At 71.0% G+C, this 56,909-nt stretch carries 47 protein-coding genes (1 of these 47 cut by a window edge); 17 read left to right on the top strand and 30 right to left on the bottom strand.

What is annotated here, in order from left to right; all coding sequences use genetic code 11:
- Positions 1-182: 182 nt before the first annotated feature.
- Positions 183-1,565 (bottom strand): phosphomannomutase/phosphoglucomutase, encoded by a 1,383-nt coding sequence (locus tag ACZ4LX_RS30070; RefSeq protein ID WP_467647379.1) that lies wholly within the window; start codon positions 1,563-1,565, stop codon positions 183-185.
- 83 nt (positions 1,566-1,648) lie between these two features.
- On the bottom strand, positions 1,649-2,026 hold the full coding sequence (locus tag ACZ4LX_RS30075) for a DUF3499 domain-containing protein (RefSeq protein WP_467647383.1): 378 nt from the start codon (positions 2,024-2,026) through the stop codon (positions 1,649-1,651).
- Between the two features lie 396 nt (positions 2,027-2,422).
- Here ACZ4LX_RS30075 and ACZ4LX_RS30080 point away from each other — a divergent pair, with 396 nt between their 5' ends.
- The gene (locus tag ACZ4LX_RS30080) at positions 2,423-2,848 is read left to right on the top strand and encodes a metallopeptidase family protein (protein ID WP_467647700.1); all 426 of its coding nucleotides are present in this window, start codon (positions 2,423-2,425) and stop codon (positions 2,846-2,848) included.
- Positions 2,849-2,942: 94 nt separating this feature from the next.
- On the opposite strand, the gene ACZ4LX_RS30085 is transcribed toward ACZ4LX_RS30080, so the two are convergent.
- The 3 genes from ACZ4LX_RS30085 to ACZ4LX_RS30095 form a co-directional block, all read right to left on the bottom strand.
- Complete coding sequence (locus ACZ4LX_RS30085; RefSeq protein WP_467647386.1) at positions 2,943-4,472, bottom strand: DUF5719 family protein; 1,530 nt, start codon at positions 4,470-4,472, stop codon at positions 2,943-2,945.
- The gene (locus tag ACZ4LX_RS30090; protein WP_467647390.1) at positions 4,469-8,374 is read right to left on the bottom strand and encodes a glycosyltransferase; all 3,906 of its coding nucleotides are present in this window, start codon (positions 8,372-8,374) and stop codon (positions 4,469-4,471) included. The genes ACZ4LX_RS30085 and ACZ4LX_RS30090 overlap by 4 nt, the downstream gene beginning before the upstream one ends.
- 375 nt (positions 8,375-8,749) lie before the next feature.
- Positions 8,750-9,013, bottom strand: coding sequence for a WhiB family transcriptional regulator (locus ACZ4LX_RS30095; RefSeq protein WP_018103995.1), 264 nt, complete (start codon positions 9,011-9,013; stop codon positions 8,750-8,752).
- Positions 9,014-9,717: 704 nt separating this feature from the next.
- Between ACZ4LX_RS30095 and ACZ4LX_RS30100 the strand changes: the two genes are divergently transcribed.
- From ACZ4LX_RS30100 to ACZ4LX_RS30110, 3 genes are all read left to right on the top strand, one after another.
- Entirely contained in the window at positions 9,718-10,209 is a 492-nt protein-coding gene (locus ACZ4LX_RS30100) for a cysteine dioxygenase (RefSeq protein ID WP_467647393.1), read from the top strand.
- A gap of 61 nt (positions 10,210-10,270) precedes the next feature.
- Entirely contained in the window at positions 10,271-11,227 is a 957-nt protein-coding gene (gene cofD, locus ACZ4LX_RS30105) for a 2-phospho-L-lactate transferase (protein ID WP_467647396.1), read from the top strand.
- Positions 11,224-12,543 (top strand): coenzyme F420-0:L-glutamate ligase, encoded by a 1,320-nt coding sequence (locus ACZ4LX_RS30110; protein ID WP_467647399.1) that lies wholly within the window; start codon positions 11,224-11,226, stop codon positions 12,541-12,543. Before cofD ends, ACZ4LX_RS30110 begins: the two co-directional genes overlap by 4 nt.
- 171 nt (positions 12,544-12,714) lie before the next feature.
- Here the strand turns inward: ACZ4LX_RS30110 and ACZ4LX_RS30115 are convergent, their stop codons facing one another.
- The 3 genes from ACZ4LX_RS30115 to ACZ4LX_RS30125 form a co-directional block, all read right to left on the bottom strand.
- Entirely contained in the window at positions 12,715-13,698 is a 984-nt protein-coding gene (locus ACZ4LX_RS30115; protein ID WP_467647402.1) for a DNA-3-methyladenine glycosylase family protein, read from the bottom strand.
- 89 nt (positions 13,699-13,787) lie between these two features.
- Positions 13,788-14,879, bottom strand: a complete 1,092-nt coding sequence (manB, locus tag ACZ4LX_RS30120; RefSeq protein ID WP_467647405.1) for a mannose-1-phosphate guanylyltransferase — start codon at positions 14,877-14,879, stop codon at positions 13,788-13,790.
- Positions 14,880-15,022: 143 nt separating this feature from the next.
- Complete coding sequence (locus ACZ4LX_RS30125) at positions 15,023-16,453, bottom strand: peptidoglycan recognition protein family protein (RefSeq protein ID WP_467647408.1); 1,431 nt, start codon at positions 16,451-16,453, stop codon at positions 15,023-15,025.
- A gap of 137 nt (positions 16,454-16,590) precedes the next feature.
- On the opposite strand from ACZ4LX_RS30125, the gene ACZ4LX_RS30130 reads away from it, so the two are divergent.
- The 4 genes from ACZ4LX_RS30130 to ACZ4LX_RS30145 all read left to right on the top strand — a co-directional run bounded on the left by ACZ4LX_RS30130 (position 16,591) and on the right by ACZ4LX_RS30145 (position 22,831).
- On the top strand, positions 16,591-17,340 hold the full coding sequence (locus tag ACZ4LX_RS30130; protein ID WP_467647411.1) for a TIGR03089 family protein: 750 nt from the start codon (positions 16,591-16,593) through the stop codon (positions 17,338-17,340).
- Positions 17,341-17,574: 234 nt separating this feature from the next.
- Entirely contained in the window at positions 17,575-19,050 is a 1,476-nt protein-coding gene (locus ACZ4LX_RS30135) for an LCP family protein (RefSeq protein WP_467647414.1), read from the top strand.
- A 225-nt stretch (positions 19,051-19,275) separates the two neighbouring features.
- Positions 19,276-21,069 carry an LCP family glycopolymer transferase gene (locus ACZ4LX_RS30140; RefSeq protein ID WP_467647418.1) on the top strand — a complete coding sequence of 598 codons (1,794 nt, stop codon included), beginning with the start codon at positions 19,276-19,278 and terminating at the stop codon, positions 21,067-21,069.
- Positions 21,070-21,118: 49 nt separating this feature from the next.
- On the top strand, positions 21,119-22,831 hold the full coding sequence (locus ACZ4LX_RS30145) for an LCP family protein (protein WP_467647421.1): 1,713 nt from the start codon (positions 21,119-21,121) through the stop codon (positions 22,829-22,831).
- A 110-nt stretch (positions 22,832-22,941) separates the two neighbouring features.
- On the opposite strand, the gene ACZ4LX_RS30150 is transcribed toward ACZ4LX_RS30145, so the two are convergent.
- Positions 22,942-23,973: a glycosyltransferase family 2 protein gene (locus tag ACZ4LX_RS30150; protein WP_467647425.1), complete on the bottom strand. Its 1,032-nt coding sequence runs from the start codon at positions 23,971-23,973 to the stop codon at positions 22,942-22,944.
- A 132-nt stretch (positions 23,974-24,105) separates the two neighbouring features.
- On the opposite strand from ACZ4LX_RS30150, the gene ACZ4LX_RS30155 reads away from it, so the two are divergent.
- Positions 24,106-25,617: an LCP family protein gene (locus ACZ4LX_RS30155; protein ID WP_467647428.1), complete on the top strand. Its 1,512-nt coding sequence runs from the start codon at positions 24,106-24,108 to the stop codon at positions 25,615-25,617.
- Between the two features lie 153 nt (positions 25,618-25,770).
- On the opposite strand, the gene ACZ4LX_RS30160 is transcribed toward ACZ4LX_RS30155, so the two are convergent.
- Positions 25,771-26,319 (bottom strand): acyl-CoA thioesterase, encoded by a 549-nt coding sequence (locus ACZ4LX_RS30160; protein WP_467647430.1) that lies wholly within the window; start codon positions 26,317-26,319, stop codon positions 25,771-25,773.
- A 119-nt stretch (positions 26,320-26,438) separates the two neighbouring features.
- Here ACZ4LX_RS30160 and ACZ4LX_RS30165 point away from each other — a divergent pair, with 119 nt between their 5' ends.
- A complete protein-coding gene (locus tag ACZ4LX_RS30165; RefSeq protein ID WP_467647434.1) occupies positions 26,439-27,737 on the top strand; it encodes an LCP family protein in 1,299 nt (432 codons plus the stop codon).
- Positions 27,738-27,866: 129 nt separating this feature from the next.
- Here the strand turns inward: ACZ4LX_RS30165 and ACZ4LX_RS30170 are convergent, their stop codons facing one another.
- The 3 genes from ACZ4LX_RS30170 to ACZ4LX_RS30180 form a co-directional block, all read right to left on the bottom strand.
- On the bottom strand, positions 27,867-28,673 hold the full coding sequence (locus tag ACZ4LX_RS30170) for a class I SAM-dependent methyltransferase (protein ID WP_467647436.1): 807 nt from the start codon (positions 28,671-28,673) through the stop codon (positions 27,867-27,869).
- Positions 28,670-29,146, bottom strand: coding sequence for a hypothetical protein (locus tag ACZ4LX_RS30175; RefSeq protein ID WP_467647439.1), 477 nt, complete (start codon positions 29,144-29,146; stop codon positions 28,670-28,672). The genes ACZ4LX_RS30170 and ACZ4LX_RS30175 overlap by 4 nt, the downstream gene beginning before the upstream one ends.
- A 249-nt stretch (positions 29,147-29,395) precedes the next feature.
- Entirely contained in the window at positions 29,396-29,845 is a 450-nt protein-coding gene (locus tag ACZ4LX_RS30180; RefSeq protein WP_467647441.1) for a hypothetical protein, read from the bottom strand.
- A gap of 916 nt (positions 29,846-30,761) precedes the next feature.
- Between ACZ4LX_RS30180 and ACZ4LX_RS30185 the strand changes: the two genes are divergently transcribed.
- Complete coding sequence (locus tag ACZ4LX_RS30185) at positions 30,762-30,965, top strand: hypothetical protein (protein ID WP_467647444.1); 204 nt, start codon at positions 30,762-30,764, stop codon at positions 30,963-30,965.
- 151 nt (positions 30,966-31,116) lie between these two features.
- Here the strand turns inward: ACZ4LX_RS30185 and ACZ4LX_RS30190 are convergent, their stop codons facing one another.
- Entirely contained in the window at positions 31,117-31,899 is a 783-nt protein-coding gene (locus ACZ4LX_RS30190; protein ID WP_467647448.1) for an isoprenyl transferase, read from the bottom strand.
- 302 nt (positions 31,900-32,201) lie between these two features.
- Complete coding sequence (locus ACZ4LX_RS30195; RefSeq protein ID WP_467647703.1) at positions 32,202-33,359, bottom strand: acyl-CoA dehydrogenase family protein; 1,158 nt, start codon at positions 33,357-33,359, stop codon at positions 32,202-32,204.
- Between the two features lie 174 nt (positions 33,360-33,533).
- On the opposite strand from ACZ4LX_RS30195, the gene ACZ4LX_RS30200 reads away from it, so the two are divergent.
- The gene (locus ACZ4LX_RS30200; protein WP_467647451.1) at positions 33,534-34,877 is read left to right on the top strand and encodes a UDP-glucose dehydrogenase family protein; all 1,344 of its coding nucleotides are present in this window, start codon (positions 33,534-33,536) and stop codon (positions 34,875-34,877) included.
- A gap of 141 nt (positions 34,878-35,018) precedes the next feature.
- Entirely contained in the window at positions 35,019-35,390 is a 372-nt protein-coding gene (locus tag ACZ4LX_RS30205; RefSeq protein WP_467647454.1) for a VOC family protein, read from the top strand.
- Positions 35,391-35,570: 180 nt separating this feature from the next.
- Here the strand turns inward: ACZ4LX_RS30205 and ACZ4LX_RS30210 are convergent, their stop codons facing one another.
- From ACZ4LX_RS30210 to ACZ4LX_RS30220, 3 genes are read right to left on the bottom strand one after another with little or no spacing between them, the layout of a single operon-like run.
- Positions 35,571-36,767, bottom strand: a complete 1,197-nt coding sequence (locus ACZ4LX_RS30210) for a dipeptidase (RefSeq protein ID WP_467647458.1) — start codon at positions 36,765-36,767, stop codon at positions 35,571-35,573.
- A 6-nt stretch (positions 36,768-36,773) separates the two neighbouring features.
- Complete coding sequence (purE, locus tag ACZ4LX_RS30215; RefSeq protein ID WP_467647462.1) at positions 36,774-37,313, bottom strand: 5-(carboxyamino)imidazole ribonucleotide mutase; 540 nt, start codon at positions 37,311-37,313, stop codon at positions 36,774-36,776.
- Positions 37,310-38,449 (bottom strand): 5-(carboxyamino)imidazole ribonucleotide synthase, encoded by a 1,140-nt coding sequence (locus ACZ4LX_RS30220; protein ID WP_467647466.1) that lies wholly within the window; start codon positions 38,447-38,449, stop codon positions 37,310-37,312. Before ACZ4LX_RS30220 ends, purE begins: the two co-directional genes overlap by 4 nt.
- A 225-nt stretch (positions 38,450-38,674) precedes the next feature.
- Between ACZ4LX_RS30220 and ACZ4LX_RS30225 the strand changes: the two genes are divergently transcribed.
- Positions 38,675-39,268, top strand: a complete 594-nt coding sequence (locus tag ACZ4LX_RS30225) for a GtrA family protein (RefSeq protein WP_467647470.1) — start codon at positions 38,675-38,677, stop codon at positions 39,266-39,268.
- A gap of 118 nt (positions 39,269-39,386) precedes the next feature.
- On the opposite strand, the gene ACZ4LX_RS30230 is transcribed toward ACZ4LX_RS30225, so the two are convergent.
- Complete coding sequence (locus tag ACZ4LX_RS30230; protein WP_467647475.1) at positions 39,387-40,652, bottom strand: ATP-binding protein; 1,266 nt, start codon at positions 40,650-40,652, stop codon at positions 39,387-39,389.
- Between the two features lie 15 nt (positions 40,653-40,667).
- Entirely contained in the window at positions 40,668-41,345 is a 678-nt protein-coding gene (locus ACZ4LX_RS30235) for a response regulator transcription factor (RefSeq protein WP_018524728.1), read from the bottom strand.
- A 423-nt stretch (positions 41,346-41,768) separates the two neighbouring features.
- Here ACZ4LX_RS30235 and ACZ4LX_RS30240 point away from each other — a divergent pair, with 423 nt between their 5' ends.
- Positions 41,769-43,265 (top strand): peptide MFS transporter, encoded by a 1,497-nt coding sequence (locus ACZ4LX_RS30240; protein WP_467647483.1) that lies wholly within the window; start codon positions 41,769-41,771, stop codon positions 43,263-43,265.
- Positions 43,266-43,344: 79 nt separating this feature from the next.
- On the opposite strand, the gene ACZ4LX_RS30245 is transcribed toward ACZ4LX_RS30240, so the two are convergent.
- From ACZ4LX_RS30245 to ACZ4LX_RS30270, 6 genes are all read right to left on the bottom strand, one after another.
- Entirely contained in the window at positions 43,345-44,715 is a 1,371-nt protein-coding gene (locus ACZ4LX_RS30245) for a hypothetical protein (RefSeq protein ID WP_467647706.1), read from the bottom strand.
- Between the two features lie 38 nt (positions 44,716-44,753).
- Complete coding sequence (locus ACZ4LX_RS30250; protein WP_467647487.1) at positions 44,754-45,881, bottom strand: hypothetical protein; 1,128 nt, start codon at positions 45,879-45,881, stop codon at positions 44,754-44,756.
- Positions 45,878-47,011: a COG1470 family protein gene (locus ACZ4LX_RS30255; RefSeq protein ID WP_467647491.1), complete on the bottom strand. Its 1,134-nt coding sequence runs from the start codon at positions 47,009-47,011 to the stop codon at positions 45,878-45,880. Before ACZ4LX_RS30255 ends, ACZ4LX_RS30250 begins: the two co-directional genes overlap by 4 nt.
- 42 nt (positions 47,012-47,053) lie before the next feature.
- Positions 47,054-47,713 carry a peptidase gene (locus tag ACZ4LX_RS30260; RefSeq protein WP_467647494.1) on the bottom strand — a complete coding sequence of 220 codons (660 nt, stop codon included), beginning with the start codon at positions 47,711-47,713 and terminating at the stop codon, positions 47,054-47,056.
- A gap of 268 nt (positions 47,714-47,981) precedes the next feature.
- A complete protein-coding gene (locus ACZ4LX_RS30265) occupies positions 47,982-48,530 on the bottom strand; it encodes an ATP-binding protein (RefSeq protein ID WP_467647498.1) in 549 nt (182 codons plus the stop codon).
- Between the two features lie 232 nt (positions 48,531-48,762).
- On the bottom strand, positions 48,763-49,131 hold the full coding sequence (locus tag ACZ4LX_RS30270; protein ID WP_385285163.1) for an STAS domain-containing protein: 369 nt from the start codon (positions 49,129-49,131) through the stop codon (positions 48,763-48,765).
- A gap of 281 nt (positions 49,132-49,412) precedes the next feature.
- On the opposite strand from ACZ4LX_RS30270, the gene ACZ4LX_RS30275 reads away from it, so the two are divergent.
- A complete protein-coding gene (locus ACZ4LX_RS30275; protein ID WP_467647709.1) occupies positions 49,413-50,396 on the top strand; it encodes an RNA polymerase sigma factor SigF in 984 nt (327 codons plus the stop codon).
- A 276-nt stretch (positions 50,397-50,672) separates the two neighbouring features.
- On the opposite strand, the gene hutI is transcribed toward ACZ4LX_RS30275, so the two are convergent.
- From hutI to hutU, 4 genes are all read right to left on the bottom strand, one after another.
- Positions 50,673-51,860: an imidazolonepropionase gene (gene hutI, locus ACZ4LX_RS30280; protein WP_467647501.1), complete on the bottom strand. Its 1,188-nt coding sequence runs from the start codon at positions 51,858-51,860 to the stop codon at positions 50,673-50,675.
- A 125-nt stretch (positions 51,861-51,985) separates the two neighbouring features.
- Entirely contained in the window at positions 51,986-53,389 is a 1,404-nt protein-coding gene (locus tag ACZ4LX_RS30285) for a formimidoylglutamate deiminase (protein WP_467647506.1), read from the bottom strand.
- Positions 53,380-54,615, bottom strand: a complete 1,236-nt coding sequence (locus ACZ4LX_RS30290) for an allantoate amidohydrolase (protein WP_467647509.1) — start codon at positions 54,613-54,615, stop codon at positions 53,380-53,382. The genes ACZ4LX_RS30285 and ACZ4LX_RS30290 overlap by 10 nt, the downstream gene beginning before the upstream one ends.
- A complete protein-coding gene (gene hutU / locus ACZ4LX_RS30295) occupies positions 54,612-56,354 on the bottom strand; it encodes a urocanate hydratase (RefSeq protein ID WP_467647511.1) in 1,743 nt (580 codons plus the stop codon). Before hutU ends, ACZ4LX_RS30290 begins: the two co-directional genes overlap by 4 nt.
- A 242-nt stretch (positions 56,355-56,596) precedes the next feature.
- On the opposite strand from hutU, the gene ACZ4LX_RS30300 reads away from it, so the two are divergent.
- On the top strand, positions 56,597-56,909 hold the 5' portion of the coding sequence (locus ACZ4LX_RS30300) for a hypothetical protein (RefSeq protein WP_467647515.1). 110 nt of this gene lie beyond the right edge of the window; only the first 313 of its 423 coding nucleotides appear in the window; its start codon is at positions 56,597-56,599; the stop codon falls past the right edge of the window.

The raw sequence follows: 56,909 nt of genomic DNA on the forward strand, positions 1-56,909 counted from the left end.
CGTAGGGGGGGGGGGGGGGGGGGGGGGGGGGGGGGGGGGGGGGGGGGGGGGGGCCGGGGGGGGGGGGGGGGCCGGGCGCCCCGCGCCTGTTCCCCTCCCCGCCCCTTCCCGTAACCGGGGCTCCGCCCCGGACCCCGCTCCTCAAACGCCGGAGGGGCCGGACGGGGTGGAGGGGCGGACGGCTATGCCGAGGTCCCCGGCTGCCTGCGGATCATCGACAGGACCTCGTCGCGTACCGCCGTCATCGTCTCCTCGTCGCCCGCCTCGACGTTCAGGCGCAGCAGCGGTTCCGTGTTGGAGGGGCGGAGGTTGAACCACCAGTGCGGGGACGTGACCGTGAGGCCGTCCAGGTCGTCGGTGGTCACGTGCTCGCGGGTGGCGAACGCTGCCCGCACGTCCGCCGTCCGGGCCTGCTGGTCGTCGACCGTGGAGTTGATCTCGCCCGAGTCGGTGTAGCGGTTGTACTGGGACACCAGGGCCGAGAGGGGTTCCTCCTGGCCTCCGAGGGCGGCCAGGACGTGGAGGGCGGCGAGCATGCCCGTATCGGCGTTCCAGAAATCGCGGAAGTAGTAGTGCGCGGAGTGCTCGCCGCCGAAGATCGCGCCGTGTGCGGCCATCTCCGCCTTGATGAAGGAGTGGCCGACCCTTGTGCGGACCGGGGTGCCGCCGTGTTCGCGTACGACCTCGGGGACCGAGAGGGAGGAGATCAGGTTGTGGATGACCGTGCCCCGGCCACCGTTGCGAGCCAGTTCCCGGGCCGCGACCAGGGCGGTGACCGCCGACGGGGAGACGCCCGCGCCCCGCTCGTCCACGACGAAGCAGCGGTCCGCGTCGCCGTCGAAGGCCAGGCCGAGGTCGGCGCCCTCGGCCACCACGCGGGCCTGGAGGTCGACGATGTTCCGGGGGTCGAGGGGGTTGGCCTCGTGGTTCGGGAACGTGCCGTCCAGTTCGAAGTACATGGGGACGAGTTCCAGCCGCAGGCCCGCGAAGACGGTCGGGACCGTGTGGCCGCCCATGCCGTTGCCCGCGTCCACGACCACCTTCAGGGGGCGGATCGCCGACAGGTCGACCAGGGACAGCAGATGGGACGCGTAGTCGGTGAGCGTGTCGCGTTCGGTGACCGTGCCGGGGGCGGTGACCGGCTGCGGCGCGCCGGTCTCCGACCACTTCTCGGCCAGGGCGCGGATCTCGGCGAGGCCGCTGTCCTGGCCCACCGGGGCCGCGCCTGCCCGGCACATCTTGATGCCGTTGTACCGCGCCGGATTGTGCGAGGCCGTGAACATCGCGCCCGGCAGGTCCAGCGCCCCGGACGCGTAGTACAGCTGGTCGGTCGAGCAGAGCCCGATCAGGGTGACGTCGGCTCCGCGGGCTGCCGCGCCCCGGGCGAAGGCACCCGACAGGGCGGGGGACGTGGGGCGCATGTCGTGACCGATCACGATCGCGTCCGCCGAGGTCACCTCGACGAATGCCGCCCCGAACAGCTCGGCCAGCGCTTCGTCCCACTGGTCGGGCACGACGCCGCGCACGTCGTACGCCTTCACGAGCTGCGACAGATCTGCGGTCACGGGCCGGGCCTCCTGAGGTCTCTTCGGACCGCCAAACTACCCGGCGCCCTTGAACGCCCTACGCCCCGGGAGGCGGTCCCGCTTCAGGAGTCGGGTGAGCGCAGCACCCGGAGGTGGCCCCTGCGGGCGACCTCCATCGGATCCGCGGTGCGTGGGGCGCCGCCCCTGGGGCCGTCCCCCCGGTCCTGCGGACGTGCTGCTTCCCGTACCGCGTTGGCCAGCGCTTCGAGATCGTCACCGCTGGGGCGGGTGGGTGCGGAGGGGTCGGAGAGCCGGACGACCTCCCAGCCGCGGGGCGCGGTCAGGCGCTCACTGTGCTCGGCACAGAGGTCGTAGCAGTGGGGCTCGGCGTAGGTGGCGAGCGGGCCGAGGACCGCAGTCGAGTCGGCATAGACGTACGTCAGTGTCGCGACGGCAGGGCGGCCGCACGCGGTGCGCGAACAGCGACGTACAGGGCTCACGATGTTGGACGGTACCGCACTCTTGAGCGGGCTGCGACGACTCTCCCCCGGCTCACCCCACCGTGTCGCCCTGTGGCCTCGGGCACAGACCCGTGCCGGACAACTCCCCTGACCTGCGCGGGAGGAGACGGGCGCAAGCCATGACGGCGATGGATCCGGTGATCAATCGACACAAAGGCGGTCATACAACTGGGAATCAGCGATCGGGAGCAGGGGGCTGAAACAGGTCACCTCGCGGCCGGATCGTTCAGTAACGGCCCAGGTCGGAACGGACCAGGTCGGAACGTGGCCGGATTGTTCAGGAACGGGCAGGCCGGTCTCCTGAACGGACAGGCCGGTTCCCCTCCCGGACAGCCCCGGGCCGCCGGGCCGCCGGAGGGCTACGCTGCGTCAGTGATGGACAGCCCCCCGCCCCTCCCGTCCGAGCCCCGACCGAGGCGCCGAGACCGACACGGCCGCGGCATGCGTGGCCCCGTCGCACCTCCCCAGGTGCCGCTCTCGGTCAGCAGGGCGGACAGTTTCCGCGATCTGGTGCAGGACTCGGTGGAACGGCTGGAGCGGCGCTGGCCGCAGCTGGCCGAGGTCGACTTCGTGGTCCTCGACGTACCGGGGACCGCGGAGGAGACGGTGCCGTTGGGCAGCGCGCTGTCCGCCGAGAAGGAGCGGCCCGCGCAGATCGTCGTCTACCGGCGCCCCGTCGAGATCCGCACCAAGAGCCGTGACGAGCGTGCGCTGCTGGTGCACGAGGTCGTGGTCGAACAGGTCGCGGAGCTGCTCGGGCTCTCGCCGGAGTCGGTCGATCCCCGGTACGGGCAGGAGTAGGCGGCCGCAGACCGAGGGGCGGGCCGTTCGCACGGCCCGCCCCTCGGTTTCGCTCGTCGTGGCCCCTCAGCGGTCCGGAACCGACAGGTCCTGCTCAGTCGTCCAGAACCGAAAGGTCCTGCTCGGCGGCCGGTACCTCGACCGTTCCCCGGTCGTCGGGCAGCGTCTGCACCGTGAACATCGGGATGCCGCCCATCGGAATGGTCAGCGTGCGGGCGGCGTGGACCGGGCCGCCCGACTGCGTCTCGACGGTCAGCGCGTACGTGCCCTTGAGCCCTGCCGGTACGGGCGGGGTGACCGCGACGGTCGTGCCGGCGGCGACCTCGTACGTCTTGCTGACCGGGGTGCCGCCCTTGCTGCCGGCGGACGCGGTGACCTTCACGGTGCCGGCGGCTCCGGGAGCGGTGAGCGAGAGGACCGAGCCCTTGGCCCGGTTGTCGGCGGCCGTCGCCTGCGCGCCGACCGGGCCGGTCGCCGGAATGTAGCCGACCTCCTGGTTGTCGCCCTTGCCCCGGACCACCCGCAGCGCGGCCACCACCGGGGTGGCCCTGCCCTTCTCGGCGGGGCTCAGAAGCAGGGAACCCGCCTCGCCCCTGGTCAGGTCCTTCAGGTCGACTCCGGCGGTCATCCGCGACTTGACGTGGAGGTCCTCATGGCCCACCGGTGAGATCGCGCCCGTCCTGCCGAGCAGTTTCACCGTGAGGTCGGCGTCGTCCTCGCCCGGGGCGAAGGCCACGAGCCGCACCGAGGTGGCGTCCGCCGGGATACCGGGCAGGACGAGGGTGCCCGTCGGCTCGGTGGAGGCGGCGAGCCAGTCGCTGCCGGTCTTGCTGTCCGCGGACCTGACGACCGCGCCGACCCGGCCGGTCCGGGTGGTGACGTGGACGGTCACATCGTCGGCGACCTTGTCGGTCAGCGTCGAGATGAGGACGCGTACACCGGACCCGGCGGGCACCGTGATGCCCTCTCCCACGTCGGACTTGAGGGTGCCGTCGGGGCCGTACAGCGCGATGTCGGCGACGGCTGCGGTGTCGTCCGGGTTGGTGAGGTGGACGTAGTCCTCGCGGGACTTCGCCGTGCTCGCGGCCGGGAACCAGAAGTCGGTGTCGGGTGCGGTGCAGCTGACACCGAGCAGGCCTCGGGAGTCGCCCGCCTCGACGGTGGTGGTCTGCTGGGCGGTCCAGCCCGGGGCCAGCGGTCCGGTGGCGGTGCCGACGAGAGCGGGGGCGTCCGCGCCGGACACCTCGGCGGTGGCCGGCTTGCCGGGTGCCTTGAGGAGGACGACCGGCTTGTCCGGGTCCGCCTTCTTGGTCTTCTTGCCCTTGCTCTTCCCGGAGTCCGTCCCGTCGTCCTTGGCTGCCGTGGACGACAGGAGTTCGGCCGTGCCGGCCGGTTCCGCCGCGTCCCCGCCCTCCCCGGCCGGGGTGAAGGAGGTGTACTGCGTCTCCGCGAGATCGGACAGGCCGGGGGCCGGGCAGAGCAGGCTGGAGCGCTCCACGGGCAGCCGCGCGGCCGACTTGGCCGCCGTCGTGCCCCCGTCGTCCGGCGCGGTGACCGCGGCGAATCCGGTGACGGCTGCGAGGGCGACGGCCCCGGCGATGAGGGACAGGCTGGTGGACTTCACTCGGACTCGCCTCGCGATGCGTTACCGGTCGGCCACGGGTTCTGGCCCGGGGCGGGGTTCCCGTCGGGGTTCTCGTCGGGGTTCTGCGGGTCGTACGCGCCCCGGGTGCCGTACTGAGCGTTGGGGTCGTACGGGGCGTTGCCGTACGGGGTGCTGGGGTCGTACGGCGTGTTGGGGTCGTACGTACCGGTGTCCTGCGGGGCGTTGCCGTACTGGCCCTGGGCGTACGGGGCGTACTCGCCCTGCTGCTGATAGCCGTACGGGTCGTAGCCGGCGGCGCCGTCGGGCTGCTGATGGGGTGCGGCGCCGTACTGACCGTCCTGGTACTGGCCCTCCTGATACTGCGGGTAGCCGGCGCCCTGGTACTGCTGGGCGTCCCAGTCCGCGTACTGCTGCTGAGGCACCGCCCCGTCCCCGTACTCCTGCTGAGGCACCGCCGCGTACTGGCCGGTGTCGCCGTCGGCCTGCTGGGGGACGAAGACGTCCTGGCCGTCGTCGGCGTCCAGTGGCACCGGTCCGGTGCTCTGCGGGGAGGTCTGCTGGGCGGGGATGTGCTCCGCCCGCTCCTCCGCCTCCGCCTCGCCGGTCCCGAAGCCCTCGCCCGCGAAGGTCTCGCTCTCGCCGCCCTCGCCCTCCGCCAGCGCGGCCGCGCGCAGCCTGCGGGCCCGGCGTCCCTCGCCCGCGACCGGCTCGGCGGGGACCTCAGCGTCCTCCTCGGGCAGGTCGTCGTCGATCACGCGGCGGCGGCCCGGAAGCGCCAGGACCACCAGGACCACGGTGAGCGCGACCTGGGCCCAGATCCACACGGAGTGCGTGAAGGGCGTCTCGTACGTGAGGTCGAGTGTGCCGCCCTCGGCGGGCAGTTCGAAGCCCTGTGCCCAGCCGTCGACGGTCTTGCCGGTCAGCGCCCGTCCGTCGAGCGTGGCCTGCCAGCCGGGGTCGGCGGCGTCGGCGATGCGCAGCACCCGGCCCGCCTTGCCCGCCGGGACGGTGGTGTGCGCCTCGACGGGCTTGGAGCCCACCGGAAGCGGCTCGTCACCGGCGGCCGGCGGGACGATCATGATGCGGGCGACCTGGCGGTCCACCCGCCACAGCGCGCTGCCGTCCAGCTGGCTGAGGCGGCTGAGTCCGGGGGTCGCGTCGAGGACCCGGCTCATCTGCTTCGGCGCCCCGTCCCGCACGAGCACGTACCGGATCGCGAAGCCGCTGAGCTGGCTGCCCTGGTCGGCGCCGGAGCCCGCGACCAGGTTGGCGACGACCTTGTCGAGATGGCTGTTGCCGCCGCCGGCCGCCGCCAGTTCGGCATCGCCCAGCCGCGCGCCGGAGCCGCGGAGCAGGGTGTACGCGACGGAGCCGGGCGAGGTGCCGCCGAGCACCAGGGTGCGCGGCTGGTCCCGGGTGCCGCTCTCCTCGGCGACGAACGCGGGCACCTGTACCGGGTCCCGGCGCTCCAGGGGCCCCGCGGCCCCGCCGATCATCCAGCCGACGGCGGCCAGTACGGGTGCCACCCCGGCGGCCAGCGCGATCAGGGCCGCGACCGGCTGGCGCCAGCCGAAGCTGAGCTCGGCGACCCGGACCCGGGCGCCGTCCGCGCCGACCAGCGCGGCGGCGATGAGCGCGGCGCCGTAGACGAGGGTGGCGGGTCCCGCCCAGCCGGAGCCGTTGGCGAGCCCGGCGAAGGCCAGGGCCACCAGTGCGGCGGCCCAGGCGGTCCGTACGGCGAACTGCCGCTCCCCGCGCAGCAGCGCGGCCAGTGCCGCGAGCACGATGCCGAGGAGCAGGACGCCGCCCGCCGCCTTGGGCCCGCCGGGGCTGATCCCGAGCAGGTCCAGCGCGGACGCCGAGCCCGAACCGGTCTCCAGGCCCGCTTCCTTCAGGAAGGCGGAGGGGCTGGACAGGAGCGAGAGCGACCAGGGCGCCAGGACCAGCAGCGGGGTGCCGACGGCGGCGAGGAAGCGGAGCGCGTACGCGGTGATGTCGTTGCGGCGCAGCGCCAGGACGCCGATGCCGAGGACCACGGCGAGCGGCCAGACGATGGGGGTGAACGCCATCGCGAGCGTGAGCAGCAGGGTGTACGCCCAGGTGGCGCGCCAGCTGCCCCGGCTGTCCCCGGCCGCGCGCATGCCGTGCGCGGAGACCGCCGTGCGCGCGATCAGCGGGAGCAGGACGGCGAGGACGGCGGTGCCGAGCCGGCCGGTCGCCAGGGCGCCGGTCGCGGCGGGCAGGAAGGCGTACGCGACGCTCGCCCAGGCCCGCAGCAGCCGCGAGGGGAGCAGCGGGCGGGAGACGAAGTACGCGGTGAGTCCGGCGAGCGGGACCGAGCAGACGAGCAGCAGGGTGAGGGCGAAGCCGGTGGAGCCGAGGAACAGCGCGGACAGGGCCGAGATCACGGCCAGGTAGGGCGGGGCGGTCTGGGTGCCGCCGGTGCCGATGGTGTGCCAGCCGTCCGCGTAGCGGCCCCACAGGTCGGCGACGTCGCCGGGTGCGGGCAGCAGGGCGCCGCCGGCCAGGGCGCCGCCGGCCAGGAGGCTGCGGCAGGCGACGAGGGAGACCAGGAGCAGGACGGCGAAGAGCATCGGGCCCGGCTTGCGTCCGACTCGCTTCAACTTGGCGAACTGGTCGATCTCCAGGAAGTCGGCGTCGTCGCCGCCCGGACCCGACTCGACGGCGCCGTGCCGCGAGCCGCCGGAGTCGGCCTCCGAGCTGCGGCCCAGGTTTCCGGCGACCTGTTCGACGGTCGCGCGGACGGTGGCGCCGGGTGCGGGGAAGAGTCCGCGCATCTCGGCCGGGTCGACGGCTCCCTTGCCGCGGGCGCGGCGTGCGCCGAGGATGCGGCCGGGGCGCAGCAGGGTGCCGAGGAGCCCGGTGACCTCGTCGAGGGCCTGGCCCGGGACCTTGCCGACGAGGTAGGCGAGCGTGCGCAGCAGGGTGCCGACCAGGAGCCGCAGCAGCACCCAGGGCAGCCGTTTGCCGGGGGCGTTGACCAGCATGGTGTAGACGGCGCCGGCCTTGTCGACGCGGTGCGGGCTGGAGACCGAGCGGCCCGCGCAGTCGATGGGGCGGCGTTCGCGGGCGGATGCCTCGGCGTGCCGCAGGACGGCGTCGGGGGCGATCAGCACCCGGTGTCCGGCCATGTGGGCGCGCCAGCACAGGTCGACGTCGTCGCGCATCAGGGGCAGCCGGCGGTCGAAGCCGCCGAGCTCCTCCCAGACGTCCCGGCGGATCAGCATGCCGGCGGTGGAGACGGACAGGACGGTACGGACCTGGTCGTGCTGGCCCTGGTCCTGCTCGCGCCGGTCCAGTCCGGTCCAGCGGCGACCGCTGTTGGCGATCGAGACGCCGACTTCGAGGAGCTGACGGCGGTCGTACCAGCCGCGGAGCTTGGGTCCGACGATCGCGGCGTGCTGGTCGTTGTCGACGACGCGCAGCATCTCGGCGAGGGCGTCGGGTGCGGGGGCGCAGTCGTCGTGGAGCAGCCAGAGCCACTGCACCGGTTCGCCGTGCGGCAGTTCGGGCATGTCGTAGGCGTCGTCGCGCCAGGTCCTGGTGACGGGGTCCCAGCCGCTCGGGCGCTTCAGGTACGGCAGGTCGTCCGGGGTGAGGACGCCGGCGGTGCGGCTCGCCTCGTCGACGGCGGTGCCGAATCCCGTACGCCGCGCGAGGTGCAGGACGCGTTCGGCGCCGAGCGCCTCGGTGACCAGTCGCGCGGAGTCGTCGGCGCTGCCGGTGTCGGCGGCGACGACGTTCTGTACGGGGCGTTCCTGCCCGAGCAGCCCGGCGAGCGCGTCGGGCAGCCAGCGTGCGCCGTCGTGGGAGACGAGCACGGCGGTGACGACGTGCCGGGGGAACTCTGGGGCGGCGGCAGCCGCGTACGGCGCCGTTGCTTGGCTGTGCACGGACATCGAGGTACGGGCCCTCCGGCCGGGTCCGGGGGACGTCCCCCGGGGGCTGCATCGGTGTACACGCGCGCCCTGTCGGGTCGTTGGCGCGTCTCGGACGGGGCCCCACACTAACGGTACGGATAACCGCGGTGGCGCGGAGCGGTTCAACGAGGGCCGCAGGCGCAGCGGTGCGGGGCGCCCGACGCCCGGGTCCGGTACGGCGGCGGCGGGCCGGAGACGCGTCCCCGGCCCGCCGCCGGCAAGGTCGGGAGGTACGGCGATGGCCCGCCGCCTGCGGGCTGAGCGCAGGCGACGGGCCATGTACGGCCGGTCCGGGGGCGTCCGGCCCCCGGCGGTTCGATGTCTTGTGGCCGAGGTGTTCTCGGAGTGGCCGGGTCAGACCGCGGCCTTCTTCAGCCGCCGTCGCTCACGCTCGGAAAGACCGCCCCAGATACCGAATCGCTCGTCCTTGGAGAGGGCGTACTCAAGGCATTCGGAACGGACTTCACAGGCGAGGCAGACCTTCTTGGCCTCGCGGGTGGATCCGCCCTTCTCGGGAAAGAAGGACTCGGGATCGGTCTGCGCGCACAGTGCGCGCTCCTGCCAGCCGAGTTCCTCGTCCGCGTCCTCGACCAGCAGTTGCTGGAACAGCTCGGTCATGTGCGCCCCTCGTCTGTCTCTTGCGTCCCCGTGATGCGGCCGTTATCGAATCGGCCGAACGACACGGGTGAAATTACAAGTGTGTAACTACAGGCCAGTCAAGCTCAGATCTGCTATTGGGCCCGGTATTCACTCTGCGGAACCAAGCCTATGCGTAAAGTGTTCAAATCACCAAAAACATGACATATGCCACGAGCCTTCGCCGCCCTCGCCCACCACGGAGGGAGAACTCCCCCGAGGGTGGACACGTTGCGATTCGGTCACCGAAGCGACCAAGATCACAGTCGGGTCACGAGGGTACGACCGCGTTCACCGCTGCGGTCGTTGCGCCACATCTCCCGCGCGAAGGCCGCACAAACCTTTCTCCGCATGGAGTAACCGGATGAGGTGAAACATTACCCCCAAATCGGGCATTGGGTTGACAGTCGGAGATTCTCCGGCTCTCCTTGATGCCATGCCAGCGACCTCAGACATGCGCGCCACTCACATCCGTGGGTTCCGCAGCGCTGTGCAGGCCCGCTGTTGCTGTTCCAGCTGTCTCAGCTGTTGAAGCCCCCGCGCTCCAGCCCGACGCAGCCCATCCCGGACCCCGGCCCCTCCCCCACGCCGCTCACCACCGCTGTGGTCATCCGGTCCCCAGGTCCTGCGACACCCCTGCATCCGCACCGCACGACTCGCACCCCTGCCGAGGAACCACCGCAGCCATGAACAGCGACAGCGACCTCCAGATCGCCGGAGACCTCCTAGAGGTCCAGCACCTCCTGCGTCCCGCCCGTGAACACCCCGCCACGGTGGCGGAGTTCGTCGGGCTCGCCCGCACCATCGCCGCCGACCGGGCCCAGTGGGCCCCGCTCGTCCGGTACGACACCACCACTCGCTGGTACCACCGCCTGCGCACCGGCCCCGGCTACGAGGTCTGGCTGCTCAGCTGGGTCCCGGGCCAGGGCAGCGGCCTGCACGACCACGGCCCGTCCTCCGGCGTACTGACCGTCCTGGACGGCGAACTGACCGAGCGTACGGAACGCGGAACGCGGACGCTGGACGCCGGCGCGCAGCGCGTCTTCGCCCCCGGCTACATCCACGAGGTGGTCAACGACTCCCTCGAACCGGCCGTCAGCCTGCACGTCTACTACCCGGGCCTGACCGATATGCCGATGCACGCCGCGCAGTGCGCGGCAGTGCCCGCCACGGTCTGACGGACCGCCGTCCGGGCAGCCCGCGTCCAGTGGCCGGGCTCCGCCTGACAGACTGTTTCGCATGCGCATTGTGGTTCTGGCCGGCGGTATCGGTGGTGCTCGTTTCCTGCGTGGCCTCAAGGAGGCCGCGCCGGACGCGGACATCACGGTGATCGGCAACACCGGTGACGACATCCATCTGTTCGGCCTCAAGGTCTGCCCCGACCTCGACACCGTGATGTACACCCTCGGCGGTGGCATCAACGAGGAGCAGGGCTGGGGCCGTACCGACGAGAGTTTCCACGTCAAGGAGGAACTCGCGGCCTACGGCGTCGGCCCCGAGTGGTTCGGGCTCGGCGACCGTGACTTCGCCACCCACATCGTCCGTACGCAGATGCTCGGCGCGGGCTATCCGCTGAGTGCCGTCACCGAGGCCCTCTGCGCGCGCTGGAAGCCGGGGGTGCGGCTGCTGCCGATGTCCGACGACCGGGTCGAGACGCATGTGGCGGTCGATGTCGACGGCGAGCGCAGAGCCATTCACTTCCAGGAGTACTGGGTGAAGCTGCGGGCCTCCCTCCCGGCGCAGGCCGTCGTGCCCGTCGGCGCCGAGCAGGCCGAGCCGGCTCCGGGCGTCCTGGAGGCCATCGCCGGCGCCGACGTCATCCTCTTCCCGCCCTCGAACCCCGTCGTCTCCGTCGGGACCATCCTCGCCGTGCCCGGGATCCGCGAAGCCATCGCCGAGGCGGGGGTGCCGGTCGTCGGCCTCTCCCCCATCGTCGGTGACGCACCGGTGCGCGGAATGGCGGACAAGGTGCTCGCCGCGGTGGGCGTCGAATCGACCGCATCGGCCGTCGCCCGGCACTACGGCTCCGGACTGCTCGACGGCTGGCTCGTCGACACCGTGGACGCGGGCGCGGTGGCCGATGTGGAGTCCGCGGGCATCCGCTGCCGCTCCGTGCCGCTGATGATGACCGATGTCGCCGCCACGGCCGAGATGGCACGGCAGGCGCTGGACCTGGCCGAGGAGGTACGCGCGTGAGCACCGCCGCCCCGGACGCCGCACCGTCCTTCCGGGTGTGGGCACTGCCCGGGATGCCCGAGGTGCGGGCCGGGGACGATCTCGCGAAGCTGATAGCCGCCACCGAGCCCGGGCTGGCCGACGGCGACGTGCTGCTCGTCACCTCGAAGATCGTCTCCAAGGCGGAGGGCCGGATCGTCGAAGCCACCGACCGGGAGGCGGCGATCGACGCCGAGACGGTACGGATAGTGGCGCGGCGCGGCCCGCTGCGGATCGTGGAGAACCGGCAGGGCCTGGTCATGGCCGCGGCCGGGGTCGACGCGTCGAACACTCCCGCCGGGACCGTCCTGCTGCTGCCCGAGGACCCGGACGCCTCGGCGCGGGCGATAAGGGAGGGGCTGCGGGCCGCGCTCGGTGTCGAGGTCGGCGTCGTCGTCACGGACACCTTCGGACGGCCGTGGCGCAACGGGCTGACCGATGTCGCGATCGGCGCGGCCGGGGTGCGGGTGCTGGACGATCTGCGGGGCGGCAGCGACACGTACGGCAATCCGCTGAGCGCGACCGTGGTCGCCACCGCGGACGAGCTGGCGTCGGCCGGTGACCTGGTGAAGGGCAAGGCGGACGGGCTGCCGGTCGCGGTCGTGCGGGGTCTGGGCCATGTCCTGGATCCGGCCGATGCCGAAGGGGCCCGCGCGATCGTGCGGGTCGCGGCCGACGACATGTTCCGGCTGGGGACGTCCGAGGCGGTACGGGAGGCGGTGACCCAGCGGCGCACGGTCCGCGATTTCACCGACGAGCGGGTGGACCCGGGGGCGGTGCGGCGGGCCGTGGCCGCGGCGGTGACGGCTCCGGCGCCGCACCACACGACGCCGTGGCGGTTCGTCCTGCTGGAGTCCGAGGCGTCACGGACCCGGCTGCTGGACGCGATGCGGGACGCGTGGACTGCGGACCTGCGACGGGACGGGAAGAGCGAGGAGTCGATCGCCAAGCGGGTACGGCGGGGCGATGTGCTGCGCCGGGCGCCCTATCTGGTGGTGCCGTGCATGGTGATGGACGGCAGCCACACGTACGGGGACGCGCGGCGGGACGGCGCGGAGCGCGAGATGTTCGTGGTCGCGGCGGGCGCCGGGATCCAGAACTTCCTGGTGGCCCTGGCGGGCGAGCGGCTGGGCTCGGCGTGGGTGTCCTCGACGATGTTCTGCCGGGATGTCGTGCGTGAGGTGCTGGAGCTCCCGGCGTCCTGGGATCCGCTGGGTGCGGTGGCCGTGGGACATCCGGCGGTGGTGCCGTCCGCCCGGGTGGGGCGCGACGCGGAGGGGTTCATCGCCGTGCGGTGAGGCGGTGGCCTGTGCGGGGCGGGGCGGGGCGGGGTGCGGTGCGGTGCGGCGGGTGGTGCGGGGCGCCTGCGGCGGGCCTTTTCCCCTGCCCGCCCCTTCCCGAACCGGGGGCGCTGCCCCCGGGCCCCCGGTCCTCAATCGCCGGACGGGCTTGGATTCGCCCGGGCCGGGTCACAGCCGTGCGATGTTGCGCGGCTGCATGCGCGGGGCGCGGCGCGACGGGGTGTTGTCCGACAGCATGATCAGGCGGGTGGCCCGGTGGCGTTGGCCCTCGTAGGGGGCCAGGAGGGCCAGCATCTCCTCGTCGTCGGCGTTCCGGTTGCCGGCCAGTGCGTGGCCGACGATGCCGGGCAGGTGAAGGTCGCCGACCGTCACCGCGTCCGCCGCGCCGTTCACCCGTTGCAGGGTCTCGGCGGCTGTCCAGGGGCCGATGCCGGGGATCGCCTGGAGGCGGGTCATGGCCTCGGGCAGCTCCATGGTGGCCGCCTCCTCCATACGGCGGGCCACCCGGACCGCGCGCAGGATCGTCGCCGACCGCTTGCTGTCCACGCCCGCGCGGTGCCACTCCCAGGACGGGATCAGCGACCAGGTGCGGGCGTCGGGCATGACGTAGAGGCCGTACTCCTGCGGGCCGGGCGCGGGCTCTCCGTAGGTACGCACCAGCAGCCGCCAGGCGCGGTACGCCTCGTCCGTGGTGACCTTCTGTTCCAGGACCGACGGGATCAGGGACTCCAGCACCAGGCCGGTGCGCAGCAGCCGCAGGCCCGGTCGGCGGTGTTGGGTCACGGCGAGCAGGCGGTGGCGCGGGGTGAAGGCCTCGGGTTCGTCCGACGCGCCCAGCAGGGCCGGCAGCCGGTCCAGCATCCAGGCCGCGCCGGGCCCCCAGGCAGCGGCCCGGATCCCGCCCGTGCGAGCGACCACATGGAGCGTGCCGGGCCCCTCGGGGGTGCGGCTGGCGCGGCGGACCGAGCCGTCGGCGGACATCCGGAACGTGGGGTCGGCGGGGCCTCGGCGCAGCGGGCCGAGGACGAGCCGCAGGTCGAGCGGGCCCGGCGGGGTCCAGTCGCGGGTCAGGGGCGCCGGTACGGGCGTCGCCGCCGCCTGGTGCGGGACGGCCGCGCGTGAAGCGCTGCGGGGAGCGAATCGTCCTGCCACGGATGAGGTCCTCGGTAGTCGGGGCTGCCTGTCGAGGGTACGGCTGATTCCGGCCACTCGGGGGGTCCACGAGGTGGTGGCCGGTCCGGTCATTCGTCCGAGGAGAACCGCACCGACGCGGCCGGCAGGTGGGCCCCGCACCAGATGCGGACGCCTTCGAGCAGTTCGTTGTCGGCGCCGACCTTCGCCCCGTCCCCGACGACCGCGCCCCTCAGCACCGTACGGCTGCCGATCCTGGCACCGGCCCCGACCAGGGAGTCCGTGATCACGGCGCCCGGTTCGACCATGGCGCCCGCGAGCACGGTGGAGCCGTCGATCCTGGCGCCCGCACCGATCACGGCGTCGGCGCCGATGACCGTACCGCCGGAGAGTTTGGCGTCGGGGGCGACGGAGGCGGTGGGCAGCACGAGGCGGTCGCCGCATCTGCCGGGGACGGCCGGGGAGGGGGCGCGGCCGAGGACGAGGTCGGCGGAGCCGCGTATGAATGCCTGCGGGGTGCCGAGATCCAGCCAGTACGTGGAGTCGACCATGCCCTGGAGGTGTGCGCCGTCGGCCAGCAGTCCGGGGAAGGTCTCGCGCTCCACGGAGACCGGGCGGCCTGCCGGGATCGTGTCGATGACCGACCTGCGGAAGAGGTACGCCCCCGCGTTGACCTGGTCGGTGACGATCTCCTCGGGCGTCTGGGGCTTCTCCAGGAACGCGGTGACCCGGCCGGTTTCGTCCGTCGGCACGAGTCCGAAGGCGCGCGGGTCGTCGACCCGGGTCAGATGGAGGGAGACGTCCGCCCCGGAGTCGGTGTGCGAGGTGACCAGCGCCCGGATGTCGAGGCCGGTGAGGATGTCGCCGTTGAAGATGAGGACCGGCTCGTCCGGACCGGAGGTGAGCCGCCGGGAGACATTGCGGATGGCGCCGCCGGTGCCGAGCGGTTCGCGTTCGGTGACGTACTCGATGTGGAGGCCGAGCGACGAACCGTCACCGAAGTACGGCTCGAAGACCTCCGCCAGGTACGACGTCGCGAGGACGATGTGCTCGACACCGGCGGCCCGCGCACGCGCCAGCTGGTGCGTGAGGAAGGGGACGCCTGCCGCCGGAACCATGGGTTTCGGGGTGTGCACCGTGAGCGGGCGCAGCCGGGTTCCCTTGCCGCCTACCAGGAGAATCGCTTCTTTTGCCTCTGTCACAGCACTGTCTCTGCTTCCTGCTGGGGCTGGGCAACAGCTTCTTTCGGCTGGCCAGTGTATGCAGACCGGTGGAGGGGTCCTTCGGTCAGCAGCCCGCAGCAGGCTTCCGGCGTTGCCGGTGCCGGTTCACGGTTCCTTGTCCGTCACCGGCCCTGCAGCTTGGCCGAACTGGTGCGGGTGGTGCCCAGCTTCTTGTAGAGACGCGCTCCGGGGCATTCGGTTGCGAATCCGTCCCGGTGTCCCGAGATGACGTTGAGTTTGACCTTCCTGCCCTTCTTGTACTTGTTGCTGCCGCCCGAGGTCAGCGTCACCTTGCCCTTCGGGTTGGCGCCGAACAGGCCGAGCTTCCAGGCGGTGAGCTTGGAGACCGCGTTGACCGCGGCGGCCGGCGGGTTGGACGAGGTGAAGGTCCCGAGCACGGCGATGCCCATGGTGTTGGTGTTGAAGCCGAGCGTGTGGGCACCCATGACGGCCTTCGTCACGCCTCCGGCGCGGCCCTCGTAGATGTTGCCGCACTTGTCGACGGCGAAGTTGTAGCCGATGTCGCGCCAGCCGCTGCTCTTGACGTGGTAGCGGTAGATGCCGCGCAGGATCGAGGGCGCCTGGGAGCACGTGTAGTTGTTGCCGGTGGCGCTGTGGTGGACGAAGGCGGCCTTGACGCTCTTGGTGTACGCGAAGCCGCTTTCACGGAGCTTCTCGTCGGCGCCCCAGCCCTTGCGGGTGATGATGCGCGGCCGGGGGCCGATGTACGGCTTGGCCGCGGGCGCGAAGCCGGCGGCCGCCTCGGTCTCGGCCCTGTTCAGGGCGGGGAGCACGGCGGCGGTGGCGAGCGCGGAGCCTCGTTCGGTGCCCGCCGCCGCACCGGTGGCGAGGGTTTCCGCGCGGTTCGCGGCGAGGGCTTCCGCGGAGTCGGCGGCCGGGATTCCCACCAGGTCCGCGGCGAGGGTTTCCACCGGGTCCGTGCCGGGGGCCTGCCACGGGTCCTTGCCGGGGTCGACGAGTTCGAGACGCAGCCCGGCCGGCAGCGGCACGGAGATCTCGGCGGTCCCGCCGGGGCCGGGGGTCTCGGGACGCACCCGGACCTCGACGCCGTCGGAGTCACCGACCCAGAGCGGGGCGGTGGAGCCCCGGGCGGCGCCGGAGTCGCGCTCGGCCGTGCCGGCGTCGGCGGAGTGCTCGTCGTTGTGCGTCTCCAGGTCCTGCCAGCCGGACCAGTCGCCGGTGCCGGTGGCACGGGTGCGGACCTGGACAGTGCCGTGGAGTTCGGTGTCGACGTCGTCCCAGACGACGCCGACCAGGGAGAACGGCTTGACGTCACGCTCGGGCAGCCCCTGCTCGGCAGCTGCGGCGGCGGGTGCTCCGGTGGCCCGCACGGACGGGGAGGCCAGCGGATTCAGGGCCAGGGACTGCGTCGATCCCGGCACTTGGGCCGGGTCGGACGCCTCGGCGGGCAGGGATCCCGCGGTGGACGGGTGGACGGGGGTGTCGGGGGCGGCGCCCGCGGGCGCGGCGAGCGGCAGTACGAGAACTGCCGCGCAGGTGACACCCATGGAGGATGCAATGAAGGCACGCATACACATGATCGTGCGCATAAGGGGGCAATCCGGCTACTGGGGTTTACCGGGGCAATTGACGCCCCGTCTGCCGAACCGGTGTACCGGGCACCCGCGACAACCGGCCCCTCCCGGCACCGCCGCGTACCCTTCTGCGAATGAACGCCAGCGACCGCACCCCTGCCGACCTGCTGCGTTCCGCGCTTGCCGCGGACCCGGCCCGCCCCATGGTCACTTTCTACGACGACGCCACCGGAGAGCGCGTCGAACTGTCGGTGGCCACCTTCGCCAATTGGGTGGCCAAGACGGCGAACCTCTTGCAGGGCGACCTCGCCGCGGAGCCCGGTGACCGGCTCGCGCTGCTGCTCCCCGCGCACTGGCAGTCCGCCGTCTGGCTGCTGGCCTGCGCCTCGACCGGCGTGGTCGTCGATGTACAGGGCGATCCCGCCGCCGCCGACCTCGTCGTCTCGGGACCGGACAGCCTGGAGGCCGCGCGGGCCTGCCGAGGTGAGCGGATCGCACTGGCGCTGCGCCCGCTGGGCGGCAGGTTCCCGCAGGCGCCGGAGGGCTTCGCGGACTACGCCGTCGAGGTACCGGGCCAGGGCGACCGGTTCGCCCCGTTCGCGCCCGTCGACCCGGACGCGCCGGCGCTGACCGTGGGCGGCGTCGGCCTCACCGGGGCGGAGCTGGTCGCGCGGGCCCGTACGGACGGTGCGGAGCTGGGCCTGGGCGCCGGCTCGCGGCTGCTGTCGGGGCGTACGTACGACACCTGGGAGGGCCTCAGCGCCGGACTCTTCGCACCCCTCGCCACCGGCGGTTCCGTGGTGCTGTGCCGGCACCTCGGGCAGCTGGGCGAGGACGGGCTGGCCCAGCGCGTCGAGAGCGAGCGGGTCACGCGGACCGTCTGAGCCGCGCTCGTACGTCCCGGACGGTCACCCGCGCGTGTCCGCCTCGCCTCAACAACGCGGTACGACAAGCGGCCTGAGGGCCACCCGTCCGGCCCAGCCTGGGCCGAGCCCTCCACCCTGAGCGCCAACTCCAGTACATGATCTGCGGTACAGACCACTCAAGGCACAACCAAGCGTGAAGTTCAGCCGTCTACTTCTGCGACCGGCGGCCCCTCACGCTGCCGCACACGAAGGATGGACGCAGACGTGACCGAAAGCGCCGGCACGCCGGACGACCCCGACGACTCGGCCACGGGCGGGCACCGGACGCCGGACAACTCGGCCGCGGGCGAGGGCCGGACGCCGGACGGATCACCCGGCAAGGACCCGGCCGAAAGGCCTGCCGAGGGACCCGCCGAGGGCCGTGCCGGGGGCGGGACGCCGAGCGGATCGTCCGGCAAGGAACCTGCCGAGGAGTCCGGCGAGAAGCATGTCCCGGGCAACGGCACCGAGGGCGCGCCGGGCGGTGAGACGCGCAGCGGGTCGGGCAGCGGCCCGTCGCACGGAACGCCGGCGGAGAGCTCCGAGGCGGGTCCGGGCCTCGACATCGTCGTCAAGCGCAAGCGTCACTGGCTGCGTTGGACCGCGATCGGCGCCTCGTTCGTGGTACTCGTCGCCGCGGGCACCGGCTGGTGGCTGTACAAGAAGCTGGACGGCAACATCAGGACGGACACCTCCGCGGCCGCCGAACTCAAGGCGTACGAGAAGGAGCGCCCCACCGCTGTCGTCCATGACGCACAGAACATCCTGCTCATCGGCTCCGACAGCCGGGCCGGGGACAACCGCAAGTACGGCCGTGACGACGGCGGCAGCCAGCGTTCGGACACCACGATCCTGCTGCACCTGGCGGCGGACCGGAAGAGCGCCACGGCCATGTCGCTCCCGCGCGACCTGATGGTGAACATCCCGGAATGCCACAAGCCGGACAAAAGCCTGAGCAAGCCGCAGTTCGCGCAATTCAACTGGGCCTTCGAATTCGGCGGGACCGCCTGCACCATCCGCACCGTCGAGAAGATGACCGGCATCCGGATCGACCACCACATGGTCGTCGACTTCAACGGCTTCAAGAACATGGTCGACGCGGTGGACGGGGTCGAGATCTGCCTCAAGGAGCCGATCAACGACAGCGCCGCGCACCTCAAGCTCCCCTCGGGCCGCCAGAAACTCAACGGCGAACAGGCCCTGGGGTACGTACGGGCCCGCAAGTCCATCGGCAACGGCAGCGACACCGAACGGATGGACCGACAGCAGCAGTTCCTGGGCGCGCTGGTGAACAAGGTGCAGAGCAACGGGGTCCTGCTCAACCCCACCCGGCTCTACCCGGTGCTGGACGCGGCCACCAAGGCGCTGACCACCGACCCGGGACTGGACAGCCTGAAGGACCTCTACGACCTGGTGCGCGGAATGCGAGACGTACCGACCGACAAGGTGCAGTTCCTTACTGTTCCCCGTCAGTCATACCGACTCAATGCGAACCGGGACGAACTGGTACAGCCCGATGCGGACAAGCTCTTCAAGCAGCTGCGCGACGACAAACCTGTCGCAGTCGTGCCCGCGGACGAACTGGAGGGTGACGGCGGAAAAAATGCTGACGCCGATGACGCTTCCGGCCCGACCCCCACGCCCACCTACTCGGGGAACAATGCGGCAACCGATCTGTGTAAGCAGTAAAGCAATGACCAAGCGGCGAACAGCGTTCGGCGTGCAATGGGAAGAATGCCCGGTTGTAAGGGCCGTGGAATAGGTCACGCCCGTCGCTCGACAGCGAACGGGACGGATATTGTGACGCGATCCGGTGCTTCCGGCCTCCTGGCCGCGCGTACTTCCGGAGCGAAAGACTGAGCGCCTTATCGGGGGAGGCGCCTCGCGTGGCACCGACGGAGGACTCAAGCGACCGTGGATGCACAAGGCCGTGGGCGGGCGGAAGAAATCGATCCCGCAGACCAATGGGTTCTCAACCCGGAAACCGGCGACTACGAACTGCGACTGAATCATTCCGGAGCGGATTCGGGCGGATCGTCGGGAGTTTCGGCCCCGCGGGGTTCCGGACGCAGAGGTGCCACCCGTGAGGGGGGCGGCGAGCGTCGCGGTGCGCAGGGCGACGGCGAGCGTCGCGGTGCGGCGGGCGAGAGCCCGCGCCGCAGCCGTGAGGTGCCCCGCCAGGGTGGCCGCCGTTCGGCTTCCGGCCCGCGCGGCCAGGAGCCCGCCGGCCCGGCCGACAACGGCACGGGCCGGCGCAAGCGCAAGGCCCCCAAGGCCCGCCGCAAGAAGGCACTGCTCTGGACAGGTGGCGTGATGGCCTTCCTGCTCGTCGGCGTCTCGGCCGGCGGGTACTGGCTGTACCAGCACTTCAACGGCAACCTGAACACCGTGGACATCGGCGACCGGGGCAACAAGGACGTCGTCACCGCCAACGCGCCCCTCAACATATTGGTCATCGGTACGGACAAGCGCACCGGCAAGGGCAACGAGGGCTACGGCGACAAGGGCAGCGCCGGCCACGCGGACACGAACATCCTGTTCCACGTGTCCAAGGACCGCACCAACGCCACGGCGATGAGCATCCCCCGCGACCTCATGACCAACATTCCGGACTGCAAGGCCAAGCAGGAGGACGGCTCGGAGAAGACGATTCCGGGCACCCAGAACGTCCGGTTCAACACCAGCCTGGGCCAGGACGGCCGGGACCCGGGCTGCACGATGGACACCGTCAAGGAACTCACCGGTCTGACGGTCGACCACTTCATGATGGTCGACTTCAACGCGGTCAAGGAGCTGTCCACGGCGGTCGGGGGCGTCAAGATCTGTCTGGCCCACGCGGTCAAGGACGACAAGTCGCACCTCGACCTGCCGGCGGGGCCGAGCACCGTGCAGGGCGAGGAGGCGCTGGCGTTCGTACGGACGCGGCACGCCTACGCCAACGGGAGCGACCTCGACCGGATCAAGGGCCAGCAGCAGTTCATCGGCTCGATGATCCGGCAGATGAAGTCGGACGACACGCTGACCAGCCCGACGAAGCTGTTCAAACTGGCGGACTCGGCGACCAAGGCGCTGACGGTCGACTCCGCCATCGGTTCGGTGCCGAAGCTGACCTCGCTCGCCAAGGAACTCACCAAGATCGACACGAAGAACATCACCTTCGTGACGCTGCCGGTGATCGACAACCCGGCCGAGCCGAAGCCCATCACGGTGGTCGTGGACCCGGTGAAGTCGCCCCAGCTGCTCGCGATGATGCAGGCGGACACCTCCCTGACCGAGGTGGCCGCGCAGAAGAAGGCGGCCAAGAGCAAGCAGGACGCGCTCCTCAAGGGAACCAAGGCAGCGGCGGCGGACGTCCGTGTCGATGTCTACAACGGCGGCGAGATCTCCGGCGCCGCCCAGCAGACCGTCAACTGGCTCCAGAACGACAAGGGTGTTCTGAAGTCCACGAACAAGGCCAACGCACCCGCGAAGGCCGCCAAGACAACACTTCAGTACGCGCCCAACCAGGCGGACCAGGCACGGGCGCTGGCCGAGATGATGGGCCTTCCCGGGTCGGCGATGAAGCCGGGCACCGAGGACGCCGTGGGCCTTCAGGCCATGGTGCTGACGCTGGGGGCGGACTTCAAGGGCGCCGGTGTCTCCATCACCGGTCCGGCGAAGATCGACATTCCGAAGGCCAGCGCCGACAAGGCAGAGTGCGCCAAGTGACACCGGGTCACTGCGCGATACCGCGAGTCTGAGCAGCAGGGGGGTCCTGGTGGGACGGAACAGCACGCCCGGGGAGGGGACGCGACCACGCGTCCGGCATGCCGGCCAACTCGGCTGGGACGACGGCCTCTACGAGGGCGCGGGCGGCGACGGGGACAGCGGCGAGGATGCCGCGAAACCGCGGTCCGGTGAGAGCGGGAGCGCAGGCGGTGGCCATCGCGCGTCGAGCCACGGCGGACGCCGCGGCCGGCCCCGCCGCGCCCCCAGGAAGAAGAAGCACCGCGTACTGCGCTGGATAGCCTTCTCCCTCGCGTTCCTCATACTCGGCACCGGCGCGGCCGGTTACCTCTGGTACGAGCACCTGAACAGCAACCTCCGCAAGGGGGAGCGGAGCGCGGGCAACGGCGCGGCCAAGAAGAAGGCCCCGAACGCGGCGGGCCAGACCCCGCTGAACATCCTGCTGATCGGTTCCGACAGCCGGAACAGCGCGGAGAACCTGAAGCTCGGCGGCAGCAAGTCGAGTGTCGGCGGGACCCCGCTGGCCGATGTGCAGATGCTGCTCCATGTGTCGGCCGACCGGAAGAACGCCTCGGTCATCAGCATCCCGCGCGACACCCGGGTGAACATCCCGGCCTGCGAGAACCCCGACACCCACCAGAAGTACCCCGCCGGCAACGGCATCATCAATGAGTCCCTCCGCGGCGGCCCCGGCTGCACGCTGGACACCTGGGAGCAGCTCACCAAGGTCTACATCGACCACTGGATGATGGTCGACTTCTCCGGCGTGGTGGACATGGCGGACGCCGTGGGCGGCGCCTGGGTGTGTGTGAAGCAGGACGTCAACGACGTCCCCAAGCCGGGGGTGCCTGGCGGCTCCCACCTGAGGCTGACCAAGGGCCCGCACAAGATCAAGGGCGAGACCGCACTGAAGTGGCTGCGCACCCGGCACGCCTTCGAGAGCGACTTCGGCCGGTCCAAGGCCCAGCACATGTACATGAACTCCGTCATGCGTGAGCTGAAGAGCCAGAACGCCTTCACGGACACCGGGCGCCTGATGAACCTCGCCGAGACCGCGACCAAGTCGCTCCAGGTCTCGGAGGAGATCGGTACGGTCAAGAAGCTGTTCGACCTCGGCATGCAGCTGAAGAACGTGCCGATGGACAAGCTGAACATGCTGACGATGCCGCGGATCCCCGACCCGAAGAACCCCGAAGCACACGTCCTGCCGAAGCCCGGCGCCGCCGACAAACTCTGGGCCTTGCTGCGCGACGACCAGTCGCTCGACCCCAAGGACCGTGCCAAGGCGGCGAAGAAGGCGAAGGCCGGCCCGAAGGCCGGCGCCCCCGCCTCGCTCGGGGTGACCGTCGTCAACGGCACCAACGCCGATGGCCAGGCGGCCACCGAGGGCCGGGCCGGGATCGTCCGGGACATGCTGAAGGCCAAGGGCTTCACCGAGGCGGACACCCAGACCGAGCTCGGGTCCGCGCTCACGACCGAGGTGAGCTATCCGCACAGCGCGGGCGCTCAGGGCAAGGCGGACGCGCTGTCGGTCGCCAAGGCGCTGTCGCTGCCGACCAGCGCCGTGACGGAGACCCCGGACGGGGCCGGGCTGACGGTCACGGTCGGCTCGGACTGGCGGACCGGTGCCACGTACCCGAAGTCCGTGGAGGACGACAGCGACCCGCTGGAGGGCACCGAGTCGGTCAACGGCGCCGCGAAGGACGACTGCATGGACGTGTACTGGCCGTACCGCCAGATGTAGCGGACGCGCGGGACAGGAGGAGAGGGGGCGCCCCGTTCACCGGGCGCCCCCTCTCCTACGTCTGTGTGCGTGACGCCGGCCGCTATGTCTGTGTGCCTGACGCCGGCCGCTCAGGCCACCGGCGTGCCCGGCTCACGGAGCGCCGGGCGGCGGCTGGCGATGACGCGCTTCGCCAGCGAGCGCGGGCTGGTCAGGAAGCCGTAGCCCCACGACATGTGCATGGTCGCCAGCGCGACCGGGATCTGCGCCCGCGCCTTCAGCGACAGGCCCTTGCCCGCCGGGAGGGACCCGGCGACGATGGCCGCGACGTAACCGGCCGGGACGACCAGCGCCCACGGGGTGACGGCCGCGCCCACCACCAGGCCGGCCGCGATCGCCACGACGGCGGTCGGCGGGGCGAGGTAGCGCAGGTTGATCGAGCCGGGGTGGTAGCGGGCGACGACGTGACGCCAGCGGCCGTAGTCCTTGTACTGCTTGGCGAGCGCCCGGACGGAGGGCCGCGGGCGGTACTGCACGCGCAGCTCGGGCGAGAACCAGATCAGACCGCCGGCCTCGCGGATACGGAAGTTCAGCTCCCAGTCCTGGGCACGGATGAACTCGATGTTGTAGCCCTCCGCCCGCTCCAGGGCCTCCCGGCGGAAGACACCGAGGAACACGGTCTCCGCCGGTCCCGCCTCGCCGCCCGTGTGGAAGGCCGCGTTGCCGACGCCGATCTTCGACGTCATGGCCGCCGCCACGGCGTCCTCCCAGGCGTTCTCGCCCTCGGCGTGCATGATGCCGCCGACGTTCTGCGCGCCCGTCTCCTCCAGGAGCCGGACGGCGGTCGCGATGTAGTTCGGCGAGAGCATGCCGTGGCCGTCGACGCGGACGACCACGGGGTGGCGGGAGGCCCGGATCGCGGCGTTGAGCGCGGCGGGGGTGCGGCCGGTGGGGTTCGGCACGGTCTGGACCCGGGGGTCCTCGGCGACCAGCTCGGCGGCGATCTCGTCCGTACGGTCCGTGGACGGGCCGAGCGCGATCACCACCTCCATCTCACCGGAGTACTCCTGCTCCAGGATGTGCCGGACGGAGTTCCGGAGGTGCCGCTCCTCATTGAGTACCGGCATGATCACGGAGACGGCGGGGTGCTGCGCGGCAGACATGTGGTCCTCGGGGGGTCCTCGGGGGCGCCGGGGGCATCGCACCCCACCAGGCGGCGTTATTCGGCCGCCACGTTACCGCTTATGGGGGACACCGGGGCGCGCCGCCTGCTCGCTGCCCGGAATGCAGATCGTATGGGCCTACTGTGCGTACGGTCCCCCTTGCATCGCGGAGGTCCCCCCGTGCCCACGCCGCCCCGCTCCCCCCGTCCGCCGAGGCCCCGTGCCGCTCCCCCGCAGCCCGGAAGGCCCAGGAAACGGGGCGAGAGACCGCGCTGGGGCATGCGGGTGGCGACCACCCTCTCCGTGCTGGTGCTCGGCGCGGGTGGCATCGGCCACGCCGTGGTGACCAATCTGGAGTCCGAGATCGACCGGATCGACCCGTTCAAGGACATGAAGAACCGGCCCACGGGCGGCCACGGCATGAATCTGCTGCTGGTCGGCACCGACGGTCGCGACAAGATCACCAAGGAAGAGAAGAAGAAGTACCGGCTGGGCGGCGCGCCCTGTCACTGCACCGACACGATCATGCTGGTGCACCTGTCCGCGGACAGGGAGCGCGCCAGCGTCGTCAGTCTGCCGCGCGACAGCTATGCCGAGATCCCCGAGCACCGGGACGCGACGACGGGCAAGGATCACGCGGCCCATCCGGTGAAGCTGAACGCCGCCTACGCCGAGGGCGGGCCGAATCTGACCGTGCGGACCGTCGAGCACATGACGGGTGTCAAGGTCGACCACTATCTGGAGGTCGACTTCACCAGCTTCATGACGACGGTCGACGCCCTGGACGGCGTGAAGATCTGCACCGCCCGGCCCATGAAGGACTCCTACACCGGTCTCGATCTCGCGGCGGGCACTCATGAGCTGGACGGCGGCCAGGCACTCCAGTACGTACGTTCCCGGCACATCGACGGCGCCGCCGACCTGGGCCGGATGCAGCGCCAGCAGAAGTTCATGGCCTCGCTGATCAAACAGGCGACGAGCAGCGGAGTGCTGCTGAACCCGGTGAAGTTCCGCGAGGTCGCCTCGACGATGCTGAAGTCGGTACGGGCCGACAAGGGCTTCGGTACGGAGCAGATGCTGGAGCTCGGCCAGGCGATGCGGGGCTTCTCCGCCGCCTCGTCGGAATTCACCTCGGTGCCGATGGGGGACGTCGCGTACCAGGTCAAGGGCATCGGCTCGACGGTCAAGTGGGACGAGAAGAAGTCGAAGCAGCTGTTCCAGGCGCTGCGCGACGACAAACCGCTCACCGTCGCGCGGCCCAAGCAGGAGCCGGCGAAGACCGTCGACGTCCCGCCGAAGCAGATCCGGGTCCAGGTCTACAACGGCACCCCCAAGGACGGCCTCGGCTCCACGATCGACGCCGCGCTGCACGACACGGGCTTCGATACCACCCGCGCCCCGCTCACCGCGCCGGAGCGCGATCTCGCGCACACCCTGGTCACGTACGACCCCCGCTGGGACCGGTCCGCGAAGTCACTGGCGGCGGCGCTGCCGGGGGCCGAGCTGAAGGCCGTGAAGGGGCAGGGCGGCACGATGAAGGTGACGGCGGGCGCGGACTACCTGAAGGTGGAACGGGTCCGGGCCGAGGAGCCCGATCCGGGCAGGTTCGGCGCGGTGAAGGGCGACGAGGTGGTCTGCCCGTAAGGGGCTGGACCGGGCAGGGCGGGGCCGGACCGGGCTGGGCCCGCTCCCGGCCGGTCCGGCTGCCGGACCTGGCCCAACTCGCCCGGCCCGGCGCAGCCCGGTCTGATCCGGTCCCGTCCCGTCCGGTCCGGTCCGGTCCGGTCCGGACGGCGTTCAGTCCTCGATGCCGTCCGCCGCGCGCTTCTCGCGCAGTTCCTTGATCGCACGGCGCCGGGCCAGGCGGTGGGTGCGCCGGATCTGTGCCTCCTGATAGCGCCGGTTGTCGCGCTCGGTCTCGGGGATCACGGGCGGCACCCGGCGGGGCCTGCCGTCCGCGTCGACCGCGGCGAACACCAGATACGCGCTGCCGACCTGCTGGGCCGGGGTCGACTCGTTCCACCGCTCGGCCATGACCCGGACGCCGACCTCCATGGAGGAGCGTCCGGTCCAGTTCACCTGGGCGCGGACGTGAACAAGGTCACCGACCCGGACCGGCTCCAGGAAGACCATCTCGTCCATCGAGGCCGTCACCGCGGGGCCGCCGGAGTGCCGCCCGGCCACCGCGCCCGCCGCGTCGTCGACCAGCTTCATGATCACGCCGCCGTGCACCGTACCCAGGAGATTCGTGTCGTTGCCGGTCATGATGTGGCTGAGGGTGGTCCGGGAGGCTGCGGTGGGCTTGCCCGGAATGTCACATTCCGGGCTCTGGGCCTGATCTGTCATGCCCTCCACCTTATGCGGGGGCCCGCAGAGCGTCGCAATGCATCAGCTTCGCAACAGCCCTGGTCCGATTTCCCTCACACCCTGTAATAGCAGCGGCCCGGACCGGCACACTGGATCGCATGAACGATTGGCCCGAGGGCTGGAACGGCGACAACCGCAGCGGAAACCGCTACGGGCAGGGCAGCGCGAGCGACCGGCCCGAGAGTGCCCGATCGATGCCGCACGTCCAGCGCCGCCCCGCCCCGCCCCAGCAGCGCCCGGCGCCGCCGAGGCAGCGTCCGGTGCCGCAGCAGCCCGGCGGCTACGACGACACCCCCGACTACGACAGCGGCTACAACACGGGCCAGGTCTACGGCAGCGGGAGCGGCGGCCACGGCGGCGGCGGTCACAGCGGGCGCGGCCCCGGCGACGGCGGCTACGTGCAGGGACGTCCGGGGCCCGCGCCGGACTGGCGCCGCCGGATCAAGATCGGCGTACTGAGCCTGGTGGTCGTGGTGCTCGCCGTCTCCGTCGGTACGTACTTCTGGGCGGACTCCAAGCTGAAGCGCGAGGTCGACCTCTCCAAGGTCATCGAGCGGCCGAAGAGCGGCGACGGCACGAACTACCTGATCGTCGGCTCCGACAGCCGCGAAGGCATGACGGCCGACGACAAGAAGCGACTGCACACCGGCTCCGCCGAGGGCAAGCGGACCGACTCGATGATGATCCTGCACGACGGCTCGAACGGCCCGACGCTGGTCTCGCTGCCCCGTGACTCGAACGTCGAGATCCCCTCGTTCATCGGCTCCGAGTCGGGCAAGAGGTACGAGGGCCAGGGCCGCTTCACCAAGCTCAACGCCGCCTACGCCACGGACGGCCCCGAACTCCTCGTGCGCACCGTCGAGTTCAACACCGGGCTGCACATCGACCACTATGTCGAGATCGGCTTCGGCGGCTTCGCCAAGATCGTGGACGCGATCGGCGGGGTGGAGCTGGACATCCCCAAGGCGTTCAAGGACAAGTACTCCGGCGCCGACTTCCAGGCCGGCAAGCAGACCCTCGACGGCCAGCAGGCACTCGCCTTCGTCCGGACCCGGCACGCCTTCACCTCCGACCTGGACCGTACGAAGAACCAGCAGAAGTTCCTCGCGGCGCTGGCGAGCCAGACGGCGACGCCGTCGACGATCATCAACCCGTTCAAGCTCTACCCGACGATGGGTGCCGGGCTGGACACGCTGATCGTCGACAAGGACATGTCGCTCTGGGACCTGGGGCAGATGTTCTTCGCGATGAAGGGCGTCACGGGTGGTGACGGCGCGTCGCTGAACATCCCGATCTCCGGTTCCACCGGCGGCAACCTGGTCTGGGACAAGGCCAAGGTCAAGCAGCTGGTCGAGCAGCTCAACAACGACGAGAAGGTCACGGTCACCGGCAGCTGACCGGGACATCGCGCACCCCTCGCACGCATGCGCGCCATCGGACAGGGCCCGGACGGTCAGCTGGTCAGCTCGACCGTCCGGGCCCTGCGTCGTAGCGTCGGGGCCCTGCGTCGCACGCGCGGGCCGCGGCTACACCTTCCCGTGGGCCAGCACCGCCATGTGCGGCAGCGCCAACAGCCCGTCCTGCGCGGCGAACTCCTTGCACAGCACGTCGTACTTCAGCTTCGCCGCGGCCACCCCCTCCGGTCCGCGGCTGTTGACCAGCTGCCCGGTCGCGGCGACACCGGACGCGGAGCCGGACCACCAGTCATCGGCGTCTGCCCGGTGCTCCCAGGACAGCGAGGTGCTGCGTACGTCCCCGAGTCCGGCCGTCGTCAACAGAGCGCCCAACCCGTCCGGGTTGCGCGGGAAATTGTGTTCCTCGTCGACCATGGCCAGCCAGTCGGGCCGGGTGAGTCCGGCGGCCTCGGCGGCACGGCCGATCAGCGTCTGGCCGGGGGCGTTCGGCAGCTGCCAGATCGTGACGGCGACCCGGCCGCCCGGGCGGGTGATCCGGCGCAGTTCGACGATGGACTCCAGCGGCCGGCCCACGTGGTTGAGCACGAAGTTCGCCACAACGGCGTCGAACTCGCCGTCGGGATAAGGAAGCTGGGGCAGCGTACCGGTACGGACCTCGACTCCGGGCGCCGCCCTCCGGGTGGCCGCGGCCATGCCCGGCTCGGCGTCCACGGCCCGTACCACCGCACCGCGTCCGACGGCCGCCACCGTCACGCTGCCACTGCCGCACCCCACGTCGAGCAGCCGGGTCCCGGCCCCGACGACGGCGGCGTCCAGCAGGGCGGGGACCGTATGGGCGCAGAGGTGGGCGAAGGTACGGGCGTAACTCTCCGCCCGTCCGCCCCAGATCCGCCGCTCACTCACATCGAACGCGGTCATACGACACCTCCGGCCGGGCCTTGCGGCTCCACTTCGTCCAGGTCCTCGTGGAGCGCGCTCAGGACCCGCCCCGTCTGCTTGCCCTCGGGTGACAGTTCGACCAGACACCATCCGGGCAGCTGCGCCTCGGTCTCCGGCGGCAGTTCACCGTCCGCCGGATCGGCCAGCCCGTGGAGGAGACCGAAGGCGGTCTCCTTCGCCACCTCCCGGGCGATTTCCCCCAGTTCACCCGGTGTCAGCCCGAGACGCACCGCCCGCTCCACCGCCCCGCTCGCCGGACCCTCCTCGCGGTAGGCCGCGACCCATTCGGGAGCCGCCGCACTCCACGCGTCGATGTCCTGCCACACCATGCGCAGAAACCGGTACCGGGCCAGCTGAGGGATGTTCTCCTCGGCCTCCGAGTCGGCCCAGCCCGCGGCGTCGTCTGCCCCCAGCGCCTCGAACAGGCCGGTGAGCTTGTCGATGTCCGTCATGCACAGGGAAGGTACGCCACCGGAACGCCCCACCCGTCACTCGGTTCCACGCAAGTTACGCCACCGGGCCGTGCTCGTCACGCAGTTCGAGGGAAGGCGCGCCATCGGGCCCTGTCCGTCACCCGGTTGAACGCCGGAGTGACCACCTGGCACGGCAAGTCGCTGGGTCGAATGCGGGTTGCGCCACCGGGCCTTGACCATCGCCCGGCTGAACGCGGGGTGGGCCGACGGTCTCGCGCGCCGCCCGGTTCAGCCGAACATCGAGACGGCGATCAGCCCGACCACCACGGCGGCACACACCAGGACGGCTGTTCCCTTCCCGCGCCTGACCTTCCGGGGCCCTTGCCGCGGCCGGTCCGTCATCGGTGCGTGCGCGGCTCCCCCAGCCGCCCTCGCGCCGGCCGTCTCGGCCAGCAGGCCGCGGCAGCAGGCCGCGAGACGGGCGATGTCGCCGTCGAGGGGGACGGTGGTCTCGGCGCGGGCGGGGGCGGTGGTTCCGCCGTCCAGAATGCGCCCGGCTCGGATGCGCACCCGGCCGGACCCATGAGGGGCGAGGCTGATCCACCGGCCGGCGTCCTCACCGCGGATCACTACGGTGCCGCCCCGTTCGCGGTAGACGGTGTGCCGCCGCCAGAGCAGCTTCGCAAGCGGTACGGGAAGGTCTGCCACCGTCACCGCCTTCTGTCTGTCGTCGCTCAACGGCATGAGGCCGCCCGTCGGCCCGTGGCGCGGATGCGGGTGCGGGCGTGTGAGGCCTTCCTTCCGCGGGCCTCTGCGGCCACGGCAGTGCGTCTGTGCTGCGACCGGGATCTGCGCCCCGGTATGTGCGTGGTCAATTCGCCGGTCCTTTCGGTCCACGCCGGTCGGCGTGATCACCGCTGGATTGTAGGCGCGAGGCAACCCCGCGTGCCTGAAGGGGAATTGGGCGGCGGCAAGGTTTCCGTCGCGGTGGTCCGGAGCCACGCGTGCGCGCGGCTGCCGGTTGGCCGTGTGCCGGGCCTCGCACGGCACCCGAATCCACCGGATCGTGGACACCCACGACCCCCGGGGCCACGACCCGGTGCACCACGACGCGGCCACCCGCGACGTCTCAAGGCTTTTAAAGAACTTGGGGAAAACAACCCGACCGAACCCCACCCACCCCCGTCACTCCCGCGGGTGACAAATGGCAACTGGGCTGGATTTGAGGCGGGTTGGCTGGCATATGCTCGCCGCAACCACCACAGACACGAGACGGCCCCCGGTGAGACTGAGAATCTCGGCCGAGGGCCTGACCACGAGGAAGCAGAGACCTTCCCGATGGATACGCAGCAGGTTATCGCGCCCTCGTGCACCCGGCCCGGCACTCCCGGCACTCAAGGCGTCACGCCGCCATCCGGCGTCATCCACGTCAACGTCCGCCACACCTCCGGCTTCACCGAGATCGGCAACCACCTCGCCCAGCACCGCGAACTCTCCCTCATCGCGATCGGCCTCGCCACACACATCCAGTCACTGCCCGCCGGAGCCGAAGTCGGCATCAAGACCCTCACCGAACGCGGGCCTGGACAACCGCCAAGCCGCACAACGACGGAGGACCCTCGTGGCCGTGGACACCTCGTTCTACACATCCTTCATGTCCGAAGAAATCCGGGACGAAGGCCGAACCCAGGGCCGAGCCCAAGGGCTCCTGCTCGTCGTCGAAGCACGCGGCATCGCCCTCACCGACGAGCTCCGGGAGAAGATCAACGCCTGCACCGAGACCCGCCTGCTGAACCAGTGGCTCCAACGCGCCGCCACCGCCACCACCGCCGCCGAGGAAGTCTTCACCGAGCAGTAACGCGGCCCCAGCCGCAGGCGCCGCTGCCCGCACAGGGCAGCGACCGCCGTCGCGCAACGCCAGGACGACGACAAGCCTGGAAAGCCTCGGCTCTCCGGGGTGCCCCCACGAGCTGACCAAGGCGCGGGTGAGCCGTCGCGCGAAGGAGCGGCTATTTGCCGAATCGCCGTTGCCGACTGGCGTACGAGCGAATCGCACGCAGGAAGTCCACGCGGCGGAACGCCGGCCAGTAGCAGTCCACCCAGTGCATCTCGGCGTACGCGGACTGCCAGAGCAGGAAACCCGACAGCCGCTGCTCGCCGGAGGTCCGGATGATGAAGTCGGTGTGGTCGGCGGTCGGCGAGTAGAGGTGCCGGGAGATGTCGTCGATGTCGAACCGCTCGACCAGTTCGGCCAGGTCGCCACCGGCCGCTCGGTGTTCCTCGAAGGCACTCTTCACCGCGTCGACGATCTCCCGCCGGCCTCCGTAGCCGACCGCGATGTCCACCTTGAGCCCGCCGCGCCCGGCCGTCGCGGCAGTGGCCTGCTTGAGTGCCCGGGCGGTGGCGCCGGGCAGCAGGTCGAGCGAGCCGATCACCTGGACCTCCCACGGGCGGCCGACGGCCGTGATGTCCCGGATGGTCTCTTCGATGATCTCGATCAGCGGGCCGAGCTGTTCGGCGGGGCGCCCGAGGTTGTCGTCGGAGAGCATGAAGAGGGTCACTCGCTCGATCGCGGCGGCCTCGCACCAGTCCAGGAACTCGGTGGCCTTCGCACCACCCGCCCGGTAACCCTCCCGGAGGTCCGTGTGGCCGGCCTTCCGGGCCCAGCGCCGATTGCCGTCGAGCATGATCCCGACGTGCTGCGGGCGTGGCAGCCCCACCAGGGTGGCGGCCAGCCGACGCTCGTACACAGCCTCTATCGGCCGCCGGAGGAACAGCGGGAGCAGCTTCACCGGACCAACTCCCTCACGTCGGGCATCACTTCCGCGGACCATATCAGCGGCGTCCCGCACGTTCGCCGAGCGGCCCGGCGAAGGCGTCCGGGGCCGCCCGATACGCACACGACCGAAGCCCCCGGTGTTGGGCGAGTTCCGGGGGCTGTGGTGTCTGTGCGGGTCGGTGGCTGTTGCCGCCAGGCATCTGCGCCGGGTTCCCGGCGCGACAGCCACGAACGGCCTGGTCGGGCCGCAACGGGCAGAACGCCCAGGGCAGTCTTCCGGTCCTTCGGAACAGCTCCTGACCTTTAAATGACCTGCTAGGGAAGGTTGCGCGCCATCACGATCCGCTGGACCTGGTTCGTGCCCTCGTAGATCTGGGTGATCTTCGCATCGCGCATCATCCGCTCCACCGGGTAGTCCCGCGTGTAGCCGTAGCCGCCGAGCAGCTGGACCGCGTCCGTGGTGATCTCCATCGCGACGTCGGAGGCGAAGCACTTGGCCGCGGCACCGAAGAACGTGAGGTCGCCGTCGAGGCGCTCGGACTTGGCGGCGGCCGAATAGGTGAGCTGGCGGGCCGCCTCCAGCTTCATGGCCATGTCGGCGAGCATGAACTGAACGCCCTGGAAGTCACCGATCGGCTTGCCGAACTGCTTGCGCTCCTGGACATAGCCCTTGGCGTAGTCCAGGGCGCCCTGCGCGACACCGAGCGCCTGGGCCGCGATCGTGATGCGGGTGTGGTCCAGGGTCTTCATCGCGGTGGCGAAGCCGGTGCCCTCCTCGCCGATCATGCGGTCGGCGGGGATGCGGACGTTGTCGAAGTAGACCTCGCGGGTCGGGGAGCCCTTGATGCCGAGCTTCTTCTCCGGCGCGCCGAAGGAGACACCCTCGTCCGACTTCTCGACGACGAAGGCCGAGATGCCCTTGGAGCGCTTGGTCGGGTCGGTGACGGCCATGACCGTGTAGTACTCGGAGACGCCCGCGTTGGTGATCCAGCGCTTCACACCGTTGAGGACCCAGAAGTCGCCGTCGCGCACGGCCTTGGTCTTCATGCCGGCGGCGTCGGAACCCGCGTCCGGCTCGGAGAGCGCGTACGAGAACATCGCGTCGCCCTTGGCGAGCGGGCCCAGGTACTTCTTCTTCAGGTCCTCGGAGCCGGAGAGGATCACCGGGAGCGAGCCGAGCTTGTTCACGGCGGGGATGAGGGAGGAGGAGACGCAGGCGCGGGCCACCTCCTCGATCACGATGACCGTGGCGAGCGCGTCGGCGCCGGCACCGCCGTACTGCTCCGGTACGTGGACCGCGTGCAGATCGGCGGCGGCGAGGGCGTCCAGCGCCTCCTGCGGGAAGCGGGCCTCCTCGTCGACCGCGGCCGCGAACGGGGCGATCTTCGCCTCGGCAAGCGCACGCACCGTCTCACGGAGCATGTCGTGCTCCTCGGCCGGACGGTACAGGTCGAAATCGGTCGAACCCGCCAAGACGCTCACTCCCCAAGATGCTAACTACCGTTAAGTAACCCAATTTTAGGCGCCTGCCCCGGCAAAGGCATACGCGTGCGGGCCGTGAGCTTCACGACAGCCGCAATGGGACGTTTCAAGGGCAGGACTATGCTCGTTCACCGCACGTCTGTCCGCATCTCACTGGAGCACTACATGGCCCTCAGGATCACTGTGATCGGCACCGGCTATCTCGGCGCCACCCACGCCGCGGCCATGGCGGAGCTGGGCTTCGAGGTGCTCGGGCTCGACGTCGTGCCCGAGAAGATCGAGATGCTGTCCGCCGGCCGGGTCCCGATGTACGAACCGGGGCTGGAAGAGATCCTGAAGAAGCACGTCGCGGGCATCGAGGGCGCCACCGGACGGCTGCGGTTCACCACTTCGTGGGAAGAGGTCGCGGAATTCGGCGACGTGCATTTCGTCTGCACCAACACGCCGCAGAAGCACGGCGAGTACGCGTGCGACATGAGCTATGTCGAGAGCGCCTTCGACTCGCTGGCCCCCCTGCTGACCAGGCCCGCCCTGGTCGTCGGCAAGTCCACCGTGCCGGTCGGCTCCGCGGCCCGGCTCGCGGCCCGGCTCGCCGAGCTCGCGCCGGCGGGCGAGGGTGCCGAGCTGGCCTGGAACCCGGAGTTCCTGCGCGAGGGCTTCGCCGTCAACGACACCCTGCACCCGGACCGGATCGTGGTCGGTGTGGAGAGCGAGCGGGCCGAGAAGCTGCTGCGCGAGGTGTACGCCACACCGGTCGCGGAGGGGTCGCCGTTCGTGGTGACGGACTTCCCGACCGCCGAACTGGTGAAGACCTCCGCCAACTCCTTCCTCGCCACCAAGATCTCGTTCATCAACGCCATGGCGGAGGTCTGCGAGGCCGCCGACGGCGACGTGGTGAAGCTGGCCGAGGCGATCGGCCACGACGAACGCATCGGGAAGAAGTTCCTGCGGGCCGGCATCGGCTTCGGCGGCGGCTGCCTCCCCAAGGACATCCGCGCCTTCATGGCGCGCGCCGGTGAGCTGGGCGCCGACCAGGCACTGACCTTCCTCCGTGAGGTCGACTCCATCAACATGCGCCGCCGCGGCCACATGGTGGAGCTGGCCCGGGAGGCCGTGGGCGGCAGCTCGTTCCTCGGGAAGCGGGTCGCCGTGCTGGGCGCGACGTTCAAGCCGGACTCGGACGACGTACGCGACTCACCGGCGCTGAACGTGGCCGGGCAGATCCACCTCCAGGGCGGCCAGGTCACCGTCTTCGACCCGAAGGGCATGGCCAACGCCCGGCGGCTCTTCCCCACCCTCGGTTACGCCGACACCGCCCTGGACGCCGTACGCGGCGCGGATGTCGTACTGCACCTCACCGAGTGGCGCGAGTTCCGCGAGCTGGACCCGGCGGCACTGGGCGAGGTGGCCGACCGCCGCATCATGCTGGACGGGCGCAACGCGCTGGACCCGGCGGTGTGGCGCGAGGCCGGGTGGACCTACCGCGCGATGGGACGGCCGAAGGCCTGACCGCACCACCCGATCGCGCCACTTCTCCGGCCGTTCTCCCCGGTCCCGCGCTTCCTCGCCCCCTTCCCAGCGACCTCCCAGCCGCTTCCCTCAGCCGCTTCTCTCAGCCGACCGGTCAGTTCTGTCCGAGGAGGAAACGTCATGGCCATTGCCACCCTGGGTGCCGTCGTCCTGGAATGTCCGGATCCCATGGCCCTGGCCGGCTTCTACGCCGGGCTGCTGGGCGGAGAGATCACCGCGCGGGAGGACGCCGGCGACAACTGGGTCGACCTCATCGGCGGCTTCGGTACGCCGCTCGCCTTCCAGGGCGCGCCCGACTTCGTACCACCGCGGTGGCCGAGTACGGACGGCTCGCAGCAGTTCCACCTCGACCTGGAGGTGGAGGATCTGGACGCGGCGGAGCGGGAAGCGCTTGCGCTGGGCGCGACGGTGCTGGACGCGGCGGACCGGGAGCGGACCTTCCGGGTGTACGCCGATCCGGCGGGGCACCCGTTCTGCCTCTGCGCCGGCTAGAGACGGGCACCCGCCCATGCGCCGGCTGGAGACCGGGCACCCGTTCTGCCCTCCGCACCCGCTGAAGACGGGCATCCGTCACCTCTCCGCACCGCCGGAGAGGTGACGCCCCGGCCGGGATCCGGCCGCCGGGGCGTCCAGCCGCTCGATCGTGGCGTGGGCGTGGGCGTGGGACGGGATTCAGACCGCCGGGGCGTCCAGCTGCTCGATCGTCGCGTGGGACGGGCCTCGGCGGGTGCGCAGGTCCCGGGCCACGTCCTCGGCGGCGCGCAGGACCCGTACCGCGTTCTGCCAGGTGAGCTTGGCGAGATCCGCGGTGGACCAGCCTCGGCCGATGAGCTCCGCGATCAGGTTCGGGTAGCCGGCGACGCTCTCCAGCCCCCGCGGGAGGAACGCGGTGCCGTCGTAGTCGCCGCCGATGCCGATGTGCTCGATGCCCGCGACCTCGCGCATGTGGTCGAGATGGTCGGCGATCGTGGCCACGGTCGCCATCGGGCGGGGGTTCGCCGCCTCGAACGCGGTGTGGACCTCCCTCCCGCGCTCGGTGGTGTCCAGGTGGTGCAGCCCGTGGGCGCGCATGTTCTCGTCCGCCGCCACTGTCCAGGCGACGGCCTCCGGCAGGACGAACTTCGGTACGAACGTCACCATCGCGATGCCCCCGTTGGCCGGAAGCTGCGCGAGGACGTCGTCGGGGACGTTGCGCGGGTGGTCGCAGATCGCCCGCGAGGAGGAGTGCGAGAAGATCACCGGCGCGGCCGAGGTGGCGAGCGCGTCGCGCATCGTCGTCGCCGCGACGTGCGAGAGGTCCACCAGCATGCCGGTGCGGTTCATCTCCCGTACGACCTCGTGGCCGAACGGGGAGAGGCCGCCGACGCCCGGGGCGTCCGTGGCCGAGTCCGCCCAGGCGATGTTGTCGTTGTGGGTCAGCGTCATGTAGCGGACGCCGAGGGCGTACAGGGCGCGCAGGGTGCCCAGCGAGTTGTGGATGGAGTGGCCGCCCTCGGCCCCCATCAGGGAGGCGATCCGGCCCTCGGAGCGGGCCGTCTCCATGTCGTCGGCCGTCAGGGCGCGACGCAGGTCGGCGGGGTGGCGCTCCAGCAGTTCGGCGACCGCGTCGATCTGTTCCAGGGTGGCGCTGACGGCGTTGTCGCCCGCCATGTCGGAGCGTACGTACACGGACCAGAACTGGGCTCCGACTCCCCCGGCGCGCAGCCGGGGGATGTCGGTGTGCAGGTGGGCCGACTGGTCGGTGGCGATGTCGCGGGCGTCGAGGTCGTAGTTGACCTGTTCACGCAGTGCCCACGGCAGGTCGTTGTGGCCGTCGACGACGGGGTACTCGGCGAGGAGTTCCCGGGCCTGTTCCAGTCGGTCCGTCACTGTTCCCTACTTTCCGAAGCCGAAGGAGTCGGGGTTTCCGACCTTGCCGCGCAGGCGCTTGCCCTTCTCGGTGGCCTGGTCGTTCAGGTCCGAGAGGAAGTCGGTCATACGGGTCCGCAGCTCGTCGTCGTGCGCGGCGAGGATACGGACGGCGAGCAGGCCCGCGTTGCGCGCGCCCGCGATGGAAACGGTGGCGACCGGGATACCGGCCGGCATCTGGACGATGGACATGAGGCTGTCCATGCCGTCCAGGTACTTCAGCGGGACCGGCACACCGATGACGGGCAGCGGGGTGACCGAGGCGAGCATGCCCGGCAGATGGGCGGCGCCGCCCGCTCCGGCGATGATCGCCCGGAGGCCGCGGCCGGCGGCCTCCTCGCCGTACGCGATCATCTCGCGCGGCATGCGGTGGGCGGAGACGACGTCGACCTCGTAGGGGATCTCGAACTCGTCGAGGGCCTTGGCCGCCGCTTCCATGACGGGCCAGTCGGAGTCCGAGCCCATGACGATGCCGACGACCGGCGCGGTGGAGGCGGGGGAAGTCATTCGGTGATCGTTCCTCGCAGGTAGTCGGCCGCGTGCCGGGCGCGCTCGCGCACGTCCGCCAGATCGTCGCCGTAGGTGTTGACATGACCCACCTTGCGGCCGGGCTTCACGTCCTTGCCGTACATGTGGATCTTGAGCTGCGGGTCGCGGGCCATGCAGTGCAGGTACGCCTGGTACATGTCCGGGAAGTCGCCGCCCAGCACGTTGGACATGACCGTCCAGGTGGCGCGCGGGCGCGGGTCACCGAGCGGGAGGTCGAGGACGGCCCGGACGTGGTTGGCGAACTGCGAGGTGATCGCGCCGTCCTGGGTCCAGTGGCCGGAGTTGTGCGGACGCATCGCCAGTTCGTTGACGAGGATCTGCCCGTCGCGGGTCTCGAAGAGTTCCACGGCGAGGTGACCGACGACGCCGAGCTCGGCGGCGATACGGAGGGCGAGCTGCTGGGCCTCACCGGCGAGCTTCTCGCTCAGCTCGGGGGCCGGGGCGATGACCGTGTCGCAGACACCGTCGACCTGGATCGACTCGACGACCGGGTAGGCGACGGCCTGGCCGTGCGGCGAGCGGACGATGTTGGCCGCCAGCTCCCGTACGAAGTCGACCTTCTCCTCGGCGAGGACGGGGACGCCCGCCCGGAAGGGCTCGGCCGCGTCCGCCTCGGAGCGGACCACCCAGACGCCCTTGCCGTCGTAGCCGCCGCGCACGGTCTTGAGGATGACCGGGAAGCCTCCCGCCTCCTCGGCGAAGGCCGCGGCGTCGGCCGGGTCCTCCACGATGCGGTGGCGGGGGCAGGGCGCGCCGATCTCGGTGAGCTTGGCGCGCATCACCCCCTTGTCCTGGGCGTGCACCAGGGCGTCGGGGCCGGGGCGCACGGGGATGCCGTCCGCCTCCAGGGCCCGCAGGTGCTCGGTGGGCACGTGCTCGTGATCGAAGGTGATCACGTCACAGCCGCGCGCGAAGGCGCGCAGCGTGTCCAGGTCGCGATAGTCGCCGACGACGACTTCGCTCACCACCTGGGCCGCCGAGTCCTGAGCGGTGTCACTGAGGAGCTTGAACTTGATGCCGAGGGGGATGCCCGCCTCGTGGGTCATACGGGCGAGCTGACCGCCACCGACCATGCCGACTACCGGAAACGTCACTCCTCCAGGGTATCCGCACCGTCCAGGGCGTCCCGACGATGCCCTGTTCGATGCCTTTTTCGATGCCCTGCCCGTGCCCGGCGGAGGGGCCGGGAAAGGGGCTCCGGGTGTCACGGCCTCGCCACACCCGTCCCCGTACTCACAGGCGGCCGGCGGGCCGCCTGGTTAGCATGGCTGGGTTGACGGAACCTGAAGCCGAACCGACAGACGGGCTGAGCGATCACCATGAGCGAACGGGGCGCACTGCGGGCCCGGCTGGATCTGCTGGCCCGGGAGGTCGCCAAGTTCGGCGTGGTCGGCGCGTTCGGCCTGGTCGTCAATATCGCCGTATCCAACCTGCTATGGCGCTACACGGACATTCCGACGGTGCGGGCGGGTCTGCTGGCGACGGTCGTCGCGATCCTCTGCAACTACGTCGGCTTCCGCTACTGGACGTACCGGGACCGCGACAAGAGCGGCCGGACGCGGGAGCTGACGCTGTTCCTGCTGTTCAGCGCGGTGGGTGCGGTCATCGAGACCGGGGTGCTGTACGCGGCGACGTACGGCTTCGGCTGGAACAGCCCGGTCCAGAGCAATGTCTTCAAGATCCTCGGCATCGGCATCGCGACGCTGTTCCGCTTCTGGTCCTACCGGACGTGGGTCTTCAGGGCGCTGCCTGACAAAGACGTGAGCGTGAGCTCCGACGAGGACGTGGCTGTGGCCGTGGCCCCCGGCGAGGCCGTGGCCGTGAGCACGGACGACGCGGCGCGGGCGGCCCGAACCACCGTTTCCGTGCCCGCGCCGGCGGCGCGGGTCGAGGCCGATACGGCCCGCACCTAGCGGGTCCGGGTCACCTCGTACGGCCCGCACCCAGCGGGCCCGGGTCACCCCACCGGGCGCTCCGGCACTTCCGAGTCCGCGTCACCTCACCGGGCGCTCCGGCACTTCCGAGTCCGCGTCACCTCACCGGGCGCTCCGGTGCCTTTCTGTCCAGAGCCACCTGGCTGAGGAACAGCGCGAAGACCGGTGGCTGCTGCTGGAGCAGTTCGAGGCGGCCGCCGTCCGCCTCCGCCAGGTCCCGGGCCACCGCGAGGCCGATGCCCGTGGAGTTGCGGCCGCTGATGGTCCGCTCGAAGATCCGCGCGCCCAGGTCGGCGGGGACCCCGGGGCCCTCGTCCGTGACCTCGATGACCGCCTGATTCCCGGTGACCCTGGTGCGCAGCGCGACCGTACCGCCGCCGTGCATGAGTGAGTTCTCGATCAGCGCGGCCAGCACCTGCGCGACCGCGCCCGGTGTGCCGACAGCGCTCAGCCCGTGCTTGCCCGAGCAGACGATGGCCCGTCCCTCGCTGCGGTAGGCCGGGCGCCACTCCTCGATCTGCTGCTTGACGATCTCGTCGAGGTCGAAGACGACGGCGGAGCCGGTACGCGGGTCCCGGGCGTTGGTCAGCAGCCGCTGGACCACGTCCGTGAGCCGCTCGACCTGGGTGAGGGCGATGTTCGCCTCCTCCTTCACCGTCTCCGGGTCGTCGGTGACGGAGATCTCCTCGATCCGCATGGTGAGCGCGGTGAGCGGCGTACGGAGCTGGTGGGAGGCGTCGGCGGCGAGCCGGCGTTCCGCGGTCAGCATCCGGGCGATGCGTTCGGCGGAGGCGTCCAGGACGTCGGCGACCCGGTCCAGCTCCGGCACCCCGTACCGCTTGTGGCGCGGGCGCGGGTCGCCCGAACCCAGGCGCTCGGCGGTCTCGGCGAGGTCGGTGAGCGGGGAGGTCAGCTTGTTGGCCTGGCGGACGGCCAGGAGCACGGCGGAGACGATGGCGAGCAGCGCCACCGCACCGATGATCATCAGCGTGCGGCCGACCTCGCGGGTGACGGCGGAGCGGGACTCCTCGACGGTGACCGTCTCTCCGTGCTCGCCCCTCTCCGTGGCGCTGATCACGCTGCCGCTGGGGCGTTCGCCGACCTCGATGGGGGCGCGGCCGTCCATCTTGACCAGGGCGTAGCGCTGGTCGTCGATCTGTTCCTCCAGCACGCCGGGGTTGATCCGCTCGGCGCCCAGAAGGCGGCTCTCGATCACACTGATCAGCCGCAGCGCCTCGGAGTCGACGCTCTCCTGGGCGCTGCTGCTGATGGTGCGGGTCTCGACGATGACGAGGGAGACGCCGAAGACGGCGATCACCACGAGCACCACGGCGAGGGTGGAGTTGATCAGGCGTCGGCGCATGACTGCTTCTGTACGTCAGCTCTTCTCGAAGCGGAAGCCGACGCCCCGGACGGTGGCGATGTAACGGGGGTTGGCGGCGTCGTCACCGAGCTTCTTGCGGAGCCAGGAGATGTGCATGTCGAGGGTCTTGGTGGACGACCACCAGGTGGTGTCCCAGACCTCGCGCATCAGCTGGTCGCGGGTGACGACCCGGCCCGCGTCCCGGACCAGGACCCGCAGCAGGTCGAACTCCTTGGCGGTGAGCTGTAGTTCCTCGTCGCCCATCCAGGCCCGGTGCGACTCGACGTCGATCCGGACGCCGTGGGTGGCGGGCTGCGGGGCGGGCTCGGTGGCGCCTCGGCGCAGCAGGGCCCGGACCCGGGCCAGGAGCTCGGCCAGCCGGAAGGGCTTGGTGACGTAGTCGTCCGCGCCGGCGTCGAGGCCGACGACCGTGTCCACCTCGTCGGCGCGGGCGGTGAGCACCAGGACCGGCACAGTGTGGCCCTCGGCACGGAGCCGGCGGGCGACTTCGAGGCCGTCCATCCCGGGCAGCCCCAGGTCGAGCACGACCAGGTCGATACCGCCCTGGAGGCCGGCGTCGAGAGCGGTCGGGCCGTCTTCGCGGACCTCGACCTCGTAACCCTCCCGGCGCAGGGCGCGGGCCAGAGGCTCCGAGATGGATGCGTCGTCCTCGGCGAGCAGTACACGGGTCATGCAGTGATGGTAGTCCGCGCAGGCGACAAGGAGTGAGGTGATCCGAAAGCCCTTCGGGTCAGCGATCCAGGAACACCTGGACCTTCGAATATGGGAGTGTGATTGCACTTGAACCTGTGATCCATCTCTCAAGTCCTTTTATATCGCTCTCTATCGTGCCGTATGGTGTTTGGACGCCTGTTGTACTACTCAAGGACCCTTGGGCAGCTATTAGCGCCCGGGGTCTTTTCTGTGTGCGGGGCTGGTACCCGCCAGTCCGGATTTTTCAGTGAATGACCTGTGGGCCGGGCCCGGACCGCCGATGAGGGCGCCCGGGTGTGGATCCCGGCACGGTGGGCGTACCCGTGCCGGTGCCGGCCTCCCCCCACCCGGGCGCGCACCGCTCACGAGCAGCTACGCGTCCCGAGCAAGCAAGGATCGATCATGGCGTCCAGCCTGACGAAGGACCCGGCAAGCACCGCGAGTGGCGAGAAGACCTTCTTCGGCCACCCCCGCGGTCTGGCCACTCTCTTCATGACCGAGATGTGGGAGCGTTACAGCTTCTACGGCATGAAGGCTCTGCTCCCGCTGTACCTGATCGCGCCCGGCGGCATGCACATGAACGCCACCACGGCGACGGCGATCTACTCCGCCTACATGGCGATGGTCTACCTGCTCGCCATGCCCGGCGGCTGGATGGCCGACCGCCTCTGGGGGCCGCGCAGGACGGTCGCCATCGGCGGTGGTGTCGTCATCCTGGGCCACATCACGCTCGCGGTGCCCAACTCGGCGACCTTCTTCGCCGGCCTCGCCCTCGTCGCGCTCGGCTCCGGGCTGCTGAAGGCGAACATCTCCACGATGGTCGGCCACCTCTACAAGGGTCCGGAGGATCCGCGCCGCGACGGTGGGTTCACGCTCTTCTACATCGGCATCAACATCGGCGCCTTCCTCGCCCCGCTGTCCATCGGCACCGTCGGCGAGAAGGTCAACTGGCACTTCGGCTTCGCGCTGGCCGCGATCGGCATGGCCCTGGGGCTCGCCCAGTTCCTGCTCGGCACCCGCCACCTGAGCCCGGAGAGCGACGTCGTCGCCACCCCGGCGACGGAGCAGGAGAAGCGCTCCGCCCTGCGCAAGGGCATGATCTGGCTGATCGTCGCGGTGGTCTTCTACGGCCTGCTCGCCGCCACCGGCAACTTCTCCGACTGGGCCACGGTGCCGCTCAGCATCGTCGGACTGGTCATCCCGGTCACGGTCCTGGTGCGCATGAAGCGCGACAAGGAGCTGACGAACACCGAGCAGTCCAAGCTGTCGGGCTACATCTGGTTCTTCGTGGTCGCCGCCGTCTTCTGGATGCTCTACGACCAGAACGGCTCGACCCTGTCGATCTTCGGTGAGAACTCGACGACGAACCACCTGCTCGGGTTCGACTTCCCCACGTCCTGGTACCAGTCGCTGAACCCGATCTTCATCATGGCGCTGGCCCCCGTGCTCGCTTCCGGGTGGCTGTGGCTGAACAAGCGCGGCAAGGAGCCGAGCACCGCCGTCAAGTTCGCCTCCAGCCTCGTGCTGATCGGCGTCTCCTTCGTCGTCTTCCTGATCCCGCTGATCGACACCGCCTCCAACGGCGGCAAGGTCAGCCCGATGTGGCTGGTGTCGATCTACTTCATCCAGACGGTCGCCGAGCTCTGCCTCTCCCCGGTCGGCCTGTCGGTCACCACGAAGATGGCCCCGGCGAAGTACAGCTCCCAGATGATGGGTGTCTGGTTCCTCGCGGTCACCGCGGGCGACTCCCTCACCGGTCTGCTGACGTCCACGCCGGTCGGTGTCGACCTGGACACCACGGGGGCCGTCGCCTTCGAGGCGGTCCTCGCGGTCATCGCCGGTGTCGGCATCTGGATGTACCGCAAGAAGGTCACGCAGCACATGGGCGACGTGCACTGACCCTTCGGTTCCGCGCGCAGGGGCCGCCGCACCGCTTCCACGGTGCGGCGGCCCCTTCCGTGTGCGTACGCGCCTCAGCTCACCGGCCCGAGCGCAACCGGCGCCACGGGGTGAACGTGAACACGGCGCCGCCCAGCAGGATCGCCGTGCCGGCGACCAGGCCGAGGGCGCGCAGGGCGCCGTTGTCCTCGGCACCGGTGGCCGCGAGCCCGCCGCCGGACGCCGTACCGCCGCCGGCCGCCCCCGCTCCGCCGGAGCCGGCGGTGTCACCTCCGGAGGCACCGCCTTCCTGGGCGGTGGTGTCGAGTTCGAGTGACGCCTTGGTCCCGCTCTTGGCCGTGCACGGAATCTTCATCTTCGCGGTGCCCAGCGTGACGTCGATCGTCAGATTGCCGGGAGTAAGGGTGGACTTGCCGGAGGCACCCGGCTTGTACGTGCCGGTCATGTCGGGCAGATCGACCGGCCCGCCCGCCTCCAGGGCCTTGGGGTTCCCCGGCCCGGTGACGGTGACGGATCCCTTGTCGGCGCCGCCGATGACGATCTGCATGGACGGTTTGAGCGCGCCCGCGGGCAGAGCGGCCGGGCTGTCCATCACACCCTTGGCGGTCTTGACCGTGAGCGCATAGCTCCCGCCGCTCTTCTTGGCGTTGATCGTCACCTTGGAGGCGATGTCCTTCACCGGGCTCGGCGGTTGACAGGCGAAGTTCACGACGACTTCCTTGCCCGGAAAGTCCGTGGCACCGCCGGATCCCCCGGTGGAACCGCCGGTGTCCGAGCCACCGGCGGTCGTGCCACCGGCGGTCGTCCCGCCGCTGGTCGTTCCGCCGGCCGCGGCGCCACCGGCCGTGGTGCCGCCCGCGGTCGTACCACCGGCCGTCGTGCCACCCGCAGTCGTTCCACCGGCCGTCGTACCACCGGCCGTCGTGCCGCCTGTGGTGGATCCGCCGCCGTCCGTGACCTTGATCGTCGCGCCCGGCTGGACCGTCTCCTTCGGAGTGCACTTGGTGTCGGTGGAGAGCGGCTTGGAGACGTTGAGGTTGTACGCGTCCGGCGTCAGCGTCAGGTCACCCGCCTTCTCCAGCTTCAGCGAGCCCTTCATGTCCGACATGATCATCGGACTGTTCCTGGGGATCGCCGGGTTCTCCCTCGGCCCCTCCATCTTCAGGTCGCCGGTCGCGGCGCCGCCGAGCTTGACCGTGCCGGTCGGCTTGACGGTGTCCTTGTCGAGATCGAGGACATCGGGGTTGTCGGAGGCGCCCTGGAGCGTCTTCCACACGATCTCGACGGTGTCCCCGACCTTGGCCTCGGCCGGTGCGGTCAGCTGCACCTTGGTGGTGCCCTGGACGGGCGGCAGTCCGGAGATGGCCGGGGGTATGCACTCCGTCTTGTACGAGATGTCGGCGGCCTGGGCAGGGCTCGCGGCCAGCAGCATGCCCGCCCCGCCGATCATCATCGCGACTCCCGCCGCGACCGTCCTGCGTTGCGTACTCACGAATGTCCCTTCGTCGTCGGTCTGTGCTCTGACGGTGCGGAATCAGGGGTGAACCACGGCAGCGCGGCCGTGGTCGTACGCGCGGGCGGTGCCGGGCCCTCGGCCGGGGCCGGGGCACGCCGCAGCTTCGGGAGCCTCACGGTCACCCCGGAGCGCGGGGACGGACGCCGCCCCCGCCGGCCCCCGGCGTGCCCGGGGCGCGGCCGTACCTTGTCGACGACCGCCATGCCGATACGGAACACGGCCGCGGGCACGACGAGGCAGAGCAGGATCCAGAAGAGCGTCACGCCCCAGGGGCGGCCGACCCCCCACGGCTGCTCGGCCAGCACCTTCGTGCCGTACTTCAGTGAGATCTGGTAGTCGCCGTGGGCGCCCGCCGTCAGCTCGACGGGCAGTTCGATACGGGCCTTGCGGCCGGGCTCGACGGTCCCCCGCCACTGCTGCTCCTCCCACTGCGGCGAGTAGACGCCGTGCGCGGTGCCGACCCGGAAGACCGGGTCCTCGACCGGCGCGGAGCCCAGATTGCCGACCGTGAACACGAGGCGGCGCGAGGGCGGGGCGCCGAACCAGGTGAGGATCCCGCTGTCGCCCTCCAGCCGGGTGGCCGCGAGGACGGCGAGCTTGCCCTCACCCGTCTGCTTCGGCAGCGCGGCGACAGGGTGTCCGGCGACCACGAACACCGCGTCGGCGAGGGCCTGTTCACCGGTGACCGTGGCGACATGGACCACGCAGGGGCAGGGCGCGGGCGGCTCGGCCACCGGCAGCTTCTTCGAGAAGGCACCCTTCTTGTCGGTGGTGACGGCGCGGCCCTCCGCGTTGGCACAGGAGTTGGTGCCGCCGATCACGCCCCGGGCCGGGGTGGACTGCCCGCAGATCAGCATCATGAGCAGGGTGTCGGGCCGCCAGCCCTTGCCCCTGACGGTGATCTCGCCGCCCTTGCCCGCCTGCTTCTGCGAGAGCGTGACCACCGGTTCCGGGTCCGCCGCACTCCGGCTCCCGGCCACGGCCCCGGTCGCGGTCAGCAGCAGGGCGGGCAGTATCGCGGCCAGCAGTACGGCGAGCAGCACGCCCGCCCGCCCGCGGCGCTCGCTCCGGAAAGCCGCCGGTCCGGTCCATCCAGTCACGATTCCGCTCCCGCCTTCACCAGGTGCCTCTCGTCGGAGTGCTGTTGAGGATCCGGAGCCGGGCCGGCCCCGTCGTCACATGTGCCCCGCCGCGCCGCCCGCCCGCGCCGGAGGCCGTACACACCGGCGGCGACGGCGCCCAGGAGGAGCAGCGTGCCGCCGGTCACCGGGACCCACGGCACGAAGGCCGCCGAGGCGGTCGCCTCGTCGTGCGCCCCGCCCGCCGCCGTCACGCGCAGCCGTACGGTGACGGAGTCCAGGGCGGGGGCGTCCCGCCACGGTTCGGTGAGCCGCACCCGCTGACCGGGCAGCAGTTCCACGGGCAGGGTGCGGGCGCCACGCCGCAGCAGGGTCCCGAACATCCCGTCCGCGCTGACGGACAGGCGCGGCACGAGGACCGCGTTGCCCCGGTTGACCAGCGCGTAGTGGATGGCGCCGCCGCTCACCGTCACGTCCTCCACCGTGAGCGCGGCCAGCGTCGGCCCGCCGACCCGCAGCTGGACCCGTACGCCCACCGAGCGGCCGCCGCTCTCGGCGACGATCGCGCCGGGGTGGTCACCGGGCCGCGCGTCCTCGGGCACGGTGAAGGAGACCGGCACGTCGGCACGGGTCCGGCCCGGCACCGTCACCTCCTTCCCCGCCGTCCGCAGCCAGGCCCCCGTCCCGGTGGAGCCGTGCGCGCCGCGCACCGCGAATCCGCCGTTCCCCGTGTTGTACGCGTCGGCACCGCGCAGCCGTACGGTGACCGGGTCCGGCCCCGGGTTGGTGACCGAGAGCCGGTCCTCCAGAACGCTGCCGGGCAGGCCCTCCAGGTAGAAGTACGGCCTGTCCTCCCCCCGCCCCGGCCCGCCCACCGCAGGCCCTGCCGTCCAGGCGGCACCCGCCGGCTGCTCGGTGGCACCGGCCGGTGCCACCAGGGCGGCGGCGCACCACAGGGCGGCGAGCAGCGGCAGCGCACGGGCCAGCCGCCGCACGGCGGACGGCCGTACGACGACAGGCCGCGCGACGACGGACCGTGCGGCGACGAACTCCGGGACAGCGGACTCCGGAACAGCAGGCCCTGCGCTGACGGGCCCCGGGGCGACGGGCCGCAGGGCGGGGCGGGTGGCGTGACCGGTCAAGGGCGGCATGGGCGGCTCCCTGGTGCGTGACGGCTGCGGATCGCGCGGGGATCAGCCCGTGGCCCGCTGCCCTCGCCTGGTCAGCCACAGCACACCGGCCGCCCCGGTCAGCAGCACCGTGCCGCCGAGGGTGCCGAGCGCCACCGCCGAGTCCAGGGGGCCGGTCTTGGGCAGCGATGTGGAGCCACCGCTCGTACCGCCGCCCGCCGCGGTGACGTCGAGGGAGAGCGAGGGACCCGGGTTGTTCGACGGGGTGCAGGTCGTCGTCGTACCGAGTGCCTTGATGGTGAGCACACCGGCGGTGAAGTCGACCTTGCCGCTCTCCTTCGGGGTGTACGTCCCCGACAGATCGTTGATCTTGATGGGGCTGTTGGCGGGGATGGCCTCGGCGTTGGCCGGACCCGACACCTGGACCTGTCCGGGGTCGGCGCCGCCGACCTTGATCACCGCGCTGGGGTTCATCGCTCCCTTGCCCAGTTCGACCGGGCTGGAGGAGACCCCCTTCTGGAAGGACATGGTGAGCTTGTAGCCGCTGCCGCTCTTGACGCTCTTTATGTCGATGGGCGAGACGGCGGCCTTGTCACCGATCGGGGTCTTGCACTTGTAGTTGACGTCGACGACCGTCGCGTGGGCGGCGGGCGCGGCCAGCAGCACCACCGCGCCCGCCAGCCCTGACGCCAGCGCGAGAGCTGTTCGCTTCTGGTACGACACCTCTGGTTCCCCTCATGCCGGGAGTCGCCGGGCGCCGCCTCGTGCGGCACATATAACTGACGACACATCAGATTGGGCGCTCAAGGTACGCCCGGGGCCTTGTGGAGGGAAGACAAAGAGCGCGCCGATCCGGCGCGCTCTTCGAGGGGTCCGCAAACCCGGGGGCGATCGGGGGAAACCCGCGCGGGGGCCATGCGTGGCGCCGGGCGGGGGCTACGGCGAAGCTGCTCGATGACCACGGGGAAGCCGGTCGTGGGCCATGAGAGGGCTACGCGGGAGCGGCCAGCTCCGCCCAGACGGTCTTGCCGGGCTCGCCGGGCACCCGTACGACTCCCCAGTCCAGACAGAGCCGCTGCACGATGAACATGCCGTGCCCGCCCGGCCGTCCCGCCCGGTGCGGGGTGCGGGGTGCGGGCTGTCCGGCGCCGCCGTCGGTGACCTCCACCCGCAGCGCCTTCGGCGTGCGGGCGATCCGGAGTTCGTCGGGGCCGCCTGCATGCAGGCACGCATTGGTGACCAGCTCGGAGACGACGAGCAGGACATCCTCGGCGGCGGCACGGCGGTCGGCGGTCGATGCGGGCAGCCAGCCCCATTCGTGAAGCGCCTGACGGGCGAAATCACGGGCCGTCGGCACGATGCCGGCGGCCTCCCGCAGCGACAGAGTGCGCCACTGCCGCTCCGCGGGCTCCACGTGCACGGCGGAGGGAACGCCGGAGAGCGCGTCCGCGCGCAAGCCCGCGTCGGCACGTGCACCCACGCCCGTGCCCTCCGACTCGCGGCCGAGGTCGCCCGGTGGATGCTGCCGGGTGGTGCTCATCAGCGCTTCACCTCACCGATTCACCATGTCGCCATCGAACAGATACAGATACATACGAATACTGATGCGGATACCGATACAGGTACCGCACCGACACGAAGCGTGCAGCTCACACACGGCTCGCCCGGAGTTTCTTCTGCCCGGCCTTATCGTGACAACACCCACTCCGCCTATGCGGAACGCGTGACGCGGGCAACAGAAGGGGCGCCCGGGACTTCGGAACGCACCATGATCAGGTGTCCAGGGCCTCTTCGAGGGAGTCGTGGACGGTGAATACCGCCTCGGCCCCGGTGATCTCGAAGACCCGCGCCACCACCGGCAGCATTCCGGCCAAATGGACCCCTCCCCCGGCCGCCTCCGCCTTGAGGCGGGCACCGAGCAGCACATTCAGCCCGGTGGAATCACAGAATTCGAGCTGCGAGCAGTCGACCACCAGACGCACACGCCCCTGCTCGACCGCGTACTCCAGAGGTTCACGCAGCAGGTCCGCCGTGTGGTGATCCAGCTCACCCACCGGCGTGACAACCTCGCTGCGCCCCTCGGTCCGGGCCTCGACCTGAAGCCGCCCCCGGTTCGCGCTGCCGACCGTCCCGCGGTCCATGCCCGTCCCTCTTCGTCTCGTCACTGTCCGCATCAACACGCATGCAGATGAGTCGCAGCTGTCGCTGACGTTTTTAAAACACTACGCGTTTCGTGCGCCACGCGGTAGCCGAAGACCTCAACAAACCGGACATATAGCGTCAATTGGCGCTTGTAACGACCCGTAGGAACCGGGTAAGGGTAGGGGGACACCCAAAACACGGCCGGCTTTGGAGGCGCCGCTTCACCGCAGGAACACGTATGGGCATCGGCAGCCATATGCCGAGAACGATGGAGGAGACCATGTCACCCCGGCTCGACGAACCGCGTACCCACAACGCGACGTCAGCATGTCCTCAGGGACTGACCGAATCAGACTCCCCTGCTGCGGCCGTCCTGGACGGCACGCGCAACAGCACCACCAGCAGTGGCAGTGACACCAGCAGTACCGAAGACAACCCCCGTGCCGAAGACGCGGCCGGTCTCGAAGGACTTCCCGAGATCCCGCCCTACGACGAATTGGGCCCCCTGGACGCCAGGGCCCTGTCGAAGACGCTCTTCGCCCGGCTGGAATCCCTCGAAGAGGGCACGCACGCGTACTCCTACGTACGCAACACACTCGTCGAACTGAATATGGCCCTGGTCAAGTTCGCCGCCTCCCGGTTCCGCTCGCGCAGCGAACCGATGGAGGACATCATCCAGGTCGGCACCATCGGCCTGATCAAGGCGATCGACCGGTTCGAACTCAGCCGGGGCGTCGAGTTCCCGACCTTCGCGATGCCGACGATCATCGGCGAGATCAAGCGCTTCTTCCGCGACACCAGCTGGTCCGTGCGCGTACCGCGCCGCCTTCAGGAGCTGCGGCTCGACCTGGCCAAGGCGGGCGACGAGCTCGCCCAGCAGCTGGACCGCTCGCCCACCGTGGGCGAGCTCGCCGACCGCCTCGGCCTCACCCACGACGAGGTCGTCGAGGGCATGGCCGCGAGCAACGCGTACACCGCGAGTTCGCTGGACGCCAAGCCCGAGGAGGACGAGAACGAGGGCGCGCTGGCCGACCGGATCGGCTACGAGGACCACGGACTCGAAGGCATCGAGTACGTCGAGTCCCTGAAGCCGCTGATCGCCTCGCTGCCGGGCCGCGACCGGACGATCCTCTCGCTCCGGTTCGTCGCCAATATGACGCAGTCGGAGATCGGTGAGGAGCTCGGCATCTCCCAGATGCATGTGTCACGGCTGCTCTCCCGCACCCTGGTCAAGCTCCGCAAGGGACTGACGCTGGAGGAATGAGCGGGCGCCTCGCAAGGCGCTTGCGGGGACTGCCGGATCAAGGACCTGCCCCACCGAGGGGCAGGTCCTTCCGCGTCTCCGGCGCTCCGGCCGGCCGCTGTTCCGGGTCCGCGATTCCCGTACCCGCCCAGGTCCTCCGCGCATTCCGTACCTGACCGGCCGCTGTGCGCATCCCCGTACCTGACCGGCCCCTGCGCGCGTCCCCTGCCTGACCGGGGCCTTCCGCGCATCCGATAGCCGGCCGGTCCCCGTGCGCGCCCCGCGTCCTGTGTCCGGTCAGCCCCTGCGCGGTGCGACGACACGGGCGCCCCGTCGCCAGACCTCGTGGACCAGCGGGACGCCGGGCCGGTAGGCCAGGTGGACATGGCTGGGGGCGTCGAGGACCACCAGATCGGCGAGGGCACCGGGGGTGATCCGGCCGATGTCGTCGCGGCGCAGGGCCGCCGCGCCGCCCGCGGTGGCGGACCAGAGCGCTTCGTCGGGCGTCATCCCCATGTCGCGGACGGCAAGGGCGATACAGAACGGGACGGACGAGGTGAACGAGGAACCCGGGTTGCAGTCCGTGGAGAGCGCCACGGTGGCGCCCGCGTCGAGGAGCCGGCGGGCATCGGGCCAGGCGGCCCGGGTGGAGAACTCGGCGCCCGGGAGCAGCGTGGCGACGGTCTCCGACTGGGCCAGGGCATCGACGTCGGCGTCGGTGAGATGGGTGCAGTGGTCGGCGGACGCGGCATCGAGCTCGACGGCGAGCCGGACGCCGGGGCCGTATCCGAGCTGATTGGCGTGGACGCGGGGGTGAAGGCCCTTGGCGCGGCCCGCGGTCAGGATCGCCCTGGCCTGGTCTCCGTCGAACGCGCCCTTTTCGCAGAAGACGTCGATCCAGCGCGCGTACGGGGCGCAGGCGTCGAGCATCGGGCCGGTGACCAGGTCGACGTAACCGGCCGGGTCGTCCGCGTAGTCCGGGGAGACGATGTGGGCGCCGAGAAAGGTCACTTCGTCGGTGTGGCGGGCCGCGATGCGCAGGGCGCGGGCCTCGTCCTCGACGGTGAGGCCGTAGCCGGACTTGGTCTCGAAGGTCGTGGTGCCCTGACGCAACGCCTCGGCGAGGTAGCGGGCGACGTTGGCGGAGAGCTCCTCGTCGGTGGCCGCGCGGGTGGCGGCGACCGTGGTCCTGATCCCGCCCGCGCTGTAGGCGCGGCCGGACATCCGCGCGTTGAACTCCTGGGTGCGGTCACCCGCGAAGACAAGGTGGGAGTGGGAGTCGACGAAGCCGGGGACGACGGCCCGGCCGCCCGCGTCGACGGCGTTGTCAGTGGCGGGTGCTTTGCTTGATTCGCCGGTCCAGACGACCCGGTCGCCCTCGATGACGACGGCCGCGTCCTGGATCAGTCCGAGGGGGGAACCGTCACCGAGGGAGGGGTCGTTGGTGACCAGTGCGGAGATGTGGGTGAGGGCGGTCGTCGTCATCGGGGGGCTGCTCTCCTTGCGGGTGGGCGGTGGAGTGGTCCGCGTCCCGGCGCCCGGCGGTACGGGGCTGCGCGGTGACGCGGGGCTGATCCGTGGCGCGGAACTGCCCCGTGGCGCGGGCCCGTTCAGTGGTGCAGGGCCGCGATGGCCTTCGCGAGCGCTCCGGGGACGTCACCGACCAGCTCGTGGTGTCCCTCGCGGACGATGTGCCGCCCCGCGACCACGGTGTGGCGCACATCAGCCGCGGAGGCGGCGAATACGGCTGTCTCGGCTGCCAGCCGGGCCACCGGCCCCGCTGTTCTGACGGAGTCGAGGGCTACGGTCACGAGGTCGGCCGGGGCCCCCGGTTCGAGGGTGCCCGCGTCCGGCCGGCCGAGTGCGGCGTGGCCGTCGGCGGAGGCGGCGCGCAGCAGTGCGGCGGCCGTCCAGTGGCCGCGGGTCCGGGTGCGCAGGCGCTCGTTGAGCTCCAACGCACGGGCCTCCTCGAAGAGGTCGATCACGGCGTGACTGTCGCTGCCGAGGGAGAGCGGCGATCCGGCGCGCTGGAGGGCGACCGCGGGGCCGATGCCGTCGGCCAGATCGCGTTCGGTGGTCGGGCACATGCAGGTGCCGGTGGCGGAGGAACCGATGAGCTCGATGTCCTCGGCGGTGAGGTGGGTGCTGTGGATGCCGGTGGTGCGGGGACCGAGAACGCCGTGGTCGGCGAGGAGCCGTGCGGGGGTGCGGCCGTGGGCCGCGAGGCAGGCGTCGTTCTCCGCGGTCTGCTCGGAGAGGTGGACATGGAGCGGTGCCCGCCGCTCCTCGGCCCACTGGGCGACGGTGGCGAGCTGGTCGGCGGGGACGGCTCGCACGGAGTGGACGGCGGCGCCGATCAGGGTGTGTTCGTCGCCCTTGAGGAGGGAGGCGCGCTCCGCCCAGGCATCGGCGGTGGTGTCGGAGAAGCGCAGCTGGTGCTTGTCGGGCTTCTGGTACTGGGAGGGCCTCCGGCCGAATCCGGCGGCGAGATAGGCGGTGTCGAGGAGAGTGATGCGGATTCCGGCCTCGTGGGCTGCCGCGATCAGGGCCTCGCCCATCGCGTTCGGGTTGTCGTACGGGGCGCCGCCCGGCGCGTGGTGCAGATAGTGGAATTCGCCGACCGCGGTGATCCCGGCCAGCGCCATCTCGGCGTACACGGCGCGGGCGAGGTCGTGGTACGTGTCGGGGGTGAGCCGGGAGGCGACCTGGTACATCATCTCGCGCCAGGTCCAGAAGGTGCCGGAGCCGACCTGGACGGTGGAGCGCAGGGCGCGGTGGAAGGCGTGCGAGTGGGCGTTGGCGAGACCGGGCAGGGTGAGCCCGCGCAGCACGGTCGCACCGGGTGGCGGGGCGTCGACGCCGGTCCGCACCCCGGCGATCCGCCCGCCGGCCACCTCCAGGACGACGCCCGGTTCGACATGGGTGCCGAGCCAGGCATGGGACAGCCAGTACGTCACGGTGACGGGCTTGCCCGTCGCTTCCGTCGCTTCCGTCGCTTCCGTCGTCAGCTGCACGCGAGACCTTCCAGTACGTCGGCGAGTGCGATCACCCCGGCCACGCAGTCGTCCTCGGACGCGTGCTCGGCCGGTGAGTGCGAGATCCCGGTGGGGTTCCGTACGAACAGCATGGCGGTAGGGACCGAAGCGGACAAAACACCCGCGTCGTGTCCGGCTCCGGTGCCGAGCACGGGGACGTCGCGCCCGGTGTCCCGGTTGGCGGAGCCCTTGAGCAGTGCACCCAGTTCGTCGCGCAGGGCGTGCTGGAACTCCACGACGGGCGTGAAGGACTCCCGTACGACGTCGAGGTCGATCCCGGCACGCTCGGCGTGGTCCCGGGCGGCCTGTTCGATGGCGGTGACGACGGTGTCCAGGGTGTCCTGGTCGGTGGCGCGGGAGTCGAGCCAGCCGCGCACGAGGGAGGGGATGGCGTTGACGCCGTTGGGCTCGACGGCGATCTTGCCGAAGGTGGCGAGGGCGCCGGCCAGTTCCGCTTCCCGGCGGGCCGCGAGCACGGTCTCGGCGTAGGTGAGCATCGGGTCGCGGCGGTCGGTGAGCCGGGTGGTGCCCGCGTGGTTGGCCTCGCCCCGGAAGTCGAACCGCCAGCGCCCGTGCGGCCAGATGGCGGAGGCGATGCCGACCGGGTCGCCGGTGAGGTCGAGGGCGCGGCCCTGCTCGACGTGGAGCTCGACGAACGCGCCGATACGGGCGAGCCGTTCGGGGTCGGGGCCGATGGCGTCGGGGTCGTACCCGGCCGCTTCCATCGCCTGCGGCAGCGTGATTCCGTCACCGTCTCGCAGCCGGTGCGCGGCCTCGACGGTCAGCTGCCCGGCGGCGAGCCGGGAGCCGACGCAGGCGAGGCCGAAGCGGGCCCCTTCCTCGTCGCCGAAGTTGGTGATGGCCAGCGGCCGGGTGAACTTCACCCGTCTGCGGCGGAGTTCGTCCAGGGCGGCGAAGGAGGAGACGACGCCGAGCGGCCCGTCGAAGGCGCCGCCGTCCGGTACGGAGTCGAGATGCGAGCCGGTGACGACCGCGTCCGGGGCCAGCGGGTCGCCGAGCCAGGCCCACTGGTTGCCGTTGCGGTCCACCTCGCAGTCGAGGCCGCGGGCCTCGGCCTGCATCCGGAACCAGAGGCGGCAGTCGGCGTCGGCCGCGGTCCAGGCGTAGCGCCGGTAGCCGCCGGACCCGGCGTCGCGGCCGATGTTCCGCAACGACGCCCACATCGCGTGGAAGGTGGGGCTCATTCGGCTGCCCCGCCCGTGCCGGAAGCGTGCGAGGCGTGCGATGCGTCGCCGGCCTCGGCACTCGAACCGGCGCCCGCGTCCTCGCCGCCCTCGCGCATCGGAACCCTGACCTCGCGCTCGGCGGCGACCGACTCCGCGATGTCGTACCCGGCGTCGACGTGCCGGATGACGCCCATGCCCGGGTCGTTGGTGAGCACCCGGCGGATCTTCTCGCCCGCCAGTTTCGTACCGTCGGCGACGGTCACCTGTCCGGCGTGGAGGGACCGGCCCATGCCCACGCCGCCGCCGTGGTGGATGGAGACCCAGGAGGCCCCGGAGGCCACGTTGACCATGGCGTTCAGCAGCGGCCAGTCGGCGATCGCGTCGGATCCGTCGAGCATGGCCTCGGTCTCGCGGTACGGGGAGGCCACCGATCCGCAGTCGAGGTGGTCGCGCCCGATCGCCAGCGGCGCCGCCAGCTCACCGCCGGCCACCATGTCGTTGAACCGCTCGCCCGCCCGGTCCCGTTCGCCGTAGCCGAGCCAGCAGATGCGGGCGGGCAGCCCCTGGAAGTGGACGCGCTCACCGGCCATCTTGATCCAGCGGTGCAGCGACTCGTTCTCCGGGAAGAGCTCCAGCATCGCCTTGTCGGTCTTGTGGATGTCGGAGGCCTCACCGGAGAGCGCCGCCCAGCGGAACGGCCCCTTGCCCTCGCAGAACAGCGGCCGGATGTAGGCGGGCACGAAGCCGGGGAAGTCGAAGGCGCGCTCGTATCCGGCGAGCCGGGCCTCGCCCCGGATCGAGTTGCCGTAGTCGAAGACCTCCGCTCCGGCGTCCATGAAGCCGACCATCGCCTCGACGTGCCGGGCCATCGACTCCCGCGCGCGCCGGGTGAAGTCGGCCGGCTTCTCGGTGGCGTACGAGGCCATGTCGTCGAAATCGACGCCCAGCGGGAGGTAGGTCAGCGGGTCGTGCGCGCTGGTCTGGTCGGTGACGATGTCGACCGGGGCGCCCTCGGCGAGCATCCGGGGCAGCAGTTCCGCGGCGTTGCCGAGCAGCCCGATGGAGAGCGGCTTGCGCGCGTCCCTCGCCTCGGTGGCGAGCTGGAGCGCGTGCTCCAGGCTGTCCGCCTCCACATCCAGGAAGCGGTGCTCGATCCGGCGCTCGATGGCGCGCGGGTCGCAGTCGACGCAGATCGCGACGCCGTCGTTCATCGTCACGGCCAGCGGCTGGGCGCCGCCCATGCCGCCGAGCCCGGCGGTCAGCGTGATCGTCCCGGCCAGCGTGCCGCCGAACTTCTTCGCGGCGACGGCGGCGAACGTCTCGTAGGTGCCCTGGAGGATGCCCTGGGTACCGATGTAGATCCACGATCCGGCGGTCATCTGGCCGTACATGGTGAGCCCGAGGGCCTCCAGGCGGCGGAACTCCTCCCAGTTGGCCCAGTCGCCGACCAGGTTGGAGTTGGCGATCAGGACCCTGGGGGCCCACTCGTGCGTCTGCATGACACCGACCGGCCGCCCGGACTGGACGAGCATCGTCTCGTCCTGCTTGAGCGTCCGCAGCGTGCGGACCATGGCGTCGAACGAGCGCCAGTCGCGGGCCGCCTTGCCCGTGCCGCCGTAGACGACGAGCTTGTCGGGGTGCTCGGCGACCTCGGGGTCGAGGTTGTTCTGCAGCATCCGCAGCGCGGCTTCCTGCTGCCATCCCAGGGCGCTCAGTCCGGTACCGCGCGGTGCCCTTACGGGGCGGGGTCCTGACATGGCAATGCCTCCTCGCGACTGTGAATTTTCTATTCACATCTTGAGTTGCTGAATACCTCCAGTCAACAGGGCGGCGCGGGAGACCACGAGGACCATCGGCACCGGTCGGCCACGGGTCAGGGTGGGGCATTCTCCCCAACCCTCCGCATGTACCAATGGAAAATGCCAGAACCTCCACCTGGATCAGGCACGTTGCGTAGCCTCTGGGTCACAGCCGCACGCAGCGTCGGAGGGGAGTCCGCGTGCCCGGAATCGACGAGTGCCTGTTCGATGTCATGAAACTGCCCGGCGCCCGTGGCGCCGCCGTGGTCGACTGGACGAGCGGTCTCGCTCTCGGCACCATCGGTGACTCGCCCAACGGCGACCACGAGGCCACTGCCGCGGAAACGGCGGAAGTGGCGCGGATGGCAGCCGAGCAGCCCGCGTTCGCGGCCGGCTCACCCGAAGCCTCGACGGAAGCGACCGGCAGCGGAGTCGCGGGCGCACCGCCGCCGGTCGAGGACGTCATCGTCACCACCCGTGCCGGGTACCACATCCTCCGGTTCGTCGAGACGG

The organism is Streptomyces sp. NPDC026062, from assembly GCF_055568375.1.

Excerpts from the sequence above, each read along its gene's own strand:
- ACZ4LX_RS30130 (WP_467647411.1), top strand. The coding sequence starts at position 16,591 with ATGAACGCCAGCGACCGCACCCCTGCCGACCTGCTGCGTTCCGCGCTT.
- ACZ4LX_RS30150 (WP_467647425.1), bottom strand. The coding sequence starts at position 23,973 with ATGTCTGCCGCGCAGCACCCCGCCGTCTCCGTGATCATGCCGGTACTC.
- ACZ4LX_RS30175 (WP_467647439.1), bottom strand. The coding sequence starts at position 29,146 with ATGACGGACATCGACAAGCTCACCGGCCTGTTCGAGGCGCTGGGGGCA.
- ACZ4LX_RS30290 (WP_467647509.1), bottom strand. The coding sequence starts at position 54,615 with ATGAGCCCCACCTTCCACGCGATGTGGGCGTCGTTGCGGAACATCGGC.
- ACZ4LX_RS30100 (WP_467647393.1), top strand. The coding sequence starts at position 9,718 with ATGAACAGCGACAGCGACCTCCAGATCGCCGGAGACCTCCTAGAGGTC.
- ACZ4LX_RS30225 (WP_467647470.1), top strand. The coding sequence starts at position 38,675 with ATGAGCGAACGGGGCGCACTGCGGGCCCGGCTGGATCTGCTGGCCCGG.
- ACZ4LX_RS30125 (WP_467647408.1), bottom strand. The coding sequence starts at position 16,453 with ATGCGTGCCTTCATTGCATCCTCCATGGGTGTCACCTGCGCGGCAGTT.
- purE (WP_467647462.1), bottom strand. The coding sequence starts at position 37,313 with ATGACTTCCCCCGCCTCCACCGCGCCGGTCGTCGGCATCGTCATGGGC.
- ACZ4LX_RS30080 (WP_467647700.1), top strand. The coding sequence starts at position 2,423 with ATGGACAGCCCCCCGCCCCTCCCGTCCGAGCCCCGACCGAGGCGCCGA.
- ACZ4LX_RS30235 (WP_018524728.1), bottom strand. The coding sequence starts at position 41,345 with ATGACCCGTGTACTGCTCGCCGAGGACGACGCATCCATCTCGGAGCCT.
- ACZ4LX_RS30200 (WP_467647451.1), top strand. The coding sequence starts at position 33,534 with ATGGCCCTCAGGATCACTGTGATCGGCACCGGCTATCTCGGCGCCACC.
- ACZ4LX_RS30135 (WP_467647414.1), top strand. The coding sequence starts at position 17,575 with ATGGACGCAGACGTGACCGAAAGCGCCGGCACGCCGGACGACCCCGAC.
- ACZ4LX_RS30160 (WP_467647430.1), bottom strand. The coding sequence starts at position 26,319 with ATGACAGATCAGGCCCAGAGCCCGGAATGTGACATTCCGGGCAAGCCC.
- ACZ4LX_RS30155 (WP_467647428.1), top strand. The coding sequence starts at position 24,106 with ATGGGCCTACTGTGCGTACGGTCCCCCTTGCATCGCGGAGGTCCCCCC.
- ACZ4LX_RS30245 (WP_467647706.1), bottom strand. The coding sequence starts at position 44,715 with ATGATCGGCGGGGCGGGCATGCTGCTGGCCGCGAGCCCTGCCCAGGCC.
- hutU (WP_467647511.1), bottom strand. The coding sequence starts at position 56,354 with ATGTCAGGACCCCGCCCCGTAAGGGCACCGCGCGGTACCGGACTGAGC.
- cofD (WP_467647396.1), top strand. The coding sequence starts at position 10,271 with ATGCGCATTGTGGTTCTGGCCGGCGGTATCGGTGGTGCTCGTTTCCTG.
- ACZ4LX_RS30265 (WP_467647498.1), bottom strand. The coding sequence starts at position 48,530 with ATGAGCACCACCCGGCAGCATCCACCGGGCGACCTCGGCCGCGAGTCG.
- ACZ4LX_RS30170 (WP_467647436.1), bottom strand. The coding sequence starts at position 28,673 with ATGACCGCGTTCGATGTGAGTGAGCGGCGGATCTGGGGCGGACGGGCG.
- ACZ4LX_RS30270 (WP_385285163.1), bottom strand. The coding sequence starts at position 49,131 with ATGGACCGCGGGACGGTCGGCAGCGCGAACCGGGGGCGGCTTCAGGTC.
- ACZ4LX_RS30275 (WP_467647709.1), top strand. The coding sequence starts at position 49,413 with ATGTCACCCCGGCTCGACGAACCGCGTACCCACAACGCGACGTCAGCA.
- hutI (WP_467647501.1), bottom strand. The coding sequence starts at position 51,860 with ATGACGACGACCGCCCTCACCCACATCTCCGCACTGGTCACCAACGAC.
- ACZ4LX_RS30090 (WP_467647390.1), bottom strand. The coding sequence starts at position 8,374 with ATGTCCGTGCACAGCCAAGCAACGGCGCCGTACGCGGCTGCCGCCGCC.
- ACZ4LX_RS30255 (WP_467647491.1), bottom strand. The coding sequence starts at position 47,011 with ATGCCGCCCTTGACCGGTCACGCCACCCGCCCCGCCCTGCGGCCCGTC.
- ACZ4LX_RS30165 (WP_467647434.1), top strand. The coding sequence starts at position 26,439 with ATGAACGATTGGCCCGAGGGCTGGAACGGCGACAACCGCAGCGGAAAC.
- ACZ4LX_RS30230 (WP_467647475.1), bottom strand. The coding sequence starts at position 40,652 with ATGCGCCGACGCCTGATCAACTCCACCCTCGCCGTGGTGCTCGTGGTG.
- ACZ4LX_RS30240 (WP_467647483.1), top strand. The coding sequence starts at position 41,769 with ATGGCGTCCAGCCTGACGAAGGACCCGGCAAGCACCGCGAGTGGCGAG.
- ACZ4LX_RS30205 (WP_467647454.1), top strand. The coding sequence starts at position 35,019 with ATGGCCATTGCCACCCTGGGTGCCGTCGTCCTGGAATGTCCGGATCCC.
- ACZ4LX_RS30185 (WP_467647444.1), top strand. The coding sequence starts at position 30,762 with ATGTCCGAAGAAATCCGGGACGAAGGCCGAACCCAGGGCCGAGCCCAA.
- ACZ4LX_RS30095 (WP_018103995.1), bottom strand. The coding sequence starts at position 9,013 with ATGACCGAGCTGTTCCAGCAACTGCTGGTCGAGGACGCGGACGAGGAA.